Source organism: Stutzerimonas decontaminans (assembly GCF_000661915.1).
Classification (GTDB): Bacteria; Pseudomonadota; Gammaproteobacteria; order Pseudomonadales; family Pseudomonadaceae; genus Stutzerimonas; species Stutzerimonas decontaminans.
The window spans coordinates 2,589,531-2,647,201 of sequence record NZ_CP007509.1 but is presented as its reverse complement, the minus strand read 5'-3'; the positions used below and the strand labels follow the sequence as shown (position 1 = coordinate 2,647,201).

The window sequence follows — 57,671 nt, the reverse complement described above, 5'->3', positions numbered from 1 at the left end:
AGCCCGCGGAACACATCGCCCTCGGCATCGGCCAGGGTCTTGCCCTGTTCGGCGGTGAGGATCGCCGCCAGCTCCTTCATGTTCTCGCGGATCAGCTGCTGGTACTTGAGGAAGGTGCGTGCCCGCGCGCCGATCGGTGTCTTGCGCCAGGTCTTGAAGGCTTTCTGGCCGCTGGCGACGGCACGGTCGATTTCCTCGGCGGTCGCGAACGGCACGCGGGCCAGGACTTCCTGGGTCGCGGGATTGACGACGTCGCGCCAGTCCTGGGTGGTCGATTCGATAAATTCACCGTCGATCAGCAATTTGACGGTAGGAATGGCGCTGGACGTTGTCATATGGCTCTCCGCCTGAGAAGGCACTGTTGTTGTTATGACTCGCGGACAGCTGCGAGAAGATGCATTGAATGTAGCAATGCAAAAAACCACATTACAATGCGATCGACTGCAGAGTCGTTCTGCATAAATGCACAGGAGCTGATGGAGGCTTCAACCATGGACTGGGACAATCTGCGCTATTTCCTCGAGGTCGCCCGAGCGGGGCGGCTGACGACCGCGGCGCGCCGGCTCGCTGTCGACCACACCACCGTGTCCCGTCGTTTGCAGGCGCTGGAAAAAAACATGGGCCTGCAGCTGTTCCTGCGTGAGCCCGGCGGTTACAAGCTCACTGAAGCCGGGCGCAATCTGCTGCCGCGGGTGGAAGCGATGGAAAGCGCCAGCGTGGCCATCGAGCACTCGTTGCCGAGCATGGGTGATGGCCTTTCCGGGCAGGTGCGCATCGGCGCCACGGAGGGTTACGGCACGGTGATGCTTGCCGGCCAGCTCACCGGGCTCAGCCGGCGCTATCCGCATCTGAACATCGACCTGCTGGCGCTGCCGCGGGCGGTGCGCCTGTCGCGTCACGAGGCGGATATCGTCATCACCCTGGAACGCCCGGAGCGCGGGCCGTTCATCATCACCCGGCTCACCGACTACGTGCTGCGGCTGTATGCCTCGCCAGCCTATCTCGACGAACACCCGCCGATCCGCAGCCGCGAGGATCTGGCCGAACATCGCTTCGTCAGCTACGTGGATGATCTGCTGTTCAGCAAGGAGTTGCTGTTTCTCGATGGCATCGCTGACGCCCGCTCCATCGGCCTGCGCAGCACCAGCCTGCTGGCGCAGCAGGAGGCGGTGGCGATGGAGGCAGGGATCGCGATTCTGCCGGCGTTTTCCGCCGACGCCGATCCACGGCTGCGACTGCTGCTGCCCGAAGAGGTCAGTTTCACCCGCACCTTCTGGATGTTGATGCCGATCGAGTTCAAGGACCTGGCGCGCATGCGCACGACCTGGGATTACCTGAAGGAAATGGCGCAGCAGAACCAGGACCGATTGCTGGGCCAGTAGTTATAGCTGGCCGAGCTGTCCAGAGAGTCAAACGGCGCTGCGAGAGCGCCGGGAGATTGCGCGTCAGCCGTGTAGCGGCTGTGCGCAGGCGGCACATCATCGAAGCACCGCCCGGTCGATCAGACGCGCGGCGTGGTGCGGCTTTCGTTGCCCATGGGGGTGGAGTCCGGCATCTGAACGCTCGCATCGGTGAAGTCCGAACTGTGCACTTCGGAATCCATCGGCATATGGCTGTAGCGCTGGCTCGGCAGTGCCGGCTTCGTTTCCATCTCGGTCAACAGGCGCTTGCCCTCGCAACGGCCGCTGATGCCGCGGGCCAGGGCCATGCCGCCCATCGCCAGCTCGGCCAGACCGAAAATCCCGCCACGGCGCAGACCCTTGCCCATCAACACCAGGCCGCCGGCCAGCGAGGCGGCGCGTTCCCAGCCGTGGACGTTCTGTGGGGCGGATTTGTCGAACATTTGCTTGATCATGACGCGGCATCCTCTATGCGGGTGGTTTATAGATGACTGCGGCGTGCGGGTAGCGTTCCGGTCCGAGCGGCGGCGCAAGACCAACGTCAGAATTTACGGTTTTTTTACGCCCCCTGACCGGTAACACAATCGAATCTTTACGCCGGCTGCCTCGAGACTCCGTACACGCATTGACGCGTCATACGGAGCATTACCCATGACTATCCTCGACGGGCTCGCATTGGGCCTGGCCATCCTTCTTTTCCTCTATCTGCTGGCTGCGCTGTTGCGCGCCGAACGTAGTTAGGAGGCCGCATGCACGCCAACGACTACTGGCTGATCGCGGCGTTCTTCATCCTTGTGCTGGCGCCAGCACCCTGGCTTGGCCGCTATCTGTACCGTGCAATGGAGGGCGAACGCACCTGGCTGGCACCTGTATTTCAGCCGGTCGAGCGGCTGTGTTATCGCATTGCCGGTATTGATCAGGAGCGCGAACAGAACTGGATGAGCTACTGCCTGGCACTGCTCGGGCTGACTGCGTTCAGCCTCCTGGGTTTGCTTGCAATGCTGATGCTGCAAGGGCAGCTCCCGCTGAATCCGCAGCAGCTGCCCGGGCTCGAATGGCACCTGGCGCTGAACACGGCAGTGAGCTTCGTCACCAACACCAACTGGCAGGCCTATAGCGGTGAGGCACAGCTCAGCTACTTCAGTCAGATGCTGGGTCTGGGTGTGCAGAACTTCGTCAGCCCGGCGGTGGGTCTGGCGGTGCTGGTGGTGTTTTGCCGCGCACTGTCGCGCCGCAACGCGGGTGCAGTCGGCAATTTCTGGGTCGATATGACCCGCGCGGTGCTGTACGGACTGTTGCCGTTCAGCCTGATCCTGGCGCTGCTGCTGGTGTGGCAGGGCGTGCCGCAAAGCCTGGCGGAATACGCGCAGGTGGTGACGCTGCAGGGCGGCGAGCAGAGCATTCCATTGGGGCCGGCAGCCAGCCAGATCGCGATCAAGCAGCTGGGCACCAACGGCGGCGGCTTCTTCGGTGTCAATTCGGCCCACCCGTTCGAGAATCCGACAGCCTGGAGCAACCTGCTGGAAGTTGCAGCGATCCTGCTGTTGCCGGCCGCGCTGGTATTCATGTTCGGCCACTACGTTCGCGACCTTCGGCAGAGCAGGGCGATTCTGGCCTGCATGCTCGTGCTGTTCTCACTTGGTCTTGCAACGACCCTGCTCGCCGAACATCAGCCCAACCCTGCGTTTGCCGACATTGCCGTGGAGCAGACGGGGCCGCTGGAAGGCAAGGAAAGCCGTCTGGGCATTGCCGCCTCGGCGCTATGGGCGACCGTGACCAGCGCGGCTTCGAACGGCTCGGTCAATGCCATGCATGACAGCTTCAGCCCCCTTGGCGGCATGGTGCCGATGTTCAACATGATGCTGGGCGAGGTCGTGTTCGGCGGTGTTGGCGCAGGCTTGTACGGCATGCTGCTGTTCGTGCTGGTCACGGTTTTCCTGGCGGGACTGATGATCGGACGCACACCCGAGTACCTGGGCAAGAAGCTCGAAGCGCGCGAGGTCCGCCTGCTGGTGGCGTCTCTGCTGGTGATGCCGGTGGGTGTGCTGGTGCTGGCTGCGCTCGGTGTGAGCTTGCCGGGCCCCGCCGCCTCGATCACCAATCCTGGCCCTCATGGGCTGAGCCAGATCCTGTACGCCTATACCTCGGGTACCGGCAATAACGGCTCGGCCTTCGCCGGTTTTGGTGCCGGCACGACCTATCACAACCTGATGATCGCGCTCGCCATGCTGCTGGGGCGCTTCGGCTTCATCCTGCCGGTGCTGGCGATTGCCGGCAGCTTGGCGGCGAAGAATCGCGCACCGCTCGATGCCAACAGCTTTCCCACCCACGGGCCGCTGTTCGTGACGCTGTTGACCCTGGTGATCCTGCTGGTCGGCGGGCTGACATTCCTGCCGGCCCTCGCGCTCGGCCCGCTCGCCGAACACTTCGTCCTGCTGCAAGGCTTCTGAGGAGCGTCATGATGAACGTCCGTCAAACGGCACTCGAAAGTGCCGAGCAACAACCTGCTACATCCTTTGCCGCGCTGTGCAAGCCGGCGCTGCTGCAGGCCCTGGTCAAACTCGACCCACGCCGGCTCGCCCGATCTCCGGTGATGCTGGTGGTCGAGCTCGCCGCTGTAGCGACCACATTGCTGTGTTTCCTGCCCGACGCGGTGGTCAGTCGCCCGGTGGCAATACAGATAGCTCTCTGGCTGTGGTTCACCGTGCTCTTCGCCAACTTTGCCGAAGCGCTTGCCGAAGGGCGCGGCAAGGCGCGGGCGGATAGCCTCAAGGCAGGCGTGCAGGGACTCGAAGCGCGCCTGCGCGATGACGATGGCAATTTCCGCCAGGTGGCGGCGAGCAGCCTGCGGCGCGGTGATGTGGTAAGGGTCGAGGTCGGCGAACTGGTTCCCGGCGATGGGGAAGTCATCGAAGGCATCGCGGCCGTCAACGAGGCGGCGATCACCGGGGAGTCTGCACCGGTGATCCGCGAGTCGGGAGGGGATCGCTCGGCCGTCACTGGCAATACCCGCGTGGTGTCCGATTGGCTGCTGGTGCGCATCAGCAGCGATCCGGGCGAATCCACACTGGACCGAATGATCGCTCTGGTTGAAGGGGCCAAGCGGCAGAAAACGCCCAACGAGGTCGCGCTGGACGTCCTGTTGATCGGGCTGACGCTGATCTTTCTCGTGGTGGTCGCCACGCTGCAGCCATTCGCCCGCTTCGCCGGGGGCGACCTGCCTCTGGTCTTTCTGGTCGCGCTGCTGGTGACATTGATTCCGACGACGATCGGCGGGCTGTTGTCGGCGATCGGCATCGCCGGCATGGATCGTCTGGTGCGGCTCAACGTGATCGCCAAGTCGGGCCGGGCAGTGGAGGCGGCGGGCGACGTCCAGGTGCTGCTGCTGGACAAGACCGGCACCATTACCTTTGGCAACCGGCGCTGCGCCGCGATGGTGAAGGCCCCAGGCATTTCCACCGCCGAACTGTCCTACGCGGCATTGCTGTCCTCGCTGGCGGACGACACGGCCGAAGGCAAATCCATCGTGGAATACCTGCGTGCCCTGTCGCCGATGGCGGAGCCGTCCACACAGAACGTCAGCAATATTCCATTCAGCGCCGAAACCCGTTTATCCGGTGCCGATCATCAGGGCCGCCGCTATCGCAAGGGCGCGGTAGACGCCGTGCTTGACCATCTGGGCATGACACGCGAGCAGGTTCCGCCGGTACTGGCACGTGAGGTGGATAAGATCGCTCAGAGTGGTGGCACACCTTTGCTGGTATGCGCCGATGACCGTTTGTTGGGCGCCATTCATCTCAAGGATGTCGTGAAGCCAGGCATACGCGAACGCTTCGCCGAGCTGCGCCAGCTGGGCATACGTACGGTGATGGTTACCGGGGATAACCCGCTGACGGCAGCCGCGATCGCAGCCGAGGCCGGGGTCGACGACCTGATTGCCGAAGCGACGCCGCAGAAGAAATTGCAGCGCATCCGCCAGGAGCAGGCCGAGGGCAAGATGGTCGCCATGTGCGGCGATGGCGCCAACGATGCGCCAGCGCTGGCGCAGGCCGATGTCGGCATGGCAATGAACGACGGCACCCAGGCGGCGCGGGAGGCGGCGAACCTGGTCGATCTCGACTCCGATCCGACCAAGCTGCTCGACGTGGTTCAGGTGGGCAAGCAGCTGCTGGTGACACGGGGCGCGTTGACGACCTTTTCGATCGCCAACGACGTGGCGAAGTACTTCGCCATCCTGCCGGCATTGTTCATCGGCATCTATCCGCAGCTCTCGGCACTGAACCTGATGCAGCTGCACAGCCCGGAGAGCGCGATCCTGTCGGCGATCGTGTTCAACGCGCTGATCATCGTCGTCCTGATCCCATTGGCGCTGCGTGGCGTGCGCATCAAGGCGGCCGATGCAGCCAGCCTGCTACGGCGCAACCTGCTGATCTACGGACTTGGCGGGCTACTGGCGCCGTTCGTTGGGATCAAGCTGATCGATCTGCTACTGACCGCGACTGGTCTGGTCTGAATCCCGCCGCGCCAGGGTGGCGCGGCTTCTGGAGATGAAAAGATGCTCAAACAAATTCGTCCGGCGTTCGTCCTGCTGGTCCTGATGACCCTGATCACAGGGGGCGCTTATCCGCTGCTGGTCACGGCTGTGGCGCAGCTCGCCTTTGCCGAACAGGCCAATGGCAGCCTGGTTCGTGATGCCAGCGGGCAGGTGCGTGGCAGCAGCTTGTTGGCGCAGCGTTTCGAAGGCGCGCAGTGGTTCCATCCGCGCCCCTCGGCGGGGGACTACGAGACGGTGGCCAGCGGCGCCAGCAACCTGGCACCAAGCAACCCGGAACTGGCGGATCAGGTCCATGCGCGGGTAATCGAATGGGCTGGCAGCCCTGCGGCGCCGGTGCCTATGGAGTTGGCGACGACTTCGGCCAGCGGGCTGGACCCGCACCTGACGCTGGCTGCGGCCCGCTTTCAGGCGTCACTGGTGGCGTCCGCTCGGGGCATCCAGCCCGAGCGTCTGGACCGCTTGCTGCTCGAATACCTCGAAGCCCCTCTGGTGGGACCCGCCGTGGTCAACGTGCTGGCTCTGAATCTTGCATTGGCTGACAATCGCCTGCCTGCCCCCAGCGAGTGATGTGAATGAGCGATGCCCTGCGCGCGGATGCGCTGCTCGACGATGTACCAAGGGAAGGCCGCGGGCGTCTCAAGGTTTTCCTCGGAGCCGCGCCCGGGGTCGGCAAGACCTACGCGATGCTGCAGGCCGCACAGCGCCAGAATCGTCTCGGATGCGACCTGCGTGTGGGTGTGGTCGAAACCCACGGCAGGGCTGAAACCGAAGCGATGCTCGTTGGCCTGCCCGAGCAGCCGCTGATCCGCAGCGAGTATCGCGGCATCACCCTGGACGAGATGGACCTCGACGGGCTGCTGGCGGCGCGGCCGCGTGTGGTGCTGGTGGATGAACTGGCCCATAGCAACGCGCCTGGAAGTCGCCACAGCAAACGTTGGCAGGATGTGCTGGAACTGCTCGAAGCAGGCATCGACGTCTATACCACGGTCAATGTCCAGCATCTGGAAAGCCTGAACGATCAGGTCCGCGCGATTACCGGGATACAGGTCCGGGAAACCGTCCCGGACTGGATCCTGCAGGAGGCGCACGACATCCTGCTGATCGACCTGCCGCCGCGCGAGCTGCTGGAACGCTTGCGCGAAGGCAAGGTTTATGTGCCCGATCAGGCCAGGGCGGCCATTGATGCATTCTTCACGCAGACCAACCTGACGGCCTTGCGTGAGCTGGCTATGCAGACTGCCGCCGCGCGGGTCGATGCCGAGCTGAACCGGCGTTACCGCTTGCAGGGTCAGTCGGCGCCGGCCGTTCGTGGTCGCCTGCTGGTCGGTATCCACGGTAACGATGCAGCCGAAGGACTGGTACGGCATGCCGCACGTGTTGCGGAGCGCAGGCACCTGCCGTGGTCGGTCGTGTATGTGAACACCGGGGCGAATCGTGGCGAGACAGAGCTCGCTCATCTGCAAGCAGCTCAGCAACTGGCAGAGCGGCTGGGCGGTGAGGTGGTGGAGCTGCGCGGGGAACGGGTAGCGCGAACACTGATCGATCACGCCTACGAGCGCCGCGCTACGTTGCTCCTAGTCGGACGTAGCGGAGCACGACGGGGCCTGAAACGCTTGTTCATGCGTTCGGTCGCCGAGCAGCTCATCGCGGCAGGTCAGGGGCTGGAAGTCAGTGTTCTCGACCAGCAACGCACGCCCTCGCGCAGGGTCGGCGAGGCGAGGCGGGCAGCGGACTGGCGCACCTACCTCTTGGCGCTGTTGGCGACCCTGGTGGCGACCGGGGCCGCGCTGGTGCTGTCGCGCTACCTCGCGCTACCCAACATCTCTCTGGTCTTTCTCGCAGCGGTGCTGGTCGTGGCAGTACGCAGTAGCCTGGGTCCGGCGCTGGCTTGCGCGGGATTGTCGTTTCTGTTCTACGACTTTCTGTTCATCCCGCCGACCTTCACCTTTATCGTCGCGCGTCAGGAAGATGTGCTGACGCTGTTGTTCTTCCTGTTGATGGCAGTCCTGGCCGGCAATCTTGCCAGTCGCCAGCGCCGCCAGCTGCAGTCCCTGCGTCAGGCTCAGGCGCAGACCACGGCGCTGCTCGACCTTTCCCGGCGGCTCAGCGCTGCGACAGATGTACAGGCGGTCTGTGCCGTTGCAGTTCACCAGCTGCAGTTGTTGCCGGATATCGAGGCTGTGGTGGCTATGCGAACGAAGAAGGCCGAGTGGTCGTTCAAGGGCGGTGCTCTGCCTGATCTGAACGACCAGGCGCTGGCGGCGGCCGAGTGGGCCTGGAAACACGGGCAGCCCGCGGGGCAGGGGACCGATACCTTGCCTGGCGGGCAATGGTGGTGGCTGCCGCTCAGCGGAGATGGGCAATCGCTGGGCTTGCTGGGCATTCAGCCTCTAGCCGGGACGCAGCTGCCGCCGCCGAAACGTCGGCTGATAACCGCCCTGGCCCAGCCGCTTGCCCAGGCGCTGGGCCGTGCGACGCTTGCCGATGAACTGGAAGCGGCCCGCCTGCATGGCCAGAACGAGGAGTTGCGCAGCGCCTTGCTGGCTTCCGTCTCGCACGATCTGCGCACACCACTGACCGCCATGCGCGGGTCCATCGACTGCCTGGCCAGTCTGGGGCCGGGCATGAGTGAGACTGACCGGCAGGAACTTCTGGAAACCACGCGGGACGAAGCGGAGCGGCTGGATCGCTATATCCAGAACCTGCTGGACATGACACGTCTGGGGCATGGCGGGCTCAAGCTGATCCACGACTGGGTGACGCCGGCCGACATTGTCGCCAGTGCCCTGCAACGCCTGCAGCGGGTCCTGGCTGGGCTTCAGGTCATAGTTCGGATTCCCGACCGACTGCCGCTGCTGTACGTCCACGCGGCGCTGATCGAGCAGGCGCTGATCAACGTACTGGAGAACGCTGCGCGATTTTCCTCCCCGGGAGGGTGCGTGGAAGTAGAAATTGCAGCGGACGTCAACAAGTTGCGTTTCATCGTCAGGGATGAGGGGCCCGGTATTCCCGAAGCGGAGCGAGAGAAGATCTTCGACATGTTCTACACGGCTGCACGGGGCGATCGGGGCGGTCCGGGCACCGGGCTGGGTCTCGCCATCTGCCAGGGCATGATCGGCGCTCATGGCGGGCGCGTACTGGTTGATGATGGGCTCAATGGCAGAGGCGCAAGCGTGATCCTGGAGCTGCCGCTATCGCCGCAGCCGGAAATGGAGGAAGGTCTTTCGTGAGTGGCGAATCGGCAAGTGTTCTGATCATCGACGATGAGCCGCAGATCCGGAAATTCCTTCGCATCAGCCTTGTCTCGCAAGGCTATCGGGTGGTCGAGAGCGTCGATGGCCGCGATGGTCTGACCCGCGCGGCGCTTGAGCGGCCGGATCTCGTGGTGCTGGACCTTGGCCTGCCTGACATGGACGGCCAGGTCGTGTTGAGCGAGCTGCGTGGTTGGAGCCAGGTACCGGTGATTGTGTTGTCGGTACGCTCCAGTGAGGCGGAAAAGGTCAGGGCGCTCGATGCTGGCGCAAATGACTACGTCACCAAGCCATTCGGTGTTCAGGAGTTCCTCGCCCGGGTGCGCGGGCTGTTGCGTCAATCCACGGTTCCTGCGAGCACGGCAGCTCAGGTGGTTGCAGGCGCCCTGTGCATAGACTTCGCGTTCAGACGGGTCAGCCTGGATGATCAAGCTGTGAGCCTGACGCGCAAGGAGTTTGCGGTTCTAGCGGAGCTGGCCCGTCACGCTGGTCGGGTGGTGACACAGCAGCATTTGCTGAAAGAAATATGGGGGCCGTCCCACGGAGGCGACAGTCACTATCTACGTGTCGTTATCGGGCACCTGCGGCGCAAGCTTGGCGATGATCCGGCTGCGCCGCGCTTTATCGTGACCGAGCCTGGGGTAGGGTATCGCCTGGTCTCGAACGCATGACGCGCGCACCTGAGCACTATCTCATCGCTGCCAGAGAATGAGCGACAGCTCCAGCGGCACGGCGAGGCCCAGGTCGGAGCTGGGTATCACTCGCGCCGTGTAGTCGGCTGACGGGCGTTGGGTGATCAGGTCGACTTGGAAGGTGGCGTATGCGCCGTCGTGGTGCTGGAGCGTCAATGCGTGGACGGCAGCCGGCTCGGCCCCCTGCGATTCGGCGAACAGCTGCACGGCTATCTGCTGCGGCTCAATGCGTCCCAGGTGAAGCCGCGCCTCGAGATGATGGGTGCCGCCTTCGCTCCGCCACTCAAGCTGTTCGAAGGCCAGTTCGTGCCAATAGCTGCGCAAACAGGTGATCTGGTGTGACAGCGCCGAAGCCAAGGCCGAGCCATTTGCGCAGCGTCGGCGGTAGGCAGTGGCCAGCGGCAGGTAATAACGCTCGGTGTATTCGCGCACCGTGCGATCGGCGGAAAATTGCTCCACTAGTTCACTCATGCTGCGGCGCATGCGTTTTACCCAGGCGGTCGGGATATGCTGCTCATCGCGCCTGTAGAAGCAGGGCACTACTTGCTCTTCGAGCAGCCGATAAAGCTGTTCCGCGTCGGCAGCATCATGTTCGGGCGGGTGCTCCAGGCCATCGCCGACGGCCCAGCCGAGATCAGCGGCATAGGCCTCGGCCCACCAGCCGTCAAGCTGTGAAAGGTTAAGCCCTCCGTTGGCCAGCACCTTCATGCCACTGGTACCGCTGGCTTCCCACGGACGACGCGGAGTGTTCAGCCAGACATCCACGCCTTGCACCATGTGCCGTGCGATGCGCATGTCGTAATCCTCGAGAAATACCACGCGTCCGGCGATATCGGCCCTGGCGGCGAAACGTTGCCATTCGCCGAGCAACGCTTGGCCGGTGCGGTCGGCAGGGTGTGCCTTGCCAGCCACCAGCAGCTGCACCGGATAAGCGGGATGGGTGAGGATGCGTGCCAGTCTCTCCGGATCCTGCAGCAGCAGGTTGGGTCGCTTGTAGCTGGCGAAGCGACGGGCGAAACCCAGCGTCAGACGCTCGGGATGCAGGCGCGAACCGGCGACCTCGATTTCCGCTGGCGAGGCGCCATGCACCGCGAGGCTGCGAGCCAGATGGCTGCGTACGAAATTAAGCAGTTCGCCACGTGCGTACTGACGAATCTGCCACAACCAACGATCGTCGACCCGAGCCAGTAGCTCGTCCACCGAGACCTGGTCGGTGCCTCGCCAGGGGATCTCGTCGCCGTGCAACTCATACCAGTGGGCTTCGGCGTCTGGTGAAACCCAGGTCGGCAAGTGGATGCCGTTGGTGACATGGCCGACAGGTACGGACTCGACAGGCCAGCGTGGATACAGCTCGCGAAAGATGTAACGGCTGGTGCGGCCATGCAGCTGACTGACGGCGTTGACCGCGCCAGCACCGCGCGTCGCCAGATAGGCCATGTTGAATGGCTCGTGCGGGTCTTGCGGGTGTTTGCGCCCCATTGCCAGCAACGCCTGTAGTGAAATGCCCAGTTCGTACTCGGCATAGCGCTCCAGATACTGGCTTACCAACTCGGGCGGGAAACGATCGAAACCGGCTTCGACGGGTGTGTGGGTGGTAAACAGATTGCCGGCGCGCGTTGCGTTGAGCGCGACGGCGAAGGAGACGCGCTCTCTGGCCATATGGCTGCGCGCGCGCTCCAGGATGGCGAACGCGGCGTGGCCATCGTTCAGGTGCAGCACATCAGGCCGCCGCCCGGCAGCCTCCAGCAAACGCCAGCCGCCAATGCCGAGCACCAGTTCCTGGCGCAGGCGCATCTCGTTGTCGCCGCCGTAGAGCTCGCTGGCAATCAGCCGCGCTATGGGTGGGTTGGCCGGATCGTTGGTGTCTAGCAATAGCAGTCGGTTGCGGCCGACCATGGCCTGCCAGCCGCGCAGCCAGATCTGCAGGCCGGGAAGCTGAATGGCCAACCGTAACGGGGCGCCGGTTGCATCGAGCAGCGGTTCGATGGGCATCTGTCGCGTGTCGTTTACCGGGTACAGCGCCTGCTGGTGGCCGTCGGGGCCGATACTCTGGCGGAAGTAGCCGTGCTGCCAAAGCATGCCCACCGCGGTAACCGGAACACCGAGGTCACTGGCTGCCTTTAGCTGGTCGCCGGCGACATTGCCGAGCCCGCCGGAATAGATCGGCAGCGCCTCGCTGAGCATGTACTCCATGGAAAAGTAGGCGACCTCGGCGAGTTTTTCGCCGTAGCGCTGGCTGGGGAACCAGGTTGCGCGCTCCAGTCGTGCCTGCTGAGCTTCAACGATGCCTTCCACCAGACGATGGCATTCGGCGCGTTGCAGGAGTGCCTCCAGTCGCTGCTCGGGAACAGTGCTGAGAACCAGGCTGGGATTGCGCGTGAGCTGCCACAGGTCGTTGTCGATCAGTTGCCAAAGGTCATCGTTCTGGCTGGTCCAGCGGATGGACTGGTCGAAGGCAAGCCGACGCAGGGTTTCCGGTGTGATGGCGGGAAGTTCGGGTATGGGAGTCAATGCAGCCTCTCTCTTCGGAACCGGGAACTGCTATGCCGTTCAGCATAGCTTTCCCTCTAGCGACTGACTTGGGTGGTGCAGCTCAGCGCTGCGGTTCGGCATCCGGTTGCGGCACGTCGCTCGGGGTGACGGGCTCCTCATCGATGGTTTCCTCGGCCTGCTGCACGTCCTCGCGGTCGGCTTCGAGGCCGTGTTGCTGCTCAGTGTGCTTGGGGTCGTACTGCAGTTCGATGAACACCGGGAAGTGGTCGGAGCCGATGTCCGGCAGGCGCAGCAGGCGGACGAAGCGAAAATGCGCGCTATGGAAGAAATGGTCCAGCGGCCAGCGCAGGAACCAGTGATGGGCGTGGAAGGTGTTGTACATGCCGCGGCCGACGCGCGGATCGAGTAGGCCGCTGATCTTGCGAAACAGTCGGGTGGTTGGCGCCCAGGCCACATCGTTGAGGTCACCGGTGACGATGATCGGGTCATCGTTGCCCTGCACGCTGCGGGCCACCACCAGCAGCTCGACATCGCGCTCGGTGGACTCCTCGTTCTCGGTCGGGCTGGGCGGAGCGGGATGCAGAAAATGCATGCGCACCGCGAGCTCATCACTGATGCGCACCCGGGCATGCATCGACGGCACGTCGTCCTCGACCAGAAAGCACAGCTCAGGCTCCTCCAATGGCAGCCGCGAATAGACGTGCATACCGTAGAGGTTGTCCTGCGGGCAGCGGATGCTGTGTGGATACTCTGCGGCCAGCTGATCGAGCTGTGCTTCCCACCACTGATCGGTCTCGAGCGTTACCAGCACATCGGGGCGATATTGGCGGACCAGCGCCAACAGGCGATCGGACGCCCTGTTCGGCCCAAGCACGTTGGAAGCCATCACCCGAATGCGTGGGCCCTGCGCATCGGGCGCGGCGCGCAGCACTTCGTTGCGCCAGACGCGCGTATAGGGCGCGATCCACCAAAGCTGGTAGACCAGACAGGCTGCGGTCAGGGCCGAAAGCAGAAAAGGCCAGGCCTGGCGGTAATCGAGCAGCAGTCCTTGCGCGATCAGCAATGCAGTCAGCAGCGTGCCGAGCTGCAGTCGCGGAAACTCCCAAACGCGCACCCACCAGGCGCGATGTCGCCAGAGCGGCAGGAGCGTGACGAGCACAAAAAAGCCTGTGGTGACCAGCAATATCCCTTCGAGCATGACGTTTCCCATACGGCCGATCAGTCGCAAGCGGGCTTGCGGTCCCGGATTGGTCGAACACCGAGGCATTCGACAGGCAAACAGGCGAAGCGTCGCAAAGAAATCAGGCTATTTCGGGTCGAGCCAAGTGTGTCGCTGCAAAACAGCTGGCCTGGCGGCCAGCTGTTCCGGCGTGGCAGGGTCAGTTATCGGCCGAAAGCATGCCACTGGTCAGTGCTGGCAGGTGCTCCGGCTGGCAGAGCGTGTTCTGGCCCTGCAGGTAAGGCAGCAGGATCGGCGCCATGCCCTTGAGCGTCTGCACCGGCAACGCCGAGGTGAAGCGGAAGCTGTCGGCGCCGCGCCCTGGCACATAGGCCGTCAGCGTGCCGAAGTGACGGGGTCCGAGATAGAAGACGAAGGTGGCCGTGCGGTTCAGGGCCAGCGAGCTGATCAGTCGTCCGCCGGAGCCGACGCTCTGGATACGGTTGTCGCCGGTGCCGGTCTTGCCACCCACACGCAAGGCGCTGCCGTCCGCCTGCACGAAGCTGCCCTGCAGGCGCCGCGCCGTGCCGCCTTCGACCACATTGGCCAGCGCATCCTGCAGCGCGCGGGCGACCTCGACCGGCATCACCCGCTTGCCGTCGCCCGCGACGAAGCCCATGCGTGTCTCATAAGGGGTGCCTTCGGCGAAGTGCAGGTTGTCGATGCGTACGCTGGGCAGGCGGATACCGTCGTTGAGGATGATGCCCATCAGTTCGGCCAGCGCGGCCGGTCGATCACCCGAGCTGCCCAGCGCCGTTGCCAGCGAAGGCACCAGGTTGTCGAATGGATAGCCCAGCCGTTGCCAGCGCCGGTGGATGTCGGTGAAGGCCTCGACCTCCAGCATGATGCGAATGCGACTGTCGCGCGCGCTCTTGTATCGGCTGCGGAACAGCCAGCCGTAGACTTCCTGGCGCTCCGCACGGCTGTCGGCAACCACCTCGGAAAGCGTCGCCTGAGGGTTCGCGATCAGGTAGCCGAGCAGCCAGAGGTCCAGCGGGTGCGTGCGGGCGATGTAGGCCTGATCGGGCAGGCTGTAGGCGCCGGGGCCGTAGCGGGTGTAGAGCGCATCCAGCTGCTTGTCGCTGAGGCTGGCATCCGGCAGGTGCTGCTTGAGAAAGCGATCGAATGCCGGCCGCTCGGCATCCGGCATCAGGTAGCGATGCACTGCCGCCAGGCGTACCGGTGTGGGCCGCATGCCCTGGAGGAAGGTTTCGATGCGCTGCTCGGCCGTCTTGTCGCGATATTTCTTCCAGAAGCGCTGCAGGAATACCGAGCCCTCGCGATCGGCGAAGCGGGTCAGGTATTCCTGGCGGCGCGGGTCTTTGTCGTCGTTCAGCAGCTCGGCACTGTTGGTGGTTTCGTGGGTGCTGTAGCTGACCAGATCACGCATCAGGCGCACGAACGGCAGGTTGATCGATTCGCGCAGAGATTCGCGCACGGTGGGGATACGGCCGTCGTCCTCGCGGCGGAAATTGCCGAAACGGTGCATGCCGGCGCCGGTGAAGAAGCGTTCGGCAGGGCTGGCCGAATAGCGTCGCTCCAGCGCGGCGTCGAGCATGCGATCCAGGCTGCGGTCGCTGTGCGTGGCCAGGTAATCGATGGCCCAGCGGCTGAGGTTGGCCTTGGCGTCGATCTTGCGCAGCTCGGCCGGGGTGAGATCCGAGTAGCGTTGGTGCAGCTCGGCGATGACTTCGAGATAGGTCGTCAGCACGCGCAGCTTGGCGGTCGAGCCCAGCTCCAGCTTGCTGCCTTCGTTGATGTCGAACGGCTGGTTGGTATTGTCGGTCTGCACGCGAACCCGGAAGCCTTCTTCGCCGCGTTCGAACAGTGTGAAGCTGTAACGCACCTCGGCGGTCTTTTCCGGAGACAGCATCCGTTCACCAAACAGACCCACCGTTTCGGCGAACGCCGGGTCTGCCAGACGCACCAGATACTCGCTGATCTGCGCTTGCAGATCGCCCTGCAACGGCGTGCTGGCGGTCAAGTCCAGGCGATCCAGATCATAGAGCGGCAAGCCGAGCAGCCCGGCCAGGCGCATCCGCGCCACGGTGATGCCCTTGGTAGCGTCGACTGTCTGGATTGCCGAGTCGCGGCTCGGGCTGCGCGCGACGATACGCTGATTCAGCGCAGCGTCTCGCAGGGTTGCATCGATGATGCCGCCGTTGGCCAACAAGCGGATGTGACTGTCGGTCAACGCCGCCATTTCCTCGCGGCCGGCACCCAGGTAATAGGACGGACGCCGTTGGGCGATCAGCAGCGAGAGCACCTGACGCAGCGCCAGGCCTCGCGCCTGTGGATCGACCTCTTCGCCGTTGCGCGGATCGAGCAGGCGATTGAATTCGCGGAAGTCGGCGCCAAACCACAGCCGCAAGCCGTCGGCGATGCCATGCACCTCGCCATGCCCCGGCGCGGCCGAGAGCGGCACACTATTGAGATAGTCGCGCACGATGCGCTGGCGCGTGGCAAGTGTCTGTGGGCCTTCACGGTAGGTCCGCACGCTGGCGGAGACCATCTGCCGGATCTTCTCCTGCGGGTCGCCAGTGCGGCCTTCCGGTGAATGCCGGTATTTTTCTACCTGGGTAGCCAGGGTGCTGCCGCCGGCTGCCTGACCGCCCAGGCCCAGACGTTTTTCCAACTGGCTGATCGCCGCCTTGGTGAAGCGTGGCCAGTCCACCGCCGGGTTGGCGTTAGGGCGTTTGGTATCGAGCAGTCCGCGGTCCTCGATGAACAGCAGGCTCATCACCACCAGCGGCGGAATGTCCTCGAAGCGCTCGTAGTACTGCCGCGGATAGCTATTGGTGTACAGCGGCGCACCCCGGCAATCGTTGATCGTCAGCCCCGCTTTTGATTCTTCTGGGTAGGGCGGAAAAAATCCGCGGCTGGTGTAATCCAGCAACGCTCGCGAAAAGCGCGCCTGCTCCTCGACCCGGAAGTTGCGCTGCGACAGCTGCTCAATGAAGCGCGGCAGGTCCACGTAACCCAGCCGGCGATCGAACGGGCCATCCTCGGGAAACTGAATGCGCGGGCTCGGCCCCGGCATGACGACGTAATCCAGATCCGCGGCATAGCGGCTCAACCAGTGGGACTGCCACCGTGAGCTTTCCAGCTCCTGCCAGCCAAGGTAACTGCCGCCAGCCAGCAGCGAAACGCCGACGAGCAGCGCCAACCGGCGCGCCACCTTGCGGCGACCTTTAGCTGATTTGGGAGATGATTTAGGGGTGGGGGCGCGCTTGTTACGCCCATCCTGGGATGTCTTGTCGGACCGCCATACTGCGCCCATGTGTGCCTGGCTTCCTAGCAGTTCTCTGCGACAAGCATAGTCGTCGCGCAAGGCTTAAGCGATGGCGGTTTGACGAACGGAGCGGCTCAAGCGCGCCGCGCGTAGCGTTATCAGCCGTCCTGGTTCCTAGCTTCTCTCAGAGCCAGGACGCTGCTGTTGCTGCTGTACTGGTGATCAGAACCAGCGATCGTTACGTTTGCGGCCACGGGTCAGCGTTGGCAGGATCAGGCCCACCAGCAGTCCGACGCCGGCAATACTGCCGCCATAGACCATGTACTGCATGAGCACCTGCTTGTTCTCGTCGCCTAGGCGGGCCTGGGTGGAGCGCAGTTCTGATCGGGCTTCGGTGAGTTCTGTTTCGAGCGCTACGCGGCGGGAATCCAGTTCGTCGATCAGGGCTTTGCGCGAATCCAGGGTTTCCTGCATCCCTTGCACGCGTACCTTCCAGCTGTCGACGATAGTCTTGAGTTCTTCACTCAATTCTGCGACCTGCTGTTCGAGCTGCGGCAGGCGTTCGGCCTGGCCGGGTACTTCTTGCAGCTCCTTGCTGGGAATCCAGACGTTGCTGCCGGATTCCGAACGCACCTGGCTGTAATCGCCCTGGGTGCTGATCAACTCGACTTTCTGTCCTGAAGTCAGGGTGCCGACGATGCGGTAGCCGTCGGTGGGACCGCTGCGCACGAAGGTGTTCAGACTGTCGCTAACCCATCGCGTGTTGCTGGAGGATTCTTGAGCATTCACCGGGCCCGCCATTAGCAGGGCTCCAAACAGACCGGCGCCGATGAACCGGCGGGACTTGGCAAGGGCGAGTCGTGAGAGCAAGGCAGAAAGATGAAGAGATATGGACATGAAGAATTCGCGTTATCTGAAGAAGAATAAGTCCCCGGGGTGGGGCAGTGGGGTTGGCTGCACCTGGCCCCACTGAGGCGCTGTCGAATACCGGAGACAGGCACATCGGAAGTAGCCGGGAGGGTCGGTTGACCACAGCCGGGCGCGCGAAGCACAACGGCCATCAACGGAGCGCGCAGCTGCCGCTCCGTATGGTGCATCAGCTGAATGACAGCCCTCTGCCAGGAAAGTTCAGGTATGCCAGAGCGGCCGAAGGTGCTGACTAAGCCGACCTCCATCGACATTCTTGCCACCCGGGTGCTCGAGCTAGCTTTACCCGCTTAGGCGCTCGCCGCCTTGCCACTGCCAGTTGAACAAACGGATCAATGGGCATAGCCTCTCGCTCTGCTCTCGGGCCGCCGGTCGGACGGCCCGTTCTCCTTTCTCGGATCTGTTGGCGCGGGTCGAATGAAATCATTGCTGCACCCAGGCAGGGCCGTTGCTCTCGTTTTCCTGTTCGCCATCCTCTGCGGCACAGCGCTGCTCTCATTACCCATTGCCCATGCCAGCGGCGAGACCGGCCCGTTGCTCGCGGCCTTCTTCACTGCCGTCTCGGCGGTCTGCGTTACCGGTCTGGTGGTGGTCGACACTGGCACGTACTGGTCGACCTTCGGCCAGGTCGTGATCATGGCGCTGTTCCAGCTCGGTGGCTTCGGCATGATGACCCTGGCAACTCTGCTGGGCTTGCTGGTCAACCGATCGTTCCGCTTGCGTACCAAGCTGGTCGCGCAAGCCGAGTCCCATGTTTTGGGGCTGGGTGATATCAGCAGCGTGGCGAAACTGGTGCTGGTCGTTACGCTGGTGATGGAGCTGGTGGTCATGCTGCTGCTGACCCTGCGCCTACATCTGTCGTACGGCCTTGGCTGGGGCGAGGCCGCCTGGAGCGGCCTGTTCCATTCCGTATCGGCGTTCAACAACGCCGGTTTCTCCATCTACGGCGACGGCCTGGTGCGCTACGCCACTGATGGCTTCATCCTGCTGCCGGTCATGAGCGCCATTATCATCGGCGGCATCGGCTTTCCCGTTCTCAACGATCTGCGCCGGCGGTGGTCGGACCCGCGTCATTGGTCGCTGCACACCAAACTGACGCTGTCGGGGACGGCAGTGCTGCTGGTGGGTGGCTTCATGACGGTGTTGCTGTTCGAGTGGTCCAATCCGGGCACGCTCGGTCCCATGGCCTGGGCCGACAAGCTTCTTTCGGCAGCCTTCGTTTCGGTCTCGGCGCGTACGGCCGGTTTCAATGCAATCGATATCGGCGCGCTGACCCACGAAAGCTGGGCGTTGCACTATTTTCTGATGTTCATCGGCGGCGGCAGCGCCGGTACTGCCGGTGGGGTGAAGGTCGGAACCGTTGCCATCCTGGCGCTGCTGGTGATCGCTGAGATCCGCGGCAGGGCCGACAGCGAGGCGTTCGGCCGTCGGGTCGGTAGTTCGGCCCAGCGCCAGGCAATTACCGTGCTGGTGCTCGGCAGCGCCATGGTCGTGCTGGGCACGCTGGTCATCCTGCGCGACACCGACATCCCTACCGATCAGGTGATCTTCGAAGTTATTTCCGCATTCGGCACCGTCGGTCTGTCCACCGGTATCACCGCCGATCTGCCTGAGACCAGCCAGCTGATGCTGACGTTGCTCATGTACGTCGGCCGGGTCGGCACCATCACCCTGGCCGCATCCCTCGCACTGGGCGAGCATCGCATGCCTTACCGCTACCCGGAGGAACATCCAATTGTTGGCTAAATTGTTGTTTTCAGAGCAATTTTCTTTCTCCAAAGGCGACAGCGTGGTGGTCATTGGGCTTGGTCGGTTTGGCAGCTCGGTGGCGCGCTCACTGACGCGCCTGGGGCATGACGTGATGGGCATCGATCAGGCGGCAGAACCCGTGCATGCCTGGGCAGACCTGCTGACCCATGCGGTGCAGGCCGACTCCACCAATGTCATGGCGCTGCGTCAGCTCGGCGTCGCTGATTTCCCCCACGCTATCGTCGGCATCGGCTCCGACATGGCCGCAAGCCTGATGACCATCATGGCGTTGACCGAACTGGGCATCAAAGACATCTGGGTCAAGGCGTTGACCGCCGACCATGGGCAGATCGCGACGCGGATCGGCGCGCATCATGTGGTCTACCCCGAGGCGGACATGGGCGAGCGGGTTGCCCATCTGATCTCCGGACGGATGATGGATTTCATCGAGTTCGACGACGGCTTCGCGATCGCCAAGATCCATGCCCCTGAGCGGATTCACAACAGCACGCTCGCCGCTGCGGGAGTCCGCGAGAAGTTCGGCGTGACTGTCGTCGGACTCAAGCGCGCCAACCAGGACTTTCAGCATGCGACGCCCAGTACCCAGGTGCTGCCAGGCGATCTGCTGATCGTCTCGGGGCCGACCCATGACATTCAGCGTTTCGCTGGGCAGGGGCGCAAGGGAAGCTGAGGCTCGGCTCTATGTGCTCCTTAGTGCGGCAGCCGAGAGGCGACTACGCTTCACTGGCGGTCGTTGCACGGCCGTACGCTCGCTGGCCTGGCGCGCCGCTTTCAGCACTGACGGAGGAGACACAAGGTGGATTCATTAACCGGTGGCTGCCTGTGCGGTAACGTACGGATCGTGACGTCCGGGCAGCCTTATCGAGTTGGGGTTTGTCACTGCCTGGACTGCCGCAAACATCATGGTGCGCTGTTCTACGCAGCGGCAGTGTTTCCGCAGGACGCGGTAACCGTCGAGGGCGAGACGGCCGAATATGCTGGACGGTATTTCTGCCCGCGCTGTGGCTCTTCGGTGTTTGCCCGCAGTGGTGATGAAATCGAGGTGCACCTAGGCGCGCTGGATGCGCCCGACCAGCTGACGCCGACCTATGAGTGCTGGACCGTGCGCCGCGAAGGCTGGCTACCGTCGTTTCCGCTCAGCCAGCGCTACCCGCACGATCGCGACGATTCCAGCCGTTTCGAATGAGCGTCACTGCCCGCTGGCGATCAGCTGCTGCTCTGTTTTCTGCGTGTTCGGCAGCACTCGAATCGCGATGAATTTCGAAGTCGGCGTGTGGCTGCGGTCGCCAAAGCTCTCCAGCGGCACCAGCGGGTTGGTTTCCGGGTAGTAGGCGGCGGCCTGGCCGGGCGGGGTGTCGTAGGCGAGCAGGGTGAAACCGCGCACGCGGCGCTCGATACCGTCGTCCCACAGCGAAATCAGATCGACTTGCTGCCCGGCTTCCAGGCCCAGCCGCTGGATGTCGGCGGGATTGACGAACACCACATCGCGCATGCCTTTCACCCCACGATAGCGATCATCCAGACCATAGAGCGTGGTGTTGTACTGATCGTGGGAGCGCAGCGTCTGCAGGATCAGGTCGGCCTCCACGCCGCCGTGGCGGGCCTGCTCGGGTAGCAGATCGGCCGGCAACGGGTGCGCCTTGAACTCGGCGCGACCGCTGGCGGTTTTCCATTCGCGCCGGGCGGCGGCGTTGCCCAGGTAGAAACCGCCAGGGCGATGCAGGCGGTGGTCGAAGCCGGTGAAACCGGGAATGGTCGCCGCAATCAGCTCGCGGATTCGGGCGTAGTCCTCCACCAGCCAGAGCCAGTCCACCGGGCGCTTGCCCAGCGTGGCGGCGGCGATGCCGGCGACGATGGCCGGCTCCGAGCGCATCTCGGCGGACGCGGGCTCGAGCTGGCCGCGCGAGGCGTGGATCATGCTGAACGAGTCTTCCACGGTGACCGCCTGCGGGCCGCAGGCCTGGCGGTCGATGTCGGTGCGGCCGAGGCACGGCAGGATCAGCGCGTCGCGGCCCATGGTCAGGTGGCTGCGGTTGAGCTTGGTGCTGATCTGTACGGTCAGCGCGCAGTTGCGCAGCGCCTGCTGGGTGCGCGGGGTGTCCGGCGTGGCCTGGGCGAAGTTGCCGCCCAGACCGATGAACACCTTGACCTGCCCGGCGAGCATGGCCTGGATGCATTCCACGGTGTTGTAGCCGGGCTGGCGCGGCATCGGCAGGTCGAACTGGCGCTGCAGTGCATTGAGCAGCGCGAGCGGCGGCCGCTCGTTGATGCCCATGGTGCGGTCGCCCTGTACGTTGCTGTGGCCGCGCACCGGGCAGGCGCCAGCGCCGGGCTTGCCGAGGTTGCCGCGCAACAGCAGCAGGTTGGCGATTTCCTGGATGGTCGCCACCGAGTGACGGTGCTGGGTGATGCCCATCGCCCAGCAGACGATGGCCTTTTCGGCGTTGCGGTAGATTGCGGCTGCGTGGCGAATGGTTTCGCGGTCGAGCCCCGACTGCTGCTCGATCAGCGCCCAGGGCGTGGCTTCGACCTCGGCCAGATAGGCGTCCAGCCCGTGGCTGTGCTCAGCCAGAAACGCGTGATCGAACACCGCCGGCGCGCCGCTGGCCTGGGCTTCCTGCTCCCATTGCAGCAGGTACTTGGCGATACCGCGCAGCACCGCGAGATCGCCACCGAGATTGGGCCGCAAGTAGGCACTGTGAGTCGGCGCGTCCTGGTTGGCGAGCATCTCGATGGGCTTCTGCGGGTGCTGGAAGCGCTCCAGCCCGCGCTCGCGCAATGGATTGAAGCAGACCACCTGAGCGCCGCGCTCCACAGCCTGACGCAATGGTTCGAGCATGCGCGGATGGTTGGTGCCGGGGTTCTGCCCGAGAACGAAGATCGCATCGGCGTGATCGAAATCCTCCAGCGTCACCGTGCCCTTGCCGACGCCGATGGATTCGGTCAGGGCGACGCCGCTGGCCTCGTGGCACATGTTCGAGCAGTCGGGAAAATTGTTGGTGCCGAAGCTGCGACCGAACAGCTGGTAGAGATAGGCCGCTTCGTTGCTGGCCCGACCGGACGTGTAGAAGGCTGCCTGGTGCGGACTGTCCAGGCCGTTCAGGTGATGGGCGATCAGCGCAAAGGCATCGTCCCAGCTGATCGGCAGGTAGCGGTCGCTGGCGACCTCGTAACGGACCGGTTCGCTCAGGCGGCCCTGGTATTCGAGCCAGTAATCGCTCTGCTCGCGTAACTGGCTGACGCTGTGGCGGGCGAAGAACGCGGCGTCCACGCGGCGCCGGGTCGCTTCCCAGTTCACTGCCTTGGCGCCGTTTTCGCAGAACTTCACCGCACCGGCCTCCGGCGAATCACCCCAGGCGCAGCCGGGGCAGTCGAAGCCGCCGTTCTGGTTGGTGCGCAGCATCGCGCGGATGTTCTTCAGCGCGTTGCCGCTGCCGAGCCAGGCGCTGGCCACGCTGCGCAGCGCGCCCCAGCCGCCTGCCGGACCGGCGTAGGGCTGGAAACGGGTGGCGGGATGGAAGCGGGACGTGCGGCTCATGGGTGACATCCGTTCTGTTCGGGCAGCGCAGGTGCCGGGCTGTAGACCCGTGGCGCGCTGTGGTGGGGCAGGTGAATGAGGTTGAGGTGATGCCGACGCGCCCACTCGACGGTCAGGTGGGTCGGCGCGGACAGACTGACCAGCGTGCCGATGCCGGCGCGCACGGCCTTGTGGATCAGCTCCAGGCTGCAGCGGCTGGTGACCACGACGAAGCCTTCGCTCGGGGTACGGCGCTGCAGCGTCAGCGCACCGATCAGCTTGTCCAGGGCGTTGTGCCGGCCGATGTCCTCGCGGCACAGGGCGATCTCTCCGTTGCCGTCGACATACAGTGCCGCGTGCAGTGCACCGCTGTCGCGGGCCAGCAGCTGGGCGTTGGCGATGCGCTGGCGCAGATCGTGGAAATGTCCTTCGGGCGGCAGATCGATTGGCGAAAGTGGTGCGAGCTGCGGCAATGCCTGCTCCAGCGCCTGCATGCCGCACAGGCCACAACCGCTGTGGCCGGCCAACTGCCGTCGTTGCTGCTTGATGTGCCAGAACGCCCGCGGGCTCACCTGCACTTCGGCATGCTGCGCGCAGCCATCGCCCCGCAAACGCAGGTCGCGTAGATCATCGATGCGCTCGATCAAGCCGCTGCTCAGGCTGAAGCCGATAACGAAGTCTTCCAGATCCAGCGGTGTCACCATCATCACGGCCTGATTGAGGCCGTTGTAGCTGATGGCCAGGGCGCATTCGTCAGCCAAGGGCGCTGCGCCGAGATCCGGAGCACTGGCGCTTGGGGCGTTGAGGGTGGCGTATTGCATGGCGATGGCCTGCGACAGGTCGACGCAGGGAGCCTAGGAGCGCAGGGAGGGATCGTCCAATCGCTATGTTCGATAGGGTGATCGAGCGTATCGATCGCCCGTCAGGAGATGGCAGGTCTTTGCCGCTGCAACAGCTCGCGCGCTTCGTTGAAACAGGCTTCGCCCAGCGCGGATCGCGGTGAGCCGCGACGCAGGATCAGCCCCAGCGGCGCGAGGGTACTGGCGTTGTCGATGGGCGTCAGGGTCAGTCGGCTGTCCAGTGCTTCGAGGCCGCTATCCAGCGGCATGATTGCGCAACACAGTCCGGCGCCTACGGCCTGCAGCAGATGATGCACGGCATCGGTCTGCAGTCGCGGCGCCAGGCTCAGGCCACGGCTACGCAGCGCATGGTCGATGGACTGGCGAAAGTGCATGCCGCCGGTCAAAAGACCTAGCGGAAGATCGGCGAGCGCTTCCCAGCGCAGCGATGGCGCGTCGAAGCGAAAATGGCACTCGTCATGCAACAGCCCCATGCGGGTTTCGCCGAGCGGCAGGCTGGTGAAGTGCGCGTCATCCAGCCGTTCCAGGTAGGACAGGCCCAGGTCCAGCAGATTGCGATTGAGCCGTTCGAGAATCTGATCGCTGCTCAACGCGAACAACTCGAAGCGCAGATTCGGGTGGCGCTCGCCGAAGGCCTGCACCAATTGCATCGGGTCGAAACCGGCCAGCGGCACCACGCCCAGGCGCAAGGTGCCGACCAGCTGACCACGGCAGGAGGCGGCTTCGGCCAGCAGGCCGTCCTGTGCGGCGAGCAGACTGCGCGCCCAGGCGAGGATGCGTTCGCCTTCGGGGGTGAAGCCTTCGAAACGCTGGCTGCGGATCACCAGTTGCAGGCCGAGCTCGTCTTCGAGGCCGCGCAGGCGCATCGACAGCGTCGGCTGGGTGACATGGCAGCGCGCCGCGGCCTGACCGAAATGACGCGTTTCATCCAGCGCCACGAGAAACTTCAGCTGCTTGATATCCATGCCCGCTCGCCTCGAAGGTAATGCGGGCGGCACCTTAGCATGCCGTCAGGGGGCGTCGAACAGCGGCTGCAGCCCGCTGGGCACCACCCCGGTCCAGCGCTTGAAGGCGCGACGGAAGTTGGTGGTGTCGTTGAAGCCGAGGTGCCGCGCCACGGCCTCGTTGCCTAGGCCGCGGGCCTGATAGAGGTAGAGCGCAACGTGCGTGCGCACCAGATCGAGCTGTTCCTGGAAGTGCGTGCCGTGCTTGGCCAGCTTGCGCTTGAGCGTCGCCGGACTCATGGCGAACGCCAGCGCGACGCGCTCCAGGTTCAGCGGCTCGCGGATGTTGTCATGCAGGTATTGGTAGAACGCATCGAGAAACGCACAGGGGCCTTCCAGCGCCTCGATCTGCTGCTGGCTGGCCTGCTGCGCGACCTGGCCTACCGTGGCCGAAGCATCGGGCCAGGGCTGGTGCAGGTACTCGCGAGGCAGGCTGAGCAGGGTCAGGTGGCGGTCGAACTGCAGCGCGTCACCCAGGTGCACCCAGTACTGCTCGACATGGCGCGGCTGCGGGTAGGCGAACTGGAAGCGCCACGGCAGGCGCAGGCCGCTGCCGCGCTTGCACAGCGCGACGATGGCGGTCAGGTGCGCTTCGATGAGAAACCGTTGGTGGCGGCCGGCGCTGCCGTTGTCCAGCCAATAGATGTGCAGCTGCTGCTCGTCCAGCAGCAGCCTTGGCGCCAGCAGCGGGCAGAGCAGGGCGCGGAACTGGCTAAGCCGCTCCAGCGCCTGTTCGAGGTTGCCGGCGTTGGCCAAGGCAAGGCTGACATCGCCGTAGTGCCCGGGCAGCAAGCGCTGGCCGAACAGAAAGCTGCTGTCCGCAGCACCCAACAAGCGCTCGGTATTGCCGATGAGCGTCAGCAGCTGCTCCGGGCTGACGCGGGCGCGGCCGCTGGCGACGTCCTCGTAGAACAGCCCGCTGCCGCGCAGCAGCGCATGGCTGTCGATACCGCGCGAGAGTGCCAGGTCGAGCAACACCGCCGGCTGGTGGTGGGCGGCGATGAAGCGGGTGTCCCATTCGTACCAGCGTAACGGGCTTTCCATGGTCGCCTCAGGCGCAGCGTGGCAGTGACTGCTTGGCCTTGGCCAAACCGAGGTTGAGGCGTTTGAGCAACTGCTCGGCATCGTCGTCGAAGGCCATCACCACCGCGGTGCTGGCGCGCAGATGCAGGCGTTCCCCGTGCTGGCGCGTCTTGTGCGCGAGGCTGGCGACGGCGGTCTGCAACTCCTCGGCGAGCTGCCGCGCCTGTTGCTCGGCGGTATCGGGCAGCAGCACGACGAAGCGATCCCCGGCGAGGCGGCAGAGCAGGTCCTGATGGCGCAGGTTGAGCACCAGCAACTGCGCCACGGCCTGCAACACGAGGTCGCCTTCTTCCTGGCCGTAGCGCTGGTTGACCCGACTGAATTCGTCGAGATCCACCGCCAGCAGCGACAGCGGGCGCTGTTCCTCATTGGCTTGGCGTAGGGTGTGGTCGAGCTGCCGACGCAGGTACTCGGCGGTGCCAAGCGGGGTCAGGTTGTCGAACAGGCGATGCTCGCGAAACAGTCGCTCGCGCTTGTGCATCTGCGCGTTGATCGCACGCTGTTCCTGATTCAGGTGGTAGATGCCGAAGGTCAGCAGGATCAGGCCGACCGGCATGGGCGCGGTTTCCAGCCAGTTGTCCCAGGCGATGGTGGCGGGGATCTGGATGAACTCGTCGAGCAGGTCCATCCACCAGGAAAAACAGATACAGGCCAGCCCCAGCGCCAGCAACCGCGTCACCCGGCCGGCCGGGCGGCTGTGCAGCAGCATGATCAGCCAGGCGAGGGCAAGGGCGGCGCAACCGCCTTCACCGACGACGTCCATCCAGTCGATCTCGCCCCAGGATTTGAGCTGGCCGACGGCGAGCAGCAGCTGCAGGCCGACGTTGGCGGCCAGGGCGAGGCCGAGGAGGGTGAGGGTGTGGAGTTTGAGGAGGGATTTCATCGTGTCTCCGTGGCGAGGGATCGCGCCAGTGCGTGAGGGCACGGAAACAGATGGATGTGACGGTTGGATGAATGGGGTGGGGGTTGAATTGGCTCAGGGGGTTTTTAATCTTTTGGGGCGTCAGACGAATTAGGGAGTTGCTTGATAGCTGGGTTTCGCCCTGCTGGGCGACCTACTTTTTCCAGTCGCGGAAAAAGTAGGCAAAAACGCTTGCCCCTGCATCCGGCCCCGGCTGCGCCGGGGTTCGTTCTCTACGCCGCTGTTCCGAGGGTCGCCGTACAAGGGCCATCCATGGCCCTTTACGGCTCTCGCGGCATCCATGCCGCTCGCCCCTCTACACGACGGCTCCGTTCACCCTCCTGAAGGGGCGATTGGGAGTCGCCTGGGAGGCAGTGCAAGCAGAACGATAAGCAGCCTAGGCTTCCGCGGGTTAGAGGATCACTCAAGGTTTCTACGTTTCAGCATGGGAGCCGTGCTTTGGCGCTCTGCATTACGTACGCGAAGCATTTCTACGACCTGTCCACATAAAAGGGGAGTAGCTCTGCATGTACTTGCACAGATCACCAGGTAATACCGAATGCCCCTTTCAGGAGGTCGAATGGAATCGTTGCGTAGGAGAGCGAGCGGCATGGATGCCGCGAGAGAACTAGGCGTCCCTTGTAAGCCGACCCCTGGAGCAGCGATGTAGCGAACGAACCCCGCGCGTAGCGCGGGGCCGTATGCAGGGGCTTAGCGTTTTTGGTTACTTTTTTCCCGGCCGGGCAGGCGCGTCTGGAAAAAGTGACTCGCCCAGCAGGGCGAAACAGAAACTTTCGACCCCTTCGAAAAAACGGCTCTGGCGCGCAGTCCGCCCTGAAAACAGGTCATATCAGCTCAATCCCGCTCGCAAAATCCCCGAAAACCCCCTGTTCCAAGCCCTCCCCGAACCTCCTGTCACAGAACCGCCATATCCCCCACCTACCGTCCGCTGCAGTTCCGGGATGGACCCGGTAAACACCGTTCGGGGGATTGTTCATGAGCACATACCGCAGCGGCATCCGCCATGCAGGATTCCGCATCAGCCTGCTGGCCCTGGCCGTCAGCGCCGGTTCGGCCTGGGCTGAGGAGCCGCTGGTCATGGAGCATGTCGAAGTGATCGGCCAGGCCGTCAGCATCGACGAAGCACTGAAGGACCAGCGCAATTCCGACAGCGTCAAGAGCGTGGTTCACGCCGACGGCATCGGCCAGCTGCCGGACGACAACGCCGCCGAGGCGCTGCAGCGCATTCCGGGCATCTCGGTGGAGCGCGATCAGGGTGAAGGGCGTTTCGTTAGCGTGCGCGGCATCGCGCCGGACCTGAACAGCGTCACCATCAACGGCACCCTGGTGCCCTCGCCGGAAAGCAAGCGCCGCGCGGTGGCCCTCGACGTGCTGCCCTCGGAGCTGGTGCAGTCGTTGTCGGTAGTGAAGACCCTCACCCCGGACATGGACGCCAACTCTCTGGGCGGCACCATTGAGGTGGAGAGCCTGTCTGCCTTCGACCACGACGGCCTGTTCTACAGCATCAGCGGCGAAGGCAGCTACGACGAGAACGTCGAGAAAACCAGCCCGAAATTCTCCGGTGCGATCAGCAACCGCTTCAGCCTCGGTGGTGGCGTCGACAACTTCGGCGTCGCCGCGGCCATCAGCTGGCAGGAGCGTGACTTCGGCTCCGATAACGTCGAAACCGGCGGCAAGTGGGACTTCGCCGACGATGGCGCACGCCTGGAGGAGTTCGAGCAGCGCGACTACGAGATCACCCGTGAGCGCACCGGTTTCGGCTTGAACTTCGACTACAAGCCGGACGATGTCAGCAGCTATTACCTGCGCACGCTGTACAGCCGCTTCAAGGACACCGAAACGCGCAACGCCGCCGGCGTGGAGTTCGAGGACGCTCAGTTGCCCGGCGAAACCGGCGATGCCGAGGGTTGGCGCGAGCTGAAATCGCGCGAGGAAACCCAGACCATCCAGTCCTACGTATTCGGTGGCGAACGCATGATGGGGCTCTGGACTCTGAGCGGGCAGGTCGGCTACAGCCAGTCCCGCGAGCGCAACCCGGGTGGCATCGCCGGCGCGACCTTCGAAGGCGACTTCGCCGACGCCGGTTTCTCCAGCAGCCGCAAGCCGCGCCTGACAGTGGATTCGGCCTTTTACGATCCGGCCTCCTTCGAACTGGACGAAGTGGAATGGGCGAAGAGCGACACCCGCGACCGCGAGAAGAACATTCGGCTGGATCTGGCGCGCGAATATGACATCCAGGGCTACGCGGCGCAGGCCAAGTTCGGCGGCAAGCTCAGCCGCCGGCACAAGGACAACGACAGCGAGGTCTGGGTCTACGACGACTTCGACGACCTGACCCTGGCCGATTTTCAGGGCGGCAATGTCGACTACGTCCTCGGCCGCTTCGGCCGCGGCATCAGCGCCTCGGCGATCAAGGGTGCGATCGCCGGGCTGGACGCCAGCGAGTTCTACGACGAGGAAGAGTCGCGCATCAACGACTTCGACATGCACGAGGACATCAACGCCGCGTACCTGATGAACACGGTGGACATCGACCGCTGGCGCGTCATCGCTGGCCTGCGCTACGAGGGCACACGCTTTCGGGCCAAGGGCACCGGCATGCGCGACGACCAGTTCGAGTCGATTTCCAGCAGCAACGACTACCACCACTGGCTGCCTGGGCTGCACGTACGCTACCAGCTGACCGATGACACGCTGATCCGCGCCGCCTGGACCAACAGCGTGGTACGCCCGACCTTCGGCCAGCTGGCGCCCGGTTTCGTCATCGACGGCGACGACGCCGAGTTCGGCAATCCCGATCTCAAGCCGCTGGAGTCGGTCAACTACGACCTTGGCATCGAGCACTACATGGGCCGCGCCGGCGTGGTGTCCGCCTACCTGTTCTACAAGGACATCGACAACTTCATCTACAACACGGATCTGGCCGGCACTGGCCAGTGGGCAGCCTTCGACGAAGCGCTCAGCTTCCAGAACGGCAGCAGCGCGAAGCTCTACGGCCTGGAGCTGGCCTACTCGCAGAAGCTCGACTGGCTGCCGGCGCCGTGGAACGGCCTGTTGCTGGGCGCCAATGCCACCTTCAGCCAGTCCGACGCGGACATCGAGGGGCAGGGCATGCGCCGCAGTATCGACCTGCCGAACCACTCCGATACGGTCGGCAACCTGATGGTCGGCTGGGAGAACGACCGGCTCAACCTGCGCCTGGCCGCCAACTACAAGTCCGACTACCTGTACGAGGTGGCCGGTATCGACGACAAGGCTCACGACCTGTACGTCGACGATCAGCTGTTCGTCGACTTCAAGGCCGGCTACTTCCTCACGCCGAACCTGCAGCTGACCTTCGAAGCGCTGAACCTGACGGACGAGTCCTACTACGTCTACACCGGGCACCGTTCCTACAACGCCCAGTACGAAGAGTACGGCCCGACCTACAAGCTCGGCCTGACCCTGACCCACTTCTGACCCCATGCCGCTCCGGTGCCCGCCGTTCCCCTTTACGGCCGGGCGCCGGCCCGCGGCAGCTAAATGGAATAGCCATGTACGCATTACCCAAAACCGCGCTGCTCGGCCTGTGTATCGCCCTGGCGGCCTGCCAGTCCGCCCCCCAGGAAGAGCCGCAAAAAACGACGCAGCTGAGCATCAGCGAATCCATGCAGGCTGGTTTCGAATATGGCCAGCTGATGAGCGACGTTGGCCCCTGGGCCGATGCAAAGCGCATCCTGGTGGACAAGCAGGGCCTGCGCCTGCTGGATGGCACAGGCGCCAGCGTTGCCGAGTATGCCGGGCGCTTCGAAGGCCTCGATCACCGCGTCGACCGGCGTGGGCTGTTATTGGCAACCGTCGAGCGCAAGCGCCAGCAGGCGATGCTGATCGGCCTGGATGACAAACGGACCTGGAGCCAGCCGCTCTACCTACCGCGCACCGCATTCGCCATCGAAGGGCTGTGCCTGTACCGCGACAGCGCGCGCAACGATTTCGTTTTTCTGCTGGGCGAAGAGGGCGTCGGCGAGCAGTGGCTGGTGGGCAGCCAGGGTCGCCTGCTCGGTGAAGCACGGCGTGTGCGCGGGCTCAGCCTGCCGCCGCAGAGCGCCTTCTGTCAGACCGATGACGCGGCCGGGCAGCTCTACGTCAACGAGGAAAATGTCGGTTTCTGGCGCTACCCGGCGGATGCCGAGGCGCCGTTGCAGCGTGAGCCGGTCGATTTGGTCAAGCCGTTCGGTGCGCTGCAAAAGGCTGCGGCAGGTTTGGCAGTGGTGCCGGGTGGCTTGCTGGCGCTCGATCCCGAAGCGCCGGCGCTGCACCTGTACCGTCAGGGCGAGTCCGGCTGGCAAGCCGATGGCGTAATCGCACTCGACGGCTTCGACGAACCAGAGCAGGTGAGCGCGCGCCGTACTCAGGAGGGTGTCGAGCTGCTGCTGGCTGACGAGCGTGGTCTGCATTCGGCCCGTCTGGCCTGGCAGCCGACCGCACTTGCACAGCCCGAGCCGATCGTCAGCCTGCCGGCCGCGGTGGAAACCGGCCCGGTGCCGAGCCTTGGCGATGCGGCCGATGATCCGGCGATCTGGGTCCATCCGCGCAATCCGGCGCAGAGTCGCGTGCTTGGCACCGACAAGAAGGGTGGCCTGGTGGTGTACGACCTGGATGGTCGCCAGGTGCAAAGCCTGCCCGTCGGCCGGCTGAACAACGTCGACGTGCGCAGCGGCTTCCGCCTCGGCAGCAAGCGCGTGGATCTGGCCGTGGCCAGCAACCGCGATCACAACAGCCTGCAGCTGTTCGCCATCGACCGGGCAAGCGGCCTACTCGAAGATCTCGGTCAGATCGCCACGTCGCTCAGCGATATCTACGGCCTGTGCATGTTCCAGGACCGCCAGGGCGCCACCTACGCCATCGCCAACGACAAGGACGGCACCTTCCTCCAGTACCGCCTCGATGGCAGCTCCGGCCAGCCGCGCGGCGAGCTGGTGCGGCGCTTCAAGCTCGACAGCCAGCCTGAGGGTTGCGTGGCCGACGACCGCAGCGAGCGGCTGTTTCTCGGTGAGGAGGACGTAGCCGTCTGGGTGGTCGATGCCCGTGCGGAGATGCCGGCGGCGCCGGAGAAGGTCATCGGCGTCGGCGGACCGGTATACGACGACATCGAAGGCCTGGCGCTCTACCACGGCGAGCGCGGCGACTACCTGGTGATTTCCAGCCAGGGCAACGACAGCTACCTGGTGCTCGACGCCCAGGCGCCCTATGCCGTGCGCGGTGCGTTCCGCATCGGCCTGAACGCCGAACGCGGCATCGACGGCGCGTCCGAGACCGATGGGCTTGAAGTCACCTCGGCCAACCTCGGCGGCGTCTGGAACCGCGGCATGCTGGTGGTGCAGGACGGCCGCAAGCGCATGCCCGAGGGTACGCAGAACTACAAGTACCTGCCCTGGTCGGCGGTCGCCGATGCGCTCGGTCTGGACTGACGTCATCGCCCGGTAACCGACCCGCCATCCAATAGCAGCTGCCCCAGTCGGGGCAGGAGGAAAAGATTCATGCAAACGACTCTCGAGCACATGTCCATCTGGGGCCTGATCAGCGAAGCCAGCCTGGTGGTGCAGGCGGTGATGATGATTTTGGTCCTCGCGTCGGTTTCGAGCTGGTACCTGATCATCCGTCGCAGTGTGGCGTTGCGCAGCGCTGAACGCCTGCAGCGCGGCTTCCTGCAGCGCTTCCGGCAGGGCGGCGATCTCGCCCAGCTCTATCGCGAAGGCCAGGCGCAGCCGCTGCCGGACGAGGCGGCGCTGCAACGCATCTTCCTCGCCGGGTACGGCGAGTTCGCCCAGCTGCAACGCCAGCCGGGCATCGCGCCGGATGTGGTGGCGCAGGGTGTCGAGCGCAGCCTGTACGTGGCTGTCGCCGAACAGGAGGAGCGTCTGGAAAAGGGCCTGCAGTTCCTCGCCACGGTGGGTTCGGTGAGCCCTTACATCGGTCTGTTCGGCACCGTGTGGGGAATCATGAACTCCTTCCTCGGCCTTTCGCAGGTGCAGCAGGCCACGCTTTCCACCGTTGCCCCGGGTATCGCCGAAGCGCTGATCGCCACGGCCATCGGCCTGTTCGCGGCGATTCCCGCGGTGATGGCCTACAACCGCTTCGCTGCCCGTGGGCAGACGCTGGTCGGCCGTTACTACGCCTTCGGCAACGAGCTACAGGCGCGCCTGCATCGGCGCCTGCACGCCGCTTCACCCAACGTCGCTGCAGCCGCCTGAGGAGGACGCCTTCATGCTGGTCAAACCACAGCACAAACACGGGCCCAAGGCGGAAATGAACGTGGTGCCCTACATCGACGTGATGCTGGTGCTGCTGGTGATCTTCATGGTCACCGCGCCGATGCTGGTGCAGGGCGTCAAGATCGAGCTGCCCAAGGTCGCAGCCGAAGCGCTGCCGGTGGAGAACGAGCGGCAGATCCTCACACTCTCGGTAAAGGCCGATGGCGGCTTCTACTGGAACCTGGGCAGCGAGCTGGACATCGACAACCAGACCGACAGCGCCGTCGACCTGGCCGAGCTGCAGGCCAAGGTCGGCGCGATCATCGCCGAGCGCGGTGACACCCAGGTCTATGTCCGTGCCGATGAGGCGGCGGATTACGGACGCGTGGTCGCCGGTATCGCCGAGCTGCAACGCGGCGGGGTGGTCAACCTGGGGCTGATCACCGAGGCGCCGCCCGGAGTCGGGCAGCCGTGATGATGACCTTCAGCACGCCCGTCGCGCATGGCAGCGAAGTTGTCCCGCGACAGTGGATCGGTCCGGCCGGGGCTGCATTGCTGACCCTCGGGATGCACGCCGGACTGTTCGCGCTGTTGCTCGGCAGCTGGTCGCCAGCGCTGGAAATGCCGGTCGCCACCCAGGTGATGCAGACCCAGTTGATCAGCCTGCCGCCGCCGGCACCGCCCGCGAGCGCAGCGCCGGTCGAACCGCCCGTCGAGCCCGCGGTCGAACCGCCGCCGCGCGAGCCGCAGGTCGATACCCACGCCCAGCAGCAGCGGCTCGAGCAGGCCGAGCTGGCCTTCAAGCGCGCCGAAGAGGAGCGCAAGGCCGAGCAGCTGAAGCAGCAGCGCGAGCAGTTGGAACGCCAGCGCGAACAGCAGCGTCAGCGCGACGAGCAACGCCGCCAGGAACAGGCACAGGAGCGGGAGCGGATGGCTCAGGAAGAGGCACGGTTGCAGGCGGCGCGCGAAGCCGAGGCAATGGCACGCGCCGAAGCGGCTGAGCGCGCACGACAGGCTGCGGCGGCCAAGGCAGCCAGCCGGCAATACCTGCCGATTGCCAAGCAGCCGCCGGTCTACCCGCAACGGGCGCTGGATGCCGGGCTGCAGGGTTCCTGCACGGTCAGCTACACGGTCGATGTGCAGGGGCGCGTGCGCTCGCCCGAAGTGGTCGGCGACTGCCATCCGCTGTTCATCCGCCCATCACTCACCGCCGCCAAGAGCTTTCGCTACCAGCCGCGCATCGTCGACGGCCGCGCGGTTGCCGTGCCCGACGTAAAGAACACCTTCCATTACCGCATCGAATGATGCCGTTACGAACTCAGGAACCGTTTTCGATGAAACAGGATTTCACCGATTTTCACGCGAGCGTGGGCGCTCATGACGACCAGCCGGTCAATCCGAGCGGCAACGTGCCGCTGCAGCAGGCGATCGATCACCGCCGGCGCGGGCTGCTCAAGGGCGGCCTCGGCCTGGCCGGCATCGCCTTTCTCGGCGGCGGAATGGCCGGCGCGCGAGCCGCAACCCGGGGCGATTCGCTGCTCGGCTTCGAAGGTATTCCGACCCAGCTCGACCAGCATTTCGACCGGGTCGAAGTGGCGCCGGGCTACAGCGCCCGGGTGTTCTTCTCCTGGGGCGATCCGGTGCATGCCGACGCACCCGAGTGGCAGCCGGATGCCAGCGACGATTGGCAAGCCCAGCTCAAGCAGGCCGGCGACAACCACGACGGCATGCATTTCTTCCCGTTCCCCGACGCGCCCGACAGCCGCGGCCTGCTGGCGATCAACCACGAGTACGTCAACCCGACGCTGCATCCCGACGGCATCAGCCTAGTCGATGGCCGGCGCCCGCTGGAACAGGTGCGCAAGGAGCAGGCGGCCCATGGGCTGAGCGTCATCGAGGTGCGCAAGGATGCGCAGGGCGAATGGCAGCGGGTGATGGATTCACCCTACAACCGCCGCATTTCCGGCATGACGCCGATGGCCATTGCCGGGCCGCTGGCCGGCCATGCAGCGATGCAGACCATGGATGACCCTGAAGGACAGACGGTGCTCGGCACGCTGAACAACTGCTCCAGCGGCTTCACGCCCTGGGGCACCTATCTGGTCTGCGAGGAGAACTGGCACAACTACTTCGTCAACCACGACGCCGACGACCTCGCCGCACGCGTCTCGCATAACCGCTACGGCATCGCCGGCAGCGGCATGAGCAAGCTCTACGGCTGGGGCACGGTAGACCCGCGTTTTGACGCCACGCCGCAGGCGGGTCAGCCCCATGGCGGCTTCGTCAACGAGCCGCACCGGTTCGGCTGGGTGGTGGAGGTCGATCCGTTCGACCCGCAGAGCACACCGATCAAGCGCACCGCGTTTGGCCGTTATTGCCGCGAATGCTCGGTGCTGTCGCTGGGCGAGGATGGGCGCATGGCCTTCTACTCGGGCGATGACACCAAGGGCGAGTACGTCTACAAGTTCGTCCCCAACGGCCGCTTCGTGCCTGGCGCCGACGCCGCCAACCGCCGCCTGCTGGATGAGGGCACCTTATACGTTGCGCGTTTCGACGCTGACGGCAGCGGCCAGTGGCTGGCGCTGGCGCACGGCGAGCATGGCCTGACCGCGGAAAACGGCTTCCCCAGCCAGGCCGAGGTGCTGCTCAACGCTCGGGCTGCCGCCGACCGCGCCGGGGCGACGCCGATGGACCGGCCGGAGTGGGTTGCGGTGCATCCCGAGACCCGCGAAGTCTATGTAACGCTGACCAACAATGACGGGCGCGGCGCCAAGCAGCCGCTGGACAAGGCCAACCCGCGACCGAACAACCTGCACGGGCAGATCCTGCGTTGGCAGGAAGAGGGCGGTGACCCGACGGCGACGCGCTTCGATTGGGAAGTCTTCCTGCTCGCTGGCGAAAACCGCGGGGCGCGCGACGCTCAGGGTCAGGCGGTCGCCGCCAACCTGGTCGGCACCATCGACGGCGACTGCTTTTCCTCGCCGGATGGACTGGCCTTCGACCGCGACGGGCGGCTGTGGATTCAGACCGACTTTGACGATGACAAGCCGACAATGCAGGCCATGGGCACCAATCAGTTGCTCTGCGCCGATCCGAAAACGCGCGAGGTGCGGCGCTTTCTGGTCGGGCCTCGTGGCTGCGAAATCACCGGTATCACCTGGAGCCCGGATTACCGCGCGATGTGGATCAATGTGCAGCACCCGGCGCTCAGCTTCCCGGCCAGTGACGGCCGCTCACGGCCGCGCTCGTCCACCGTGCTCATTACCAAGAATGATGGCGGCGTGATCGGCAGCTGAGGTTCTTTCAGCTGCTTCGCCCTACGCTGGCTGCGCTCAGGCTTCGCCGATGCTCAGTTGCTCGACCGCATCGAGCAGCTCGTTCTGGCTGAAAGGCTTGGCCAGCCGGCGCAGCGGCAGAGCCGGGGTAGCCGAGGGCAGGTCGGCGTAGCCGGACACCAGCAGGATTGGCAGACCAGGGTGAGTTCCCCGGACGACGGCGGCCAGTTGCGCGCCGCTCATCAGCGGCATCGCATGATCGGTGATAAGCACGTCGATCTGATTGGTCTGCAACAGGTCAAGCGCCTCGCCGCCCGAGCGCGCCGTCAGAACGCGATGGCCCGCCGCTTCGAGCATGCCCGCGGTGCCGAACAGCACCAGTTCGTCGTCGTCGACCGCCAACAGGGTCAGGGGATCGGCGACCGGGCGCTGCCTGTCTTCGGGTGGCGAGCTGTGCGCCGGTATCGATGCAGCTTCGTCCTGTTCCAACGCCGGCAACCAGATCTCCGCCGTGGTGCCCAGGCCTGGGCTGCTGTGCAGCATCAGCCGCCCGCCGGACTGTTCCGCCAGTCCGTGCACCATCGACAACCCGAGACCGGTGCCTTTGCCGACCCCCTTGGTGGTAAAGAACGGCTCGACGGCGCGCTTGAGCGTCGCTTCGTCCATGCCGGTACCGCTGTCGCTGAGTGCCAGGCGAACGTAGCGACCGACCGGCAGGCTGCTCTGTTCGCTGGTCAGCGCGCATTCCTCCGCAGCAATCAGAATGCGCCCTTCGCCGGCCATGGCGTCGCGCGCATTGGCGGCGAGGTTGAGCAGGGCGGTTTCCAGCTGATTGGGATCGGTCTGTACCCGCGCCAGCTGCCGTGGCAGCTCGACCTGCAGCTGAATGGTCGGGCCGAGCGAGCTGTGCAGCAGCGGCTGCATGCCTTCGATCAGCTGACGAAGGTCGATCGGGGCCTTGTGCAGCTCTTGCTTGCGTGCGAACGAGAGCATGCGCGCGGTGAGCGAGGCGCCGCGCTCGGCACCGGCCCGGGCGTTGTCCACCAGGCGCAGCAGCGCGGGGTCGGCCGGCATGCGCCGACGCAACAGCTCCAGGCTGCCGAGCACCGCCATCAGCAGATTGTTGAAGTCATGGGCGATGCCGCCGGTTAGGTTGCCCAGCGCTTCCATCTTGTGCAGCTGCTGTAGCGTCTGTTCAGTGGCGATGCGTTCGCTGATATCCAGCGCCTCCGGCACCAGGGCGACGACGTCGCCGTCCTCGTCAAGCACCGGTCGCATGGAAAAATCGAAGATACGAGTGCCGCCCGGCATGTTCAGGCTCATGGTCACATGCTCGGTGGCGCCGGCCGCGACGCGCAGGGTCATGGCCTTCATCGCTTCCGGCATCCCGGGGGTGGCGCTGAACCAGGGTGAATCCCAGAACGGCGTGCCCGCCAATTGGTGGAAGCGTGCGTCGATACCGGCCAGCGCCGTGGCGTTGACGTAAAGAATCGAGCCGTCCGGTGCGAGCATCGCCTTGTACAGATGCGAGGTTTCCAGCACTGCGCGGATGTTCGCCTCGCTGCGTGCCAGCGCCGCCGTGCGCTCGGCCACCTTGGCTTCCAGTTCTTCCAGGAAACACTGCTCGCGCTGGCGGACGGCTGCCGCTGAGCGCACGCGCTCGATATGTGCCCAGGAGCGGTCGGTTACTTCGCTGAGCAGGGCCAGTTCGCAGGCGTTCCAGACGCGGGGCTTGCGATCATGGATGGCCATCAGCGCGGTCAGCCGGCCTTCCCTGACCAACGGCAGGCAGATGGTCGCCGCGATGTCGAGCTGCTGGAAGGTGGCCGCCTCGGCCGGCGGCAGCTGCGCACAGTGATCGTCGATGATGAAGGCTTCACCACCACGCAGTTTCGTCACTGCCATTGCGCCGAACGCCTCCAGCCGGTAGCGCCCGACGATGCTGACGCACCCTGGCGCCGCCCAGTCGCCGCGGATGGTGAAGCCATCCTGATCCGGGTCCATATCGGCATAGGCGCAGCTGGACAGGCCCAGCTGCTCACCGAGCATGCGTGTGGTGATGCTCAGGATGGCATCGGCATCGACACTGCGCGCTGTCTCCTTGGACAACGCATCGAGAAAGCGCAGGCGCCGTTCGTTCTCGCGCAGAGCCTGTTCGGCCTCGGCGCGCTCGGTGACGTCATAACCCTCGATGAAGATGCCGCCGACGTTGCCATCGCCGTCGGCCACCGGCTGAAAGACGAAATCCAGCAGGCGCTCTTCCTCCGCCTCGCCTTGGGTACGCTGCAGGCCGACGCGGATACTGGAGCCGACGAAGGCCGTGCCGCTGCGGTAGACCCGGTCGAGAATATCGATGAAGCCCTGGCGCTCGACTTCCGGCAGCGCTTCGCGCACCGGCTTGCCGATGATGTCACGTTCGCCCACCACGCGCAGATAGGCAGGGTTGGCCATCTCGAAGACATGTTCCGGGCCGCGCAACATCGCCATCAGCCCGGGTGCCTGTTCGAACATCTGTTGCAGGCGCGCCTGCTGGCCCTGCAGCTCTCGTTCGGCCATTACCCGTTCGGTGGTTTCCACCACCATGGCGATGACGCCGGCCGGCTGCGCCTGATCATCGAACACCGGCGAGTAGTCCAGATTCATCCAGGCACGTTCAGGCCGGCCGTTGCGGTACAGCACCAGCTCCTGGTCCTTGTACGAAAGCGTGCCGCCCGCCAGGCCGACCTTCATCACGTTGTCGTTGAACTCGGCGACCTCCGGCCAGCCTTCGCGCACTTCCGAACCCAGCAACTGCGGGTGCCGGCTACCGGCGAACCCGGAGTAGGCGTCGTTGTAGATCATGATGCCGCGCTCGCCCCAGAGCAGCACGATGGGCGTTGGCGAAAGCAGCAACATGGCGGTGACGGTCTTCAGGCTCGACGGCCATTCAGCCAGAGGCCCCAGCGCCGTTGTCGACCAGTCGAAACGGCGGATCAGCGCGCCGAGCTCACCGCCGTCGGGGAGGAATGCGTGGCTCGAGTCGTCAGGCGAGAGGTTGTTGGCTGCTGGGTCCATCAGTAGCGATCCGTGTCCGGTGTGAAGGCAGGGCAGGGTGATTCAGCTTAAGAGCTGGTTCAACTCGGACAGCCGATAGCCCAGGAAGTCTTGCCGGCGACGCGAGCGATTGCCACATTCATTCGCTGCTGTTCGTCCTTGTAGCGGCCAGAGTACAGGGAAAAACCCGTACCATATCAACGATATGCAATGCCCACGGTGATTTCCGATGCTTTCTGCCGTCAAGCGCTACAGGGCCCTGGTCGCCGGGGTGCTGCAGCGCTGTTTTCCACGTACCTCGGCCCATCTGCGCGAAGAGGACGAGCTGTTGTTTCGTCGCTGGGGCAGTGCGCCCGGCAAGACGAACAAGGCTGCGGCCGCCAAGCGCAAGGGCAAACCTGCAGCCAAGGCCAAGCCGAAGAGCAAGTCGGAGGGGCCGGCTCGCGCTGCCGGCAAGCCGCGCAGGACGGCAGCGCAGGGGATCTACGCAGCGGCACAACTGAAGGTGGATGACGCCAAGGTTCAGGCGATGCGCGACCGCGTCGAGCAGGCGGTGGCCGCGGGCATCATCAGTGCGCCGTCGGACGAGCAATGGGCGATGATCCTCAGCCGCAGCCCGGTGACGCGGATCTTCGCCGGTGCCGGCTCCGGCAAATCCACCACCTTGCTGCTGCGGGTGGTGTTCATGCTCTGCCACATGGGCGTCGAGCCCGGGCGCCTGACGGTCATTTCCTTTACCAACGCCTCCTGCGCGCAGCTGCGCGAACAGCTGGTGCGGGTGCTCGGCTTCTGGCAAGTGCCATTCGATGCGCAGCAGGCACGCCAGTGCGTGCGTACCTTTCATTCGGCCATGGCGCAGCTGGCGCGTGAAGTGCTGAGCCGGCCGGTGTGGTTTGAGCAGCTGGATGACAAGGCCGCCGCGGCGGACGAGCCGGACAACCCGCTGGCTTCCGCCCGTCTGCGCCCGGCGCAAGTTCGCCTGCTCAAGCAGGCCTATCAGCAGTGCTACGCCGAGCAGGCGACATTCCGCGAGCGGGTGCACCGGCTGCTCGATCTTCCTGCGCCGCCATCTGAAACCGAGCAGGGCCAGCGTGCCGCCCCGAAAGCGCCAGGCGACACCTTCACCCTGGCCGGCGAGTTCACGCCGCTGCCGCTGTACGAGGCGTTCCATGCCCAGGCGGGCTTTATCGAAAGCATCGGCATTCGCATCGATCAGCTGCAACCGGCCAGTCTGCAGTGCACAGCGCGCGAACGGGACTTCGTCGAAGCGCTGGTGAGCTTCCATGGCTACTTCCGGGCCGCGTTGCGTGAGCAGGGGCTGATGACCTTCAACGAGGCTTTCGAACAGCTCACCGAGCGCCTGGGCTCATCAACGGATGTGCCGCAGGCCAGTCTTGCGCCGTTCGAGCATCTCTTGATCGACGAATTCCAGGACATTTCCCCGCAGATCGTCCAATGGCTGCAGGCCTTGCACCGCCAGCTGGCGCGACAGAAGGGCAGCCCGAGCCTGATGGCCATCGGTGACGACTGGCAGTCGATCTACGGCTGGCGCGGCAGTTCGCCGGAGCTGTTCATGGACTTCGACAAGTATTTCCCACGGCGCGGCGCCAAGGGCAGCGAGACGTTGCTACTGGAAACCAACTACCGCTCCATCGAGCCGGTGATTCGCGATGGCGAGGCGGTGCTGGCCGGGGTTAGGTTCAAGCAGGCCAAGACCAGCCGGCCATGCAAACCGACGCAGCCTGGCGACCACGGGGTAAAGCTGGTCACCGGTTTCGAGCTGAACAAGGGCCTGCCGAAGTTGATCGAGGCGATCACCGCGCAGTGCGCCCATGTGGCCGAACGGCAAAGCCGCGAACGCACCGCGGTGCTGCTGCTCAGCCGGCGCAACGAGCCGCTGCGGGCTATTCAGGCGCAGCTGGACCGCAAGCTGCCGGTCAAGGCCTACACCATCCATCGTGCCAAGGGGCTACAGGCCGAGGTGGCGATTATCGTCGACGATTGCGCACCGGTGCAGCCGCATCCGTTGCGCAACGCGCTGTATGCCTACTCGGGTTTCTTCCGCAACAGCTATGACCAGGCGATGGCCGATGAAAGCCTGCGCTTGGGCTACGTGGCGATCACCCGCGGCGTCAGTCGGGTGCTCTGGTATACGCGCAAGGCCCAGGGCGCCACCGAGTGCCTGGCGCGGCGCGGTTAGTGCGGCTTGTGGCACTGCGCGCGCGACGGCCGCGCCGGGCAATCGGGTGATGCCTTTTTAACGCGCGCGCAAGGACGGCTGCTCCGAAACCGAATTGCCATCAGCCCACGGCGATCTGCACCTCGTCGCCGATCAGGCGTACCGGCCAGACGCGCAGGCTTTGTTCGGGGTATTCCATGCAGCTGCCGTCCTGCAGGCGGAAATGCTGCTTGTACAGCGGTGAGGCGATCACCAGTTCACCCTTTAGGCTGGCAACGATGCCGCGGCCGATGACGTTGGCGCCGGACTTGGGGTCGCGATTGTCGATGGCGAACAGCTGTTCGCCTTCGGCGTTGTCGGGCAGGTGGAACAGCGCCACCTGGGCACCTTCGTGCCAGGCCACCACACCGGAGTTGGCGACCAGATCATTCCGGCTGCACAGCGCCTGCCAGACCGCTGGTGCGGTTGAACGGGAGTCGAGACGAACGACGTTGGACTGGCTCATCAGAGCACCTCCTGGGTGAGGGGAATCAGGTGAAGTTCGCTGGCGCGCACCGGCCGACGCTGGCCGCGTTCCTTGACGAAGTGGATATCGGGATCGCCGCGCCGATCATTGACGAAGGTGCGGAAGCGCTTGAGCTTTTCCGGGTCGTTGATGGCGTTGGCCCATTCGCACTCATAGCTGTCGACGACGTGCTGCATCTGGCTTTCCAGCTCGGCGGCAAGGCCCAGGCTGTCGTCGAGGACCACCGCCTTCAGATAGTCCAGGCCACCTTCCAGGCTCTCGCGCCAGACCGAGGTGCGTTGCAGCTTGTCTGCGGTGCGCACGTAGAACATCAGCACGCGGTCGATGGTGCGGATCAGCCCTTCGTCGTCGAGGTCGGTGGCGAACAGCTCGGCATGCCGCGGGCGCATGCCGCCGTTACCGCAGACGTAGAGGTTCCAGCCCTTGTCGGTCGCGATCACGCCGATGTCCTTGCTCTGTGCCTCGGCGCATTCGCGGGTGCAACCGGACACGGCGAACTTGATCTTGTGCGGCGCGCGCAGGCCCTTGTAGCGGTCCTCCAGGCGCAGCGCCATGCCGACGCTGTCCTGCACGCCGTAGCGACACCAGGTGCTGCCGACGCAGGATTTCACTGTGCGCAGACTCTTGCCGTAGGCGTGGCCAGTCTCGAAGCCTGCGGCGATCAGTTCGCCCCAGATGTACGGCAGCTCGTGCAGCTGGGCGCCGAACAGGTCGATGCGCTGGCCGCCGGTGATCTTGGTGTAGAGGTCGTATTTCTTCGCGACCTGGCCGATGGCGATCAGCCCCTCGGGGGTGATCTCGCCGCCTGGGATGCGCGGCACCACTGAGTAGGTGCCGTTCTTCTGCATGTTGGCCATGAAGGTGTCGTTGGTGTCCTGCAGCGGAATCAGCGCCGGATCGGTGATCGGCTGGTTCCAGCAGGAGGCGAGGATCGAACCCACCGTCGGCTTGCAGATGTCGCAGCCCACATGCCCGCGCCCATGCTTGGCCAGCAATTCGGCGAAGCTCTGGATGCCCTCGACGCGGACGATGCCGTAGAGCTCCTGGCGGGTGTAGGCGAAGTGCTCGCAGAGGCTCTTGTCCACCGCCACGCCACGCGCCGCCAGCTCGGCATCGAACACCAGCTTGAGCAGGGCATTGCAGCCACCGCAGCCGGTGGCCGCCTTGGTTGCCGCCTTGAGTTCGCCGAGATCGGTGACGCCGGCATCGACCTGGCAGCACACCGCGCCTTTGCTGACGTTGTGACAGGAACAGATGGTTGCGCTGGCCGGCAGGGCGTCCGGACCAAGGGTCGGAGCGCCCTCGGTCTGCGGCAGTATCAGCCCGGATGGGTCGGCCGGCAGCTTGATGCCGTTCTGTGCGTACTGCAGCAGGGTGTCGTAGTAGCTATTGTCGCCGACCAACACCGCGCCGAGCACCGTCTTGCCATCGGCGGATACCACCAGTCGACGGTAGCTGGCACTGGCCTCATCGATGAAACGGTAACTGCGCGAGCCGGGTGTGGCGCCGTGGGCATCGCCGATGGAGCCTACATCCACGCCGAGCAGCTTGAGCTTGGTCGACATGTCGGCGCCGTAGAAGGGCTCATGCGGTTCCTCGGCCAGCTGCGCGGCGACGCTGCGCGCCATGCTATAGCCCGGTGCAACCAGGCCGAACACGCTGCCGTTCCAGCTGGCGCACTCGCCGATGGCGAAGATCGCCGGGTCCGAGGCGCGGCATTCGCTGTCGATAACGATGCCGCCGCGCGGGGCAATCTCCAGATCCGCGACACGGCCGAGGACATCCTGCGGGCGGATGCCGGCGGAGAACACGATCAGGTCTGTTTCGAGGAATTCGCCATCGGTGAAGTTCATCCGCCAGGTGTAGTCCTCGCCGGCAACGATCTCCTGGGTGGCGCGCGACAGGTGCACGCCAACGCCGAGGGCCTCGATGCGCGCCTTCAATGCCGCACCGCCTTCGGCGTCCAGCTGCACCGGCATCAGGCGCGGGGCGAATTCGACGACATGGGCTTCCAGTCCGAGCGACTTCAGCGCGTTGGCTGCTTCCAGGCCGAGCAGACCGCCGCCGACCACCACACCGCGACGGGCATTGGTCGCGGCGGCGCGGATGGCGTCGAGATCATCCAGCGTGCGGTAGACCAGTCGCGCACTGCCTTCGGCACCGGTGATCGGTGGCACGAAGGGGTAGGAGCCGGTGGCAAGAATCAGTTGGTCGTAGGGCTGGCGGCCGGCGCTGGTAATGACCTCCTTGCGCTCGCGGTCGATGCCCAGCACCTGTACGCCCAGATGAGTGTAGACGCCGTGGCTGCTGTAGTAGTCGGCATCGCACATGGCCAGCGACTCGGCATCGCGGCCGCCGAAGTATTCGGACAGGTGCACGCGGTCATAGGCGCGCTGGCGCTCCTCGCCGAACACATGCAGCTCGTAGCGGGTGAGGGCGCCGCGCTCGATCAGCTGTTCGATGCAGTGATGACCGACCATGCCGTTGCCGACGATGACCAGTTTTTCGAGCGTGAGCGGAGTGACGGTAGAACTCATGGCCTTTCCTCAGTCGAGCTGCTGCGGCACTGGGCCGGCAAAACGCAAAAAGGCGCCTGGAGCTGGTATCAGCTCCAGGCGCCTTTGCCTGGTAATTAGTGGTGTGTGGGGTGGTCGGTCAGGCCTCGTTGCCTGCTACACCCGGTCCCGCGCCGCTTGGCTTGACGGTCGCCGCTGACCGTCTGGGACGTCCTGCCGCGAGGCGGCAGGTGTTGCCAGGGTGATTGCAGGTTGTATGCCAGCTTGTCCGTTAGCGTGGACTTGCGGCTGTAAGTCGCGCGATTGCGCGGCGTTACGCGGTGTTGCTTGCCGGGATGCTGAGCGAATCAGCGTCCGTCACTGCGACCTGAGCGCGGCAGACTTGAACCAGAACAGTGCGGCGATGCAATCGCGCTCCCCGCTTTGGGGCGATCAGGTCCCCGAGGCAGGGAGCAGATTGTCTCGGCGTCAGGCGCCAGACGCCGCTCGGAGCAATTCGGGCAGTGCCTCGCCGGCGGGCAGGGCGATCAGGTACTCGCGGTTGCCGGCAGTCGGCTCGCCCTGTGGGTTGACGTGCACCACGGTGGCTCCGGCGTCACGCGCCCGGTGCGGCACCTCAGCGGCGGGATAGACCACGCCGGAGGTGCCCACCGACAGCAGCAGATCGCATTCGCCAGCCGCCTGGAACGCCGCGTTCAGGGCGTCGACCGGCAGGCTTTCGCCGAACCACACCACCCCGGGGCGCAGCTGTCCGCCGCAATGGCTGCAGCGGGGCGGTTCGAGGCGTCGGCCACCTTCGGGCTCCTCAGCCACCGGCAGTGGCTCGGCCGGCTCGCGGGCGCAGGCGAAGCAGCGCGGTCGGTGCAGGTTGCCGTGCAGGTGAATGACGCCCTGACTGCCAGCGCGCTCGTGCAGGTCATCGACGTTCTGCGTGATCAGCGTCAGCCGCGGTACATGGTGCGCCAGTTCGGCGATGGCCACATGAGCAGGATTCGGCCGAGCTTTGAGGACCTGCATGCGCCGCCATTCGTACCAACCCCAGACCAGCGCCGGGTCGCGGCGGAACGCTTCGGGTGTCGCCAGCTCGCTGGGGTCGAAGCGCTCCCATAAACCGCTCAGTGCATCGCGGAAGGTCGGGATACCGCTCTCGGCGGAAACGCCGGCTCCGGTGAACACGACGACATGGCGCGCCGAGCGCAGGGCGCAAATCAGGGAATCTGGAATCACGATCGGCTCCGGGTATGGATGGGCTGCCTATGAATACCACCGCGCTCCTGGCTTTTCCAAAGCGTAGAGGGGCGCCAGCGGCGTTCGCCGGCATGTTCCCTTCAGGAAGTCGGCCTGTTTCGCGTCGGAGTTCTGACCGTCCAGCCGTGCGTCGATGCCATCTGTCACCTACTTGACGGACGTCAACGTCGTCTGCCCTGGCTCGCGGATGATGCCGCGTAAGGCAATAGACGCGATATTCGCAGGCGGGAGGCACTCATGCTTGGCTCAGTGACCTGGGACGACGCGCTGGTACAACGCTACGGACAGATCGGGCAACTGCATTGCACCTATCCGGCTGCGTCCGATTTCAGCGACCGGATCGCTCCGCTGGATTTGCTGCGGGCACTTCGCGAAAGCCGTAGGGCTGGGCGTGCGCTTTCCGTATCGGTTCAGCAGGCGGGCGGCGCTTGCTCGCAGCCAGACGATATTGCGGGCTACATGCTGCGTCTGGAGCGCGAAATCGAACAACTCGGCTGCCATGTGGGCCCGTTCCAGCGGGTCGAGCAATTGCAGCTGGGCGTTGGCGCGTTGAGCATCGAATCCGTGCGGCACCTGGTGAGCGTGCTCAAGTCGCGCTTTCATTTCGCCGAGCCCGGTGCTGCCAGCTTCACTGCCGAAGTCGAGCTGGCGCATGTCGACTGGCCGCTGATCGGTGCGCTGCACGAACTCGGTTTCAACCAACTCAGCGTTGGCGTGCCGGATCTGCGCGCCGATGACGGCTGCACCGTGGAATATTTCCGCAGCTCCGCGCGCATCCGCGCTGTGATCGAGGCGGCTCACGCACTGCATTACCGCTCGGTGAACCTCGATCTGGGCTACGGCAGATCCTGGCAGACCCCGGCCAGCTTCGCGCGCAAGTTGGCGTCGATCATTGAGCTGGCGCCCGATCAGGTGACGATGTTCGATTATCGAGACGCGGCGCCAGCGGCCTCGGGCGGTGCCGGGCGGCTGGGGCTGGCTTCGCCCTGCGACACGCTGGCGATGTACCGGCACGGCGTCGAGCAGCTGAGCGCTGCGGGCTATCGCTATATCGGGCTGGGCAAGTTCGTCCTGCCCCATGACGACCTCGCCATGGCTCAGGAGATCGGCGCGCTGCACCACGACATCGTCGGCTACACGCTGCACGGTGATTGCGATCACCTGGGTCTGGGTGTCGGTGCCATCAGCCGCGTCGGCGGGCTGTACTCGCAGAACGCCTGCACGCTGCAGGCCTATCAGCAGGCGCTCGATCAGGGACAGTTACCAAGCGTCTGCGGCCTGCACGCCAGCCGTGTCGACCAGCTGCAGCGCCTGCTGTTCGAGCGTCTGCACTGCACCTTCGAGCTGGATTTCGACGCATTGGCATTGCACAGCGGCGTAGATGCAAGGCAGCGCTATGCCCAGCAATGGCCGGCGCTGCGGCAGCTGCACGCCGATGGCGTGATCGAACTCGACGAGGGCGGCCTGGTGATCCCGGCCCACGCCCGGCTGCTGGTCGCCGCGGTATGTGCGGCCTTCGAGCAGCCCAGCGCGGCGGCTCTGGCCCATTCGGCTACCGCCCGCAGGCGCCGATGAATGCGGGCCGTCCGGCCGACTAGAGCGTGAAGCGCCCGCTCAGGCTACCCAGGCGGCCGGCGAGTTCATGCAGCTGCCGACCCTCGTTGTCCAGCCGGCTAGCGTCATCGGCGTTGCGTTCGGCAACCTGCTGAACGCTCTGCAGATGGCGGCCCATATCGGCTGAGACAGCGGTCTGCTGGTGGGTCGCCGCGGCAATCATCTCGTTCATCTGGCTGATCGCCTCGATCTCGCTGGCAATGGCATCCAGCAGAGCGGTCGTCTGCTGACTGCTACTGACGCATCGAGTCACGCTGTCACGGCTGTTCTGCATCGCGTCGGTAGCCTTGCGGCTACCTTGCTGCAGGCGGCTGATGATGCCCTGGATTTCGGTGGTGGAGGCGGCAGTCTTCTGCGCCAGATTGCGCACCTCGTCGGCGACCACGGCGAAGCCGCGGCCCTGTTCGCCGGCACGTGCTGCTTCGATCGCGGCATTCAGGGCGAGCAGGTTGGTCTGTTCGGCGATGGTACGGATGACTTCCAGTACCCGGTCGATCTGCTCCGATTGCGCGGCGAGATCCTGGACCGTGCGGTCGGTCCCTTCGATGTGCTCGGCAAGCGTGTTGATCTCGCTGCGCACGCCGCTGACTGCGTTGCGGCCCTCACCGGCCTTCTGGCTAGCGCCTTGTGCCGCCTGGGCGGCGCGATCGGCATGGCCCGCAACGTCGTCGATGGCCACGGCCATCTGTTGCATTGCATCGACCATGTAAGCGGTTTCGTCCTGCTGACGGCTGGCGCCGTCCCGCATCTGGCGTGTGGCGTCGCTCAGATTGGCAGCCGTGCCGCCGAGTCCGGCGGTGTCCCGCACAACCGCGCCGACCAGCTCACCCAGCTGATCCAGCAGATGATTGAATCGCTGCGTGACCGGCCCGCTGGCCTGGCTGCGATAGCTCAGGTCGATGCGCTCGGGATGTGCGGTGATAGCCGCTGCCGCCCCGAGCAACGCTTCGCCCTCACGGGCCTCGGCGTTGGCGCGTATCGCCAGGTAGATCAGGATCGCGCTCTCCAGCACCACGTAAAAGGCGTGAAGGAATACCGCACTCCAACTGCCATCGGGAATCAGGAATACGCTGCCGCCCTGTTGCTGTAGGGCGAAGAAGCTCAGGTGATGCACGGCGATGGTTGCCGCGGCGACCACGATCGGCAGCCAGTCGCGGTAGTACACCAGGAACGCCAGCAGGGCAAAGATGCCGAAGTGCATCTCCAGCATGCCGTGCGCCTGGTTGATATGCAGTGCCGTCAGCACCATGAACGCGGCGCCGATCACGCAGCGCAGCAGGCGCTGGCCGGGGATCAGCAGATGAAGCGCCGTCACTGCCACAGCCGTGAGCCCGCCGATGACCAGCGCCTGAGCCCAATTGCCGTAGAACGCCGCAATCGCGAAGGAGTAGGCCACCAGGAACCAGATAACACCGAGCATGATGCGATCGGCCTTGAGGTAATGCGCTTGCAGCGTGACGCTGTCGGTGTTCATGGGATGCTCCGAATGAAGATACGCGCCGCGGTTATCGGTTGGTGCTCGAGCCGCTTGAAGCGACGTAGAGCGGTTTCCGACGGGCGCCCGGTTTGGCCAGCAGCAGCTGTGCGGTGCCGATGGCGCGCTCGATGAAGCCGCCCTCGCAGTAGCACAGGTAGAACTCCCAGAGCCGGTAGAAATAGTCGTCGTAGCCATGGCGCTCCAGCTCGCTGCGGGCGCGGCGGAAGTTCTCGTACCACAGGCGCAGGGTGCGCGCGTAATGCTCGCCAAAGTCCTCCATGTGCAGGAGGTTCATGTCGGTGTCCTGCGACACCACATTGAGCATCCGCTGCATCGACGGCAGAGCGCCGCCGGGAAAGATGTAGCGCTGGATGAAGTCGACGTTGCGCCGCGCCTGCTCGTAGCGCTGGTCACGGATGGTGATCGCCTGCAGCAACATCAGGCCGTCGTCCTTGAGCAGGCGCGCGCATTGGCGGAAGTAGGTCGGCAGGAAATCATGGCCGACCGCTTCGATCATCTCGATGGACACCAGCTTGTCGAACTGGCCTTCGAGGTCGCGGTAATCCTTGAGTAGCAGGGTGATGCGGTCCTGCAGGCCCTGTTCTTCGATGCGCCGCTGGGTGTAGGCGAACTGTTCGCGCGATAGCGTGGTGGTGGTCACCCGGCAACCACGGTGGATGGCGGCATAGAGGGCCATGCTGCCCCAGCCGGTGCCGATTTCCAGCAGATGGTCCTCGGGCTGCAGATCGAGCTTCTCGCAGATGCGTTCCAGTTTGTGCAGCTGGGCCTGTTCCAGAGTCTGCTCGGTGGAGGTGAACATCGCTGCCGAGTACATCATGGTCGGGTCGAGGAACTGCTCGAACAGCTCGTTGCCGAGATCGTAATGGGCGGCGATGTTGCGCTGCGAACCGGCACGGGTGTTGCGATTGAGCCAGTGCAGCGCCTTGATCACCGGCTGGCCGAACAGCGCGAGGCTGCCGCGCTCGATGTTGTCCAGCACATCCAGGTTGGCGACGAACAGGCGGATCACCGCGGTAAGGTCCGGGCTGTGCCAATAGCCATGGATGTAGGCCTCACCAGCGCCGATTGAGCCTCGGGCAGCGATCAGGCCCCAGGCGGCACCGTCGACGATATGGATTTCAGCCTGCAGCGGGCTGGCCAGGTCGCCGAACAGCTGGCTCTCGTCGCCGACGCGCAAGGTCAGCTGGCCGTGGCGCAGCTTTTCCAGCTGACGCAGTACAGTGCGGCGCAACAGACCGCTGGCCAGCCCCACGCCGGCCAGTGGACGGGCTTTGACAGTCAGGCTAGTGCTCTTCATGGCGGGCTCCGGATGTGTGGGTGACGGCTAGTCCGTAGGGGGCCTTGGCGGGCTGGTGGGCGAAGATCGGGGTGCGCTTGAGCAGCAGACGCAAGGCTTGCCAGTAGATGGCGAGCAGCGTCTTGGCGGTCATCCAGGGGAAACCGAGCAGGTAGCGGTGTATCGCACCGCGCGACAGTGCCTCACGCTCCAGGCCGAGGGTGGCATCGAACAGCTTGCGCTCGCCTTGCCAGTCCTCCATGTGCACGCCGATGCGCCGGCCCGGTAGGTTGAAACGCATCCGGTATTCCAGTTTGCCCGGCAGGAACGGCGACACATGGAAGGTCTTGGCCACTGTGCAGCGCAGGTTGCGATTGCCGGCGGCCGGCAGCACGTAGTGATAGCGCTCGCGCCACGGGGTGTTGCTGACCTCGCAGAGCACCGCTGCCAGCTGCTCCTGCTCATCGAAGCAATAGAAGAAGCTGACCGGGTTGAAACACAGCCCCCAGCTGCGCGGCTGGGTCAGCAGACGCACGGCGCCAGTGACCGGACGGCCGAGGGCCTCGGAAACGCGCTGGCGGACCGCATCGGCCAGAGCGATGCCCTGGCGGGTGTATTCCGGCAGGTAGTCGCGTTCACGGAAGGAGAACGGCGCGAAGCGCGCGCGGCCGCTCAGTGGCGAGAGTCCGAAGACGGCGTCCTGTTCGGCCAGATCGAGGTACAGCAGGCCCATGCGATAGCTGAAGGCGTGGGCGCGCGGCGAGAAGCGCCGATGCTGCACCCAGCCGCGATACAGCGCGCTGTGCTCGATGGCGGCGCTCACAGCGACTCTCCGAACGCGCCGGCGACGCGCAATGCGCTGACCACGCCGTCTTCATGGAACCCATTACCCCAGTAGGCGCCGCAGAAGTAGCTATGGTGCGCGCCGAGCAGTTCGTCGGCGCGGGCATGGGCGGCGATGCCGGCCAGGCTGTACTGCGGATGGTCATAGGTGAAGCGGGCGAGGATCTGTTCCGGGTCGATGGCGTCGGTCTGGTTGAGGCTGACGCAGAAGGTTTCCGGCGAGTCGATACCCTGCAGGATGTTCATGTTGTAGGTCACGGCCGCCAGCTGTTCGCTCGGGCCGCCCAGCCGGTAGTTCCAGCTGGCCCACGCACGGCGCCGCTTGGGCAGCAGACGGGTGTCGGTGTGCAGGACCACGTCATTGCTGGCGTAACCGAGTGCGCCGAGGATGTCCCGCTCGGCCCGGCTAGGCTCGGCGAGCATGCGTAGCGCCTGGTCGCTGTGGCAGGCGAACACCACCTTGTCGAAACGCTCGGCGCCTGCCGGGCTGTGCAGGGTCACGCCGTGGGCGTCGCGCAGCACCTCGAACACCGGGCAGTTGAGGCGGATGTGTTCGCTGAAGCCCTTGGTCAGCGGCGAAACATAGGCGCTGGAGCCGCCCTCGATGACGTACCACTGCGGGCGATCGCTGACCGACAGCAGCCCGTGGTTCTTGAAAAAGCGGATGAAGAACTCGACCGGAAACTCGAGCATATCGGCCAGCGACATCGACCAGATCGCCGCGCCCATGGGCACGATGTAGTGATCGATGAAACGCTGGCTGTAGCGACCGAGCTTGAGGTAGTTGCCCAGCGTGACATGCGGGCCGATGCGGCCATTCTGGTAGTCGTCTAGCGCTTCGCGGTTGAATCGGAGGATGTCGCGGATCATCCCCCAGAACGGCGGCGAGAACAGGTTGCTGCGCTGGGCGAACAGGGTATTGAGATCGTGCCCATTGTATTCCAGGTCGCTGAACGGATCGCTGACCGAGAAGCTCATCTCGGTCGGCTTGTAGCGCACCCCGAGCTGCCCAAGCAGCTTGATGAAGTTCGGATAGGTCCAGTCGTTGAAGACGATGAAACCGGTATCCACGGCGTAGTCGCGACCATGTAGATGGAAGTCCACGGTATGGGTGTGGCCTCCGATCCAGCTGGCCGACTCGAATACGGTCACCTGATGCTGGCGGGAAAGCAGGTGGGCACAGGTGAGGCCGGAAATGCCGCTGCCGATGATGGCGATCTTCATGGTTAACCTTCCTTGAGGGGCGAGCGCGCCATTCGCCGGCCAAGGGCGAACTGCAGGCGCGCGGGCAGAAGTGAAAGCAGACGCAGCGCCCAGATGAATGGCGCGGGGAAATCGATGTGCAGCGGGCGACGTTCGAGGTGTCGGGCGATCTGCCGTGCAGCCCGGTCCGCCGGCCAGCGCAGTGGCATGGGGAAGTCGTTACGGCGGGTCAGTGGCGTATCGACGAATCCGGGGCTGACCAGGGTGACGTCGATGCCTTCACTGGCCAGATCAAGCCGCAGTGATTCGAGCAGATAGCGCAATGCGGCCTTGGATGCGCCGTAGGCGCCGGCACGAGGCAGCGCGAACCAGGTCACCGAGCTGCCGACACCGACCAGATGCGGTCGCACGCCCTGACGCAGCAGGGGCAGCGCCGCCTCGATGCAGTAGCCGGCCGAAAGCAGGTTGGCTTGCACCACGCGCTCGAGCAGCGCCGCCTCGAAGTGCTCTATGTCGATGTATTCGCAGTTGCCGGCATTGAGGATCGCGCTGTCCAGCGCACCCCATTGCGCTTCGATCGCAGCGCCGATGGCGCGTACCTGCTCGCTGTCGGTGAGATCGCCGGGCAACGCCAGGACCCGTCCCGGATAGCGTCGGGCAAAGGCCTGCAGTGGCCCGGCGCTGCGTGCCGACAGGGCCAGGCAATGACCCTCGGCCAGCAGCAGACGCGCCAGCTCCAGACCGATGCCGCTGCTGGCGCCGGTCAGCCAGATACGCCGTGAGAGGTTCATGCGAGCCTCCGTTGCAGCCAGCGGATCGCCCCGCCGAGCAGCGGCACGTGCTGGTAGAGCAGGGCGCCGGCGTCGAAGTAATCGCGGTGGCGTTCGACCTTGCCTTCGCCGTTCCAGCGCAGCAGCGAGCAACCCTCCAGGCTGATAAGCCCGCCGCCGTTGAGACGCGGATGACGGTAGCTCATGATCCAGCGCAGATAGCCCTGACCCTCGCACACCTCGTCGTGGCTGATGAACTCGAAATGCAGGTGCTCGACGTTGGCGTACAGCTCGCTGAAGTAGCGCCGCAGTTCGGCCAGCCCGTAGACCTCGTGCAGCGGATCGGTGAAGTGCACGTCGCCGCTGTAGAGTTCGGCGAGTCGGTCGAGATTGCTCGCCTCCAGCCGCGCGAACTCCTCGGCGAACCGATGCAGGAAGCTGCTCATGGGCGGGCCTCCGACAGATTGCGGAACGCGTCCAGCGCGCGCGCCCGGCTTGCGCCCAGATCGACGATGGGCGCGGGATATTCCGTTACGCCGAACAGGCTGCGGTGCGCCGCCGGGTTGTGGATGTCGCGCTTGTCCAGGTGCTGCAGCTCGGGAAGCCAGCGGCGCAGGAACTGGCCGTCAGGATCGAAACGCTGGGATTGGCTGATCGGGTTGAACAGCCGGAAGTAGGGCACCGAGTCGGTACCGGTGGAGGCGCTCCATTGCCAGCCGCCGTTGTTGGCGGCCAGGTCACCGTCGATCAGATGACGCATGAACCAGCGCTCGCCTTCACGCCAGTCGATCAGCAGGTTCTTGCTAAGGAACATGGCGACCACCATGCGCAGGCGATTGTGCATCCAGCCGGTTTCCTGCAACTGGCGCATCGCCGCATCGATAATCGGAAACCCGGTGCGCCCCTGCTGCCAGGCTTCGAGTTCGTAGGGTGCACGGCGCCAGGGCAGGGCGTCGGTTTCGCTGCGGAAAGCGCGGTGCATCGACACCTGCGGGTGGCCGTCCAGCACGTGCTTGTAGAACTCGCGCCAGAGCAGCTCGTTGATCCAGGTGGTGGCACCGGTATTGCCGCTGTCCAGCTCGCCGCGGTTGTAGCCGAGTGCAGCGTGCAGGCACTGACGGATCGAGATGACGCCGGCGGCGAGGTAGGCGGACAACTGGCTGGTGCCCGGCTCGGCAGGAAGATCACGGCGTTCGTGGTACTGGTCGAGATCATCCTCGACAAACAGCGCCAGGCGTCGCTGGGCGAAGGCTTCGCCTGCAGGCCACAGCGCGCGCAGGTAGTCCGTAGGCCGCGGGAAACCGGCAACGGCGGTGGGAACGGGGTCGCTGCTGATCGCCAACGGTGCCTGTGCTGCCGGCGACGGTACACATGGCGGCAACGACACGTCGAGACGCGAGAGACATTGTTTGCGGAACTGGCTGTATACCTTGAAGTGACCGCCTGACTGGGTCAGCACGCTGCCCGGGGCAAACAGCACTTGATCGACATGTCCGCGTACGCGAATGCCGCAGTCGCTCAGTAGCGCCGCGACGGCCCGATCCCGACGCCGTTCGTTGACGCCGTACTCTTCGTTGTAATGCACGCCCTGCACATCGAACTCGCGGCACAGCTTCAGCAGCGCATGAGGCACGGCTTGCCAGTCCTCGACCTCACGGATCAGTAGCGGCACATTGAGCGCGCGCAGCTGCGCCGACAGCTCGCCAAGGTTGCGCAGCCAGAAGTCGACCTTGCAGGGAGCGTCGTCATGGGCGAGCCATTGGCCGGGCGTGATCAGATAGAGCGCCACAGTAGGGCCTGCGGCCATGGCGGCGGCCAGCGCGGTGTTGTCGCTTGTGCGCAGATCGTTGCGCAACCAGATCACCTGGGTCATGACGCGCTCCCTTCGCTGCCGGGCAGGAGGCCGGCGTGGTGAAGCTGCTGCAGAGCGTCGAACGGACAGTCAGCAAGCAGCAGGCCGCGGTGCTGACGCAGCTCCGGGGCGTGGATATGTACGGCTGGGCCGGCAACCAGAAGCGGTGCGGCGCTCTGCTCGAGCAGGCGCGGCAGATGGCGCTGCAGGCAGCTGGCAGAGAGGCAGTTGCCGGCATAGAGCAGCAACCCTCGTGGCCACACGCGTTCGACGGCGAGGTTGAGTTCATTCAGCGGCACCGCCCACTCGACGAGCTCAACCGGGCAATCGGTGCTGGACACCATCCAGGCGGTCAGCCACAGACCGGGGGAGAAGGCCTCCTCGTCGAGGCTGGCGATCAGCAGGGGGCGGCCGCTCTGCTGACGGTTGTTGAAGTAGATGCGGGTTGCGAGTTTGCTGCGCAGCCACGACTGAAACAGCACCCGCTCCAGCGCGGCGCCGTATTGCCCGCGCCAGCGCTTGTCGAGTGCTGCCAGCAGAGGTTGCAGCAGGTGCTGACAGAGTGTGCGTGGCGGATACAGCGCCATGGCACGGTTGAAGGCATCGTCCAGGTGGCGTTCGCTGAGCCGGTCGATGGCCTGCAGCAATTCATCTACCAGTTCGGACCACTGATTCTGCTGCGGTAGCTCGGGCGGCGTGGTGGTATCCAGGAGCGGCTTGATCTGGCTCACCGCGACGCCGCGGTTGAGCCAGGTCAGGATGTCGCGGATACGCTGGACGTGCCCGGCCTCGTAAAGCCGATGGCCCTTGGCCGTGCGCGCTGGGACGATCAGGCCGTAACGGCGCTCCCACGCGCGCAGGGTTACCGCATTGACGCCGGTGATACGCGCCACTTCGCGGATTGGCAGCAGGCCGTCGGCGGTCAGCTGCGCCAGGTCCGGTTGTTCAGTCATGGTCAGATTCCGTTGCGCAGACTTAGGGTTTCGGGGTGCGGCTGCAGATAGGCCTGGCGTGCGATGTAGTGGTCGGGATGGCGGCGGAAGTGGTGTTTGAGCAGCGTCAGCGGCACCACCAGCGGAATCACGCCGGCGCGGTACTGATCGATCAGATGACGCATTTCCCGACGGTCTTCCGAGCCCAGCGCGTCCTTCAGGTAACCGCTCAGGTGCAGCAGCACGTTGCAATGCGTGCCGCGGGTGGCCGGCTTCTTCAGCGCCTGCATCATCTGGCTGAAGTAGTGGGTGGCGAATTCGTCCAGCGAACGCTCGGCGAGGTTGGCTACCAGCCGGCCGAGCACCCTGTATTGCAACGGGTTGCTGGCCATCAGCTGATATTTGTAGCGCGAGTGGAAGTCGACGATGGCGCGGCGGGTAATCCCGCTCTGCAGCAGGCGCTGCCAGTCGGCATAGGCATAGACGCGGGTGAGAAAGTTCTCTCGCAGCACGGCATCGTTCAGCCGGCCGTCTTCTTCCACCGGCAGGTCCGGACGCAGTTCCATCAGTGCACGGGCGAAAATCCCAGCGCCGCCGCCGGGCTGCGTGTGACCGTTGGCAGCGTAGACCTTAACCCGCTCCATGCCGCAGGACGGTGACTTCTGCATCAGGATGTAGCCGCTGATGTCGTGCAGTTGCTCGGCGATTTGCCGGCCATAGGCGGCGAGCGCTTCGGTCACGTCAAGCTCCGGGCGAACGGTACCTACTGCCCGCGGTGCATCGGTTTCGCCCACCAGCCGGATCGGTTCGCGAGGAGTGCCGAGACCGATGGCGACTTCCGGGCAAACCGGCACGAACTCGAAGTGCTGTGCCAGGGTTTCGCTGCACAGCCGTGATTCCTTGTGGCCACCATTGAACCGCACCGGGTTGCCGAGCAGGCAGGCACTGATACCGATCTTGGGAGTTGGAAGCGTGGTGTGCATGATGGCGACCTCGTCTTGTACAAACAGAATTTCTGTACAACTTGAGGCTATCTTAATCTTGATCTTGTACAAGTCAACTGGGCATGTACAAGGAAGTGCGTTTTTCTTGTACAGTGGTGCCGTCCAAGCGCTTTGGAAGGACGATTGACCTGTCATATGCAGACTTACGTGCTTCTAAACGCGAGCGGCGGAGCCGGTGTGACCGGTCGTTAGGGATCGCGGCACGGCGCTCAGGTGCTGTACAGCCGGTTTTCACTGTATAGGTGTATGCTGTAATCGTTATCGTCGAACTCGCGCAGCGTGGCGGCGCATCAGGAGCTCACCATGAACATCTTGCTGACTGGCGGTACCGGGTTGATTGGCCGCGCGCTATGCCGGCACTGGCTGGCCGAGGGGCATCGGCTGTGGGTCTGGAGTCGCACGCCGCAGAGCGTGGCCAAGCTGTGCGGCGCCGAGGTGCAGGGTGTTGGCAGCTTGCAGCAACTGGAAGCGGTGGCATTGGACGCCGTGGTCAATCTGGCGGGAGCGCCGATCGCCGATCGGCCATGGACGAAGTCGCGCAAGACGCTGCTCTGGGACAGCCGGGTCAAACTCACCGAACAGCTGGTCGAATGGCTGGGCAAGCGTGAGCAGAAACCGGCACTGCTGATCTCCGGTTCCGCTGTGGGCTGGTATGGCGATGGTGGTGAACATCGGCTGACCGAAGCCGATCAGCCGGTCTCCACCGATTTCGCCAGTCAGCTGTGCAATGCCTGGGAGGAGCGC

Annotated in this window: 43 protein-coding genes (2 of these 43 cut by a window edge); 19 read left to right on the top strand and 24 right to left on the bottom strand. The window is 64.8% G+C overall.

Annotated features, from left to right (window positions below):
* Nucleotides 1-335, bottom strand: partial view of a CoA-acylating methylmalonate-semialdehyde dehydrogenase gene (locus UIB01_RS12130; protein ID WP_038660709.1) — the 5' portion only. 1,177 nt of this gene lie to the left of the window's left edge; 335 of the gene's 1,512 nt are visible here — the first part of the coding sequence; it begins with the start codon at nt 333-335; its stop codon lies beyond the left edge, outside the window.
* A 156-nt stretch (nt 336-491) separates the two neighbouring features.
* Between UIB01_RS12130 and UIB01_RS12125 the strand changes: the two genes are divergently transcribed.
* On the top strand, nt 492-1,382 hold the full coding sequence (locus UIB01_RS12125) for a LysR family transcriptional regulator (RefSeq protein ID WP_038660707.1): 891 nt from the start codon (nt 492-494) through the stop codon (nt 1,380-1,382).
* Nucleotides 1,383-1,501: 119 nt separating this feature from the next.
* Here UIB01_RS12125 and UIB01_RS12120 read toward each other — a convergent pair whose 3' ends face one another.
* Nucleotides 1,502-1,855 (bottom strand): YgaP family membrane protein, encoded by a 354-nt coding sequence (locus tag UIB01_RS12120; RefSeq protein WP_038660704.1) that lies wholly within the window; start codon nt 1,853-1,855, stop codon nt 1,502-1,504.
* A gap of 196 nt (nt 1,856-2,051) precedes the next feature.
* On the opposite strand from UIB01_RS12120, the gene UIB01_RS22785 reads away from it, so the two are divergent.
* Genes UIB01_RS22785 through UIB01_RS12095 form a run of 6 tightly spaced genes read left to right on the top strand, consistent with a single transcriptional unit; the run spans nt 2,052 to nt 9,877 of the window.
* Nucleotides 2,052-2,141, top strand: coding sequence for a potassium-transporting ATPase subunit F (locus tag UIB01_RS22785; RefSeq protein WP_080695083.1), 90 nt, complete (start codon nt 2,052-2,054; stop codon nt 2,139-2,141).
* 8 nt (nt 2,142-2,149) lie between these two features.
* Entirely contained in the window at nt 2,150-3,850 is a 1,701-nt protein-coding gene (gene kdpA / locus UIB01_RS12115; RefSeq protein ID WP_038660700.1) for a potassium-transporting ATPase subunit KdpA, read from the top strand.
* A gap of 11 nt (nt 3,851-3,861) precedes the next feature.
* Nucleotides 3,862-5,913 carry a potassium-transporting ATPase subunit KdpB gene (gene kdpB / locus UIB01_RS12110; protein ID WP_038660697.1) on the top strand — a complete coding sequence of 684 codons (2,052 nt, stop codon included), beginning with the start codon at nt 3,862-3,864 and terminating at the stop codon, nt 5,911-5,913.
* 42 nt (nt 5,914-5,955) lie between these two features.
* On the top strand, nt 5,956-6,522 hold the full coding sequence (kdpC, locus tag UIB01_RS12105) for a potassium-transporting ATPase subunit KdpC (RefSeq protein ID WP_038660694.1): 567 nt from the start codon (nt 5,956-5,958) through the stop codon (nt 6,520-6,522).
* A 5-nt stretch (nt 6,523-6,527) separates the two neighbouring features.
* A complete protein-coding gene (locus tag UIB01_RS12100; RefSeq protein ID WP_038660691.1) occupies nt 6,528-9,185 on the top strand; it encodes a DUF4118 domain-containing protein in 2,658 nt (885 codons plus the stop codon).
* Nucleotides 9,182-9,877 (top strand): response regulator, encoded by a 696-nt coding sequence (locus tag UIB01_RS12095; protein ID WP_038660688.1) that lies wholly within the window; start codon nt 9,182-9,184, stop codon nt 9,875-9,877. Before UIB01_RS12100 ends, UIB01_RS12095 begins: the two co-directional genes overlap by 4 nt.
* A 21-nt stretch (nt 9,878-9,898) precedes the next feature.
* Here the strand turns inward: UIB01_RS12095 and glgP are convergent, their stop codons facing one another.
* From glgP to UIB01_RS12075, 4 genes are all read right to left on the bottom strand, one after another.
* Nucleotides 9,899-12,409: an alpha-glucan family phosphorylase gene (gene glgP / locus UIB01_RS12090; protein ID WP_038660685.1), complete on the bottom strand. Its 2,511-nt coding sequence runs from the start codon at nt 12,407-12,409 to the stop codon at nt 9,899-9,901.
* Between the two features lie 82 nt (nt 12,410-12,491).
* Nucleotides 12,492-13,589: an endonuclease/exonuclease/phosphatase family protein gene (locus UIB01_RS12085; protein ID WP_038665714.1), complete on the bottom strand. Its 1,098-nt coding sequence runs from the start codon at nt 13,587-13,589 to the stop codon at nt 12,492-12,494.
* Between the two features lie 181 nt (nt 13,590-13,770).
* Nucleotides 13,771-16,890, bottom strand: a complete 3,120-nt coding sequence (locus UIB01_RS12080; RefSeq protein WP_230585247.1) for a transglycosylase domain-containing protein — start codon at nt 16,888-16,890, stop codon at nt 13,771-13,773.
* Nucleotides 16,891-17,064: 174 nt separating this feature from the next.
* Nucleotides 17,065-17,739, bottom strand: a complete 675-nt coding sequence (locus UIB01_RS12075) for a TIGR04211 family SH3 domain-containing protein (RefSeq protein ID WP_038660680.1) — start codon at nt 17,737-17,739, stop codon at nt 17,065-17,067.
* Between the two features lie 447 nt (nt 17,740-18,186).
* Here UIB01_RS12075 and UIB01_RS12070 point away from each other — a divergent pair, with 447 nt between their 5' ends.
* From UIB01_RS12070 to UIB01_RS12060, 3 genes are all read left to right on the top strand, one after another.
* The gene (locus UIB01_RS12070) at nt 18,187-19,515 is read left to right on the top strand and encodes a TrkH family potassium uptake protein (RefSeq protein ID WP_038660677.1); all 1,329 of its coding nucleotides are present in this window, start codon (nt 18,187-18,189) and stop codon (nt 19,513-19,515) included.
* Nucleotides 19,505-20,209: a potassium channel family protein gene (locus UIB01_RS12065; protein WP_038660674.1), complete on the top strand. Its 705-nt coding sequence runs from the start codon at nt 19,505-19,507 to the stop codon at nt 20,207-20,209. Before UIB01_RS12070 ends, UIB01_RS12065 begins: the two co-directional genes overlap by 11 nt.
* Before the next feature lie 126 nt (nt 20,210-20,335).
* Entirely contained in the window at nt 20,336-20,725 is a 390-nt protein-coding gene (locus UIB01_RS12060; RefSeq protein WP_038660671.1) for a GFA family protein, read from the top strand.
* A gap of 3 nt (nt 20,726-20,728) precedes the next feature.
* Here the strand turns inward: UIB01_RS12060 and UIB01_RS12055 are convergent, their stop codons facing one another.
* The 5 genes from UIB01_RS12055 to UIB01_RS12035 all read right to left on the bottom strand — a co-directional run bounded on the left by UIB01_RS12055 (nt 20,729) and on the right by UIB01_RS12035 (nt 26,886).
* Nucleotides 20,729-23,077 carry an FdhF/YdeP family oxidoreductase gene (locus UIB01_RS12055; RefSeq protein WP_038660668.1) on the bottom strand — a complete coding sequence of 783 codons (2,349 nt, stop codon included), beginning with the start codon at nt 23,075-23,077 and terminating at the stop codon, nt 20,729-20,731.
* Nucleotides 23,074-23,877, bottom strand: coding sequence for a formate dehydrogenase accessory sulfurtransferase FdhD (gene fdhD, locus UIB01_RS12050; protein ID WP_038660665.1), 804 nt, complete (start codon nt 23,875-23,877; stop codon nt 23,074-23,076). Before fdhD ends, UIB01_RS12055 begins: the two co-directional genes overlap by 4 nt.
* Nucleotides 23,878-23,978: 101 nt before the next feature.
* Nucleotides 23,979-24,881 carry a LysR family transcriptional regulator gene (locus UIB01_RS12045; protein ID WP_038660662.1) on the bottom strand — a complete coding sequence of 301 codons (903 nt, stop codon included), beginning with the start codon at nt 24,879-24,881 and terminating at the stop codon, nt 23,979-23,981.
* Between the two features lie 45 nt (nt 24,882-24,926).
* Nucleotides 24,927-25,964: an AraC family transcriptional regulator gene (locus UIB01_RS12040; protein ID WP_023443703.1), complete on the bottom strand. Its 1,038-nt coding sequence runs from the start codon at nt 25,962-25,964 to the stop codon at nt 24,927-24,929.
* 7 nt (nt 25,965-25,971) lie between these two features.
* Entirely contained in the window at nt 25,972-26,886 is a 915-nt protein-coding gene (locus tag UIB01_RS12035) for a GGDEF domain-containing protein (RefSeq protein ID WP_038660656.1), read from the bottom strand.
* Nucleotides 26,887-27,900: 1,014 nt separating this feature from the next.
* Between UIB01_RS12035 and UIB01_RS12030 the strand changes: the two genes are divergently transcribed.
* From UIB01_RS12030 to UIB01_RS12005, 6 genes are all read left to right on the top strand, one after another.
* Nucleotides 27,901-30,384, top strand: a complete 2,484-nt coding sequence (locus tag UIB01_RS12030) for a TonB-dependent receptor (protein WP_038660654.1) — start codon at nt 27,901-27,903, stop codon at nt 30,382-30,384.
* A gap of 74 nt (nt 30,385-30,458) precedes the next feature.
* Complete coding sequence (locus UIB01_RS12025) at nt 30,459-32,375, top strand: phytase (RefSeq protein WP_038660651.1); 1,917 nt, start codon at nt 30,459-30,461, stop codon at nt 32,373-32,375.
* A gap of 69 nt (nt 32,376-32,444) precedes the next feature.
* Entirely contained in the window at nt 32,445-33,158 is a 714-nt protein-coding gene (gene tolQ, locus UIB01_RS12020) for a protein TolQ (RefSeq protein ID WP_003300068.1), read from the top strand.
* 13 nt (nt 33,159-33,171) lie between these two features.
* Nucleotides 33,172-33,633: a protein TolR gene (tolR, locus tag UIB01_RS12015; protein WP_038660648.1), complete on the top strand. Its 462-nt coding sequence runs from the start codon at nt 33,172-33,174 to the stop codon at nt 33,631-33,633.
* A complete protein-coding gene (locus tag UIB01_RS12010; protein ID WP_038660645.1) occupies nt 33,633-34,463 on the top strand; it encodes an energy transducer TonB in 831 nt (276 codons plus the stop codon). Before tolR ends, UIB01_RS12010 begins: the two co-directional genes overlap by 1 nt.
* Nucleotides 34,464-34,492: 29 nt before the next feature.
* Complete coding sequence (locus UIB01_RS12005) at nt 34,493-36,454, top strand: PhoX family protein (protein WP_038660642.1); 1,962 nt, start codon at nt 34,493-34,495, stop codon at nt 36,452-36,454.
* 36 nt (nt 36,455-36,490) lie between these two features.
* Here the strand turns inward: UIB01_RS12005 and UIB01_RS12000 are convergent, their stop codons facing one another.
* A complete protein-coding gene (locus tag UIB01_RS12000) occupies nt 36,491-39,487 on the bottom strand; it encodes a PAS domain-containing protein (protein WP_038660639.1) in 2,997 nt (998 codons plus the stop codon).
* A 208-nt stretch (nt 39,488-39,695) separates the two neighbouring features.
* On the opposite strand from UIB01_RS12000, the gene UIB01_RS11995 reads away from it, so the two are divergent.
* Nucleotides 39,696-41,666, top strand: a complete 1,971-nt coding sequence (locus UIB01_RS11995) for a DEAD/DEAH box helicase (RefSeq protein ID WP_038660637.1) — start codon at nt 39,696-39,698, stop codon at nt 41,664-41,666.
* 100 nt (nt 41,667-41,766) lie between these two features.
* Here the strand turns inward: UIB01_RS11995 and nirD are convergent, their stop codons facing one another.
* From nirD to UIB01_RS11980, 3 genes are all read right to left on the bottom strand, one after another.
* On the bottom strand, nt 41,767-42,150 hold the full coding sequence (gene nirD / locus UIB01_RS11990) for a nitrite reductase small subunit NirD (RefSeq protein WP_038660634.1): 384 nt from the start codon (nt 42,148-42,150) through the stop codon (nt 41,767-41,769).
* Nucleotides 42,150-44,708 (bottom strand): nitrite reductase large subunit NirB, encoded by a 2,559-nt coding sequence (nirB, locus tag UIB01_RS11985; RefSeq protein WP_038660631.1) that lies wholly within the window; start codon nt 44,706-44,708, stop codon nt 42,150-42,152. Before nirB ends, nirD begins: the two co-directional genes overlap by 1 nt.
* 447 nt (nt 44,709-45,155) lie before the next feature.
* On the bottom strand, nt 45,156-45,914 hold the full coding sequence (locus UIB01_RS11980) for an SIR2 family NAD-dependent protein deacylase (RefSeq protein ID WP_038660628.1): 759 nt from the start codon (nt 45,912-45,914) through the stop codon (nt 45,156-45,158).
* A 258-nt stretch (nt 45,915-46,172) separates the two neighbouring features.
* On the opposite strand from UIB01_RS11980, the gene UIB01_RS11975 reads away from it, so the two are divergent.
* Entirely contained in the window at nt 46,173-47,510 is a 1,338-nt protein-coding gene (locus tag UIB01_RS11975) for an oxygen-independent coproporphyrinogen III oxidase (protein ID WP_038660625.1), read from the top strand.
* Nucleotides 47,511-47,529: 19 nt separating this feature from the next.
* Here UIB01_RS11975 and UIB01_RS11970 read toward each other — a convergent pair whose 3' ends face one another.
* Genes UIB01_RS11970 through UIB01_RS11930 form a run of 9 tightly spaced genes read right to left on the bottom strand, consistent with a single transcriptional unit; the run spans nt 47,530 to nt 56,906 of the window.
* A complete protein-coding gene (locus tag UIB01_RS11970; RefSeq protein ID WP_038660622.1) occupies nt 47,530-49,023 on the bottom strand; it encodes a methyl-accepting chemotaxis protein in 1,494 nt (497 codons plus the stop codon).
* Between the two features lie 31 nt (nt 49,024-49,054).
* On the bottom strand, nt 49,055-50,344 hold the full coding sequence (locus UIB01_RS11965) for an SAM-dependent methyltransferase (protein ID WP_038660620.1): 1,290 nt from the start codon (nt 50,342-50,344) through the stop codon (nt 49,055-49,057).
* Nucleotides 50,331-51,146: a DUF1365 domain-containing protein gene (locus UIB01_RS11960; RefSeq protein ID WP_038660618.1), complete on the bottom strand. Its 816-nt coding sequence runs from the start codon at nt 51,144-51,146 to the stop codon at nt 50,331-50,333. The genes UIB01_RS11965 and UIB01_RS11960 overlap by 14 nt, the downstream gene beginning before the upstream one ends.
* Nucleotides 51,143-52,390, bottom strand: a complete 1,248-nt coding sequence (locus UIB01_RS11955) for an NAD(P)/FAD-dependent oxidoreductase (protein ID WP_038660616.1) — start codon at nt 52,388-52,390, stop codon at nt 51,143-51,145. The genes UIB01_RS11960 and UIB01_RS11955 overlap by 4 nt, the downstream gene beginning before the upstream one ends.
* 2 nt (nt 52,391-52,392) lie before the next feature.
* Complete coding sequence (locus tag UIB01_RS11950) at nt 52,393-53,160, bottom strand: SDR family NAD(P)-dependent oxidoreductase (protein WP_038660614.1); 768 nt, start codon at nt 53,158-53,160, stop codon at nt 52,393-52,395.
* A complete protein-coding gene (locus UIB01_RS11945; RefSeq protein WP_038660611.1) occupies nt 53,157-53,585 on the bottom strand; it encodes a nuclear transport factor 2 family protein in 429 nt (142 codons plus the stop codon). The genes UIB01_RS11950 and UIB01_RS11945 overlap by 4 nt, the downstream gene beginning before the upstream one ends.
* Nucleotides 53,582-55,012, bottom strand: coding sequence for a deoxyribodipyrimidine photo-lyase (phrB, locus tag UIB01_RS11940; RefSeq protein WP_038660608.1), 1,431 nt, complete (start codon nt 55,010-55,012; stop codon nt 53,582-53,584). Before phrB ends, UIB01_RS11945 begins: the two co-directional genes overlap by 4 nt.
* Nucleotides 55,009-55,944 (bottom strand): MerR family transcriptional regulator, encoded by a 936-nt coding sequence (locus UIB01_RS11935; protein ID WP_038660605.1) that lies wholly within the window; start codon nt 55,942-55,944, stop codon nt 55,009-55,011. The genes phrB and UIB01_RS11935 overlap by 4 nt, the downstream gene beginning before the upstream one ends.
* A 2-nt stretch (nt 55,945-55,946) precedes the next feature.
* Complete coding sequence (locus UIB01_RS11930) at nt 55,947-56,906, bottom strand: YbgA family protein (protein ID WP_038660602.1); 960 nt, start codon at nt 56,904-56,906, stop codon at nt 55,947-55,949.
* A 324-nt stretch (nt 56,907-57,230) separates the two neighbouring features.
* On the opposite strand from UIB01_RS11930, the gene UIB01_RS11925 reads away from it, so the two are divergent.
* A protein-coding gene (locus tag UIB01_RS11925; RefSeq protein ID WP_038660599.1) for a TIGR01777 family oxidoreductase crosses the window boundary here: on the top strand, nt 57,231-57,671 show its 5' end (the start). 462 nt of this gene lie beyond the right edge of the window; only the first 441 of its 903 coding nucleotides appear in the window; it begins with the start codon at nt 57,231-57,233; the stop codon falls past the right edge of the window.

Bases quoted from the DNA above. Each gene is read 5' to 3' on its own strand.
- UIB01_RS12125 (WP_038660707.1), top strand. From the start codon at position 492: ATGGACTGGGACAATCTGCGCTATTTCCTCGAGGTCGCCCGAGCGGGG.
- UIB01_RS12120 (WP_038660704.1), bottom strand. From the start codon at position 1,855: ATGATCAAGCAAATGTTCGACAAATCCGCCCCACAGAACGTCCACGGC.
- UIB01_RS22785 (WP_080695083.1), top strand. From the start codon at position 2,052: ATGACTATCCTCGACGGGCTCGCATTGGGCCTGGCCATCCTTCTTTTC.
- kdpA (WP_038660700.1), top strand. From the start codon at position 2,150: ATGCACGCCAACGACTACTGGCTGATCGCGGCGTTCTTCATCCTTGTG.
- kdpB (WP_038660697.1), top strand. From the start codon at position 3,862: ATGAACGTCCGTCAAACGGCACTCGAAAGTGCCGAGCAACAACCTGCT.
- kdpC (WP_038660694.1), top strand. From the start codon at position 5,956: ATGCTCAAACAAATTCGTCCGGCGTTCGTCCTGCTGGTCCTGATGACC.
- UIB01_RS12100 (WP_038660691.1), top strand. From the start codon at position 6,528: ATGAGCGATGCCCTGCGCGCGGATGCGCTGCTCGACGATGTACCAAGG.
- UIB01_RS12085 (WP_038665714.1), bottom strand. From the start codon at position 13,589: ATGCTCGAAGGGATATTGCTGGTCACCACAGGCTTTTTTGTGCTCGTC.
- UIB01_RS12080 (WP_230585247.1), bottom strand. From the start codon at position 16,890: ATGGGCGCAGTATGGCGGTCCGACAAGACATCCCAGGATGGGCGTAAC.
- UIB01_RS12075 (WP_038660680.1), bottom strand. From the start codon at position 17,739: ATGTCCATATCTCTTCATCTTTCTGCCTTGCTCTCACGACTCGCCCTT.
- UIB01_RS12070 (WP_038660677.1), top strand. From the start codon at position 18,187: ATGAAATCATTGCTGCACCCAGGCAGGGCCGTTGCTCTCGTTTTCCTG.
- UIB01_RS12055 (WP_038660668.1), bottom strand. From the start codon at position 23,077: ATGAGCCGCACGTCCCGCTTCCATCCCGCCACCCGTTTCCAGCCCTAC.
- fdhD (WP_038660665.1), bottom strand. From the start codon at position 23,877: ATGCAATACGCCACCCTCAACGCCCCAAGCGCCAGTGCTCCGGATCTC.
- UIB01_RS12045 (WP_038660662.1), bottom strand. From the start codon at position 24,881: ATGGATATCAAGCAGCTGAAGTTTCTCGTGGCGCTGGATGAAACGCGT.
- UIB01_RS12040 (WP_023443703.1), bottom strand. From the start codon at position 25,964: ATGGAAAGCCCGTTACGCTGGTACGAATGGGACACCCGCTTCATCGCC.
- UIB01_RS12035 (WP_038660656.1), bottom strand. From the start codon at position 26,886: ATGAAATCCCTCCTCAAACTCCACACCCTCACCCTCCTCGGCCTCGCC.
- UIB01_RS12030 (WP_038660654.1), top strand. From the start codon at position 27,901: ATGAGCACATACCGCAGCGGCATCCGCCATGCAGGATTCCGCATCAGC.
- UIB01_RS12025 (WP_038660651.1), top strand. From the start codon at position 30,459: ATGTACGCATTACCCAAAACCGCGCTGCTCGGCCTGTGTATCGCCCTG.
- tolQ (WP_003300068.1), top strand. From the start codon at position 32,445: ATGCAAACGACTCTCGAGCACATGTCCATCTGGGGCCTGATCAGCGAA.
- tolR (WP_038660648.1), top strand. From the start codon at position 33,172: ATGCTGGTCAAACCACAGCACAAACACGGGCCCAAGGCGGAAATGAAC.
- UIB01_RS12010 (WP_038660645.1), top strand. From the start codon at position 33,633: ATGATGACCTTCAGCACGCCCGTCGCGCATGGCAGCGAAGTTGTCCCG.
- UIB01_RS12005 (WP_038660642.1), top strand. From the start codon at position 34,493: ATGAAACAGGATTTCACCGATTTTCACGCGAGCGTGGGCGCTCATGAC.
- UIB01_RS12000 (WP_038660639.1), bottom strand. From the start codon at position 39,487: ATGGACCCAGCAGCCAACAACCTCTCGCCTGACGACTCGAGCCACGCA.
- UIB01_RS11995 (WP_038660637.1), top strand. From the start codon at position 39,696: ATGCTTTCTGCCGTCAAGCGCTACAGGGCCCTGGTCGCCGGGGTGCTG.
- nirD (WP_038660634.1), bottom strand. From the start codon at position 42,150: ATGAGCCAGTCCAACGTCGTTCGTCTCGACTCCCGTTCAACCGCACCA.
- nirB (WP_038660631.1), bottom strand. From the start codon at position 44,708: ATGAGTTCTACCGTCACTCCGCTCACGCTCGAAAAACTGGTCATCGTC.
- UIB01_RS11975 (WP_038660625.1), top strand. From the start codon at position 46,173: ATGCTTGGCTCAGTGACCTGGGACGACGCGCTGGTACAACGCTACGGA.
- UIB01_RS11970 (WP_038660622.1), bottom strand. From the start codon at position 49,023: ATGAACACCGACAGCGTCACGCTGCAAGCGCATTACCTCAAGGCCGAT.
- UIB01_RS11965 (WP_038660620.1), bottom strand. From the start codon at position 50,344: ATGAAGAGCACTAGCCTGACTGTCAAAGCCCGTCCACTGGCCGGCGTG.
- UIB01_RS11955 (WP_038660616.1), bottom strand. From the start codon at position 52,390: ATGAAGATCGCCATCATCGGCAGCGGCATTTCCGGCCTCACCTGTGCC.
- UIB01_RS11950 (WP_038660614.1), bottom strand. From the start codon at position 53,160: ATGAACCTCTCACGGCGTATCTGGCTGACCGGCGCCAGCAGCGGCATC.
- UIB01_RS11945 (WP_038660611.1), bottom strand. From the start codon at position 53,585: ATGAGCAGCTTCCTGCATCGGTTCGCCGAGGAGTTCGCGCGGCTGGAG.
- phrB (WP_038660608.1), bottom strand. From the start codon at position 55,012: ATGACCCAGGTGATCTGGTTGCGCAACGATCTGCGCACAAGCGACAAC.
- UIB01_RS11935 (WP_038660605.1), bottom strand. From the start codon at position 55,944: ATGACTGAACAACCGGACCTGGCGCAGCTGACCGCCGACGGCCTGCTG.
- UIB01_RS11930 (WP_038660602.1), bottom strand. From the start codon at position 56,906: ATGCACACCACGCTTCCAACTCCCAAGATCGGTATCAGTGCCTGCCTG.